The organism is Deinococcus apachensis DSM 19763 (assembly GCF_000381345.1).
In the GTDB taxonomy this organism is placed as follows: domain Bacteria; phylum Deinococcota; class Deinococci; order Deinococcales; family Deinococcaceae; genus Deinococcus; species Deinococcus apachensis.
The window spans coordinates 115,344-172,601 of the sequence record NZ_KB906400.1 but is presented as its reverse complement, the minus strand read 5'-3'; the positions used below and the strand labels follow the sequence as shown (position 1 = coordinate 172,601).

The 57,258-nt window shown below is 70.5% G+C and carries 53 protein-coding genes (2 of these 53 running past the window's edge); 29 read left to right on the top strand and 24 right to left on the bottom strand.

Going from position 1 to position 57,258, the window contains the following annotated elements; translation table 11 throughout:
* A protein-coding gene (locus F784_RS22570) for a low temperature requirement protein A (protein WP_019586138.1) crosses the window boundary here: on the bottom strand, positions 1-106 show its start. 1,139 nt of this gene lie to the left of the window's left edge; only the first 106 of its 1,245 coding nucleotides appear in the window; it begins with the start codon at positions 104-106; its stop codon lies beyond the left edge, outside the window.
* Positions 107-277: 171 nt separating this feature from the next.
* Between F784_RS22570 and F784_RS0107660 the strand changes: the two genes are divergently transcribed.
* The 8 genes from F784_RS0107660 (at position 278) to F784_RS0107625 (ending at position 12,042) form a co-directional block, all read left to right on the top strand.
* Complete coding sequence (locus tag F784_RS0107660; protein WP_019586137.1) at positions 278-3,403, top strand: alpha-mannosidase; 3,126 nt, start codon at positions 278-280, stop codon at positions 3,401-3,403.
* A 562-nt stretch (positions 3,404-3,965) separates the two neighbouring features.
* Positions 3,966-5,213 carry an ABC transporter substrate-binding protein gene (locus F784_RS0107655; protein WP_019586136.1) on the top strand — a complete coding sequence of 416 codons (1,248 nt, stop codon included), beginning with the start codon at positions 3,966-3,968 and terminating at the stop codon, positions 5,211-5,213.
* 51 nt (positions 5,214-5,264) lie between these two features.
* Complete coding sequence (locus tag F784_RS0107650; RefSeq protein ID WP_019586135.1) at positions 5,265-6,749, top strand: glycoside hydrolase family 76 protein; 1,485 nt, start codon at positions 5,265-5,267, stop codon at positions 6,747-6,749.
* Complete coding sequence (locus F784_RS22565; RefSeq protein ID WP_019586134.1) at positions 6,746-7,786, top strand: glycoside hydrolase family 76 protein; 1,041 nt, start codon at positions 6,746-6,748, stop codon at positions 7,784-7,786. The genes F784_RS0107650 and F784_RS22565 overlap by 4 nt, the downstream gene beginning before the upstream one ends.
* A gap of 8 nt (positions 7,787-7,794) precedes the next feature.
* Entirely contained in the window at positions 7,795-8,952 is a 1,158-nt protein-coding gene (locus tag F784_RS22560; RefSeq protein WP_019586133.1) for a GntR family transcriptional regulator, read from the top strand.
* Positions 8,949-9,881, top strand: a complete 933-nt coding sequence (locus F784_RS0107635) for a carbohydrate ABC transporter permease (RefSeq protein WP_019586132.1) — start codon at positions 8,949-8,951, stop codon at positions 9,879-9,881. Before F784_RS22560 ends, F784_RS0107635 begins: the two co-directional genes overlap by 4 nt.
* Entirely contained in the window at positions 9,881-10,765 is an 885-nt protein-coding gene (locus F784_RS0107630) for a carbohydrate ABC transporter permease (RefSeq protein WP_019586131.1), read from the top strand. Before F784_RS0107635 ends, F784_RS0107630 begins: the two co-directional genes overlap by 1 nt.
* Positions 10,762-12,042 carry a glycoside hydrolase family 125 protein gene (locus F784_RS0107625; protein ID WP_026332346.1) on the top strand — a complete coding sequence of 427 codons (1,281 nt, stop codon included), beginning with the start codon at positions 10,762-10,764 and terminating at the stop codon, positions 12,040-12,042. Before F784_RS0107630 ends, F784_RS0107625 begins: the two co-directional genes overlap by 4 nt.
* A gap of 50 nt (positions 12,043-12,092) precedes the next feature.
* Here F784_RS0107625 and F784_RS0107620 read toward each other — a convergent pair whose 3' ends face one another.
* Positions 12,093-12,824, bottom strand: coding sequence for an MBL fold metallo-hydrolase (locus tag F784_RS0107620; protein ID WP_019586129.1), 732 nt, complete (start codon positions 12,822-12,824; stop codon positions 12,093-12,095).
* A 96-nt stretch (positions 12,825-12,920) separates the two neighbouring features.
* Between F784_RS0107620 and F784_RS0107615 the strand changes: the two genes are divergently transcribed.
* Entirely contained in the window at positions 12,921-13,499 is a 579-nt protein-coding gene (locus tag F784_RS0107615; protein WP_019586128.1) for a Rad52/Rad22 family DNA repair protein, read from the top strand.
* 6 nt (positions 13,500-13,505) lie between these two features.
* Here the strand turns inward: F784_RS0107615 and F784_RS0107610 are convergent, their stop codons facing one another.
* Entirely contained in the window at positions 13,506-14,477 is a 972-nt protein-coding gene (locus F784_RS0107610; RefSeq protein WP_019586127.1) for an aldo/keto reductase, read from the bottom strand.
* Positions 14,478-14,589: 112 nt separating this feature from the next.
* Here F784_RS0107610 and F784_RS0107605 point away from each other — a divergent pair, with 112 nt between their 5' ends.
* Complete coding sequence (locus tag F784_RS0107605; RefSeq protein WP_019586126.1) at positions 14,590-14,862, top strand: hypothetical protein; 273 nt, start codon at positions 14,590-14,592, stop codon at positions 14,860-14,862.
* Positions 14,863-14,875: 13 nt separating this feature from the next.
* Here F784_RS0107605 and F784_RS0107600 read toward each other — a convergent pair whose 3' ends face one another.
* From F784_RS0107600 to F784_RS0107570, 7 genes are all read right to left on the bottom strand, one after another.
* Complete coding sequence (locus F784_RS0107600) at positions 14,876-17,353, bottom strand: glycoside hydrolase family 3 C-terminal domain-containing protein (RefSeq protein ID WP_019586125.1); 2,478 nt, start codon at positions 17,351-17,353, stop codon at positions 14,876-14,878.
* Positions 17,354-17,614: 261 nt separating this feature from the next.
* Positions 17,615-18,988: a GH1 family beta-glucosidase gene (locus F784_RS0107595; RefSeq protein WP_019586124.1), complete on the bottom strand. Its 1,374-nt coding sequence runs from the start codon at positions 18,986-18,988 to the stop codon at positions 17,615-17,617.
* Positions 18,985-20,022, bottom strand: a complete 1,038-nt coding sequence (locus F784_RS0107590; protein ID WP_019586123.1) for an ABC transporter ATP-binding protein — start codon at positions 20,020-20,022, stop codon at positions 18,985-18,987. Before F784_RS0107590 ends, F784_RS0107595 begins: the two co-directional genes overlap by 4 nt.
* Entirely contained in the window at positions 20,003-21,940 is a 1,938-nt protein-coding gene (locus tag F784_RS0107585; protein ID WP_019586122.1) for a dipeptide/oligopeptide/nickel ABC transporter permease/ATP-binding protein, read from the bottom strand. The genes F784_RS0107590 and F784_RS0107585 overlap by 20 nt, the downstream gene beginning before the upstream one ends.
* Complete coding sequence (locus tag F784_RS0107580; RefSeq protein WP_019586121.1) at positions 21,937-22,923, bottom strand: ABC transporter permease; 987 nt, start codon at positions 22,921-22,923, stop codon at positions 21,937-21,939. The genes F784_RS0107585 and F784_RS0107580 overlap by 4 nt, the downstream gene beginning before the upstream one ends.
* A 66-nt stretch (positions 22,924-22,989) precedes the next feature.
* The gene (locus tag F784_RS0107575) at positions 22,990-24,636 is read right to left on the bottom strand and encodes an ABC transporter substrate-binding protein (protein WP_040382627.1); all 1,647 of its coding nucleotides are present in this window, start codon (positions 24,634-24,636) and stop codon (positions 22,990-22,992) included.
* A gap of 58 nt (positions 24,637-24,694) precedes the next feature.
* Positions 24,695-25,645, bottom strand: coding sequence for a LacI family DNA-binding transcriptional regulator (locus tag F784_RS0107570; RefSeq protein WP_245557778.1), 951 nt, complete (start codon positions 25,643-25,645; stop codon positions 24,695-24,697).
* A 651-nt stretch (positions 25,646-26,296) separates the two neighbouring features.
* Here F784_RS0107570 and F784_RS0107565 point away from each other — a divergent pair.
* The 7 genes from F784_RS0107565 (at position 26,297) to F784_RS0107535 (ending at position 34,161) form a co-directional block, all read left to right on the top strand.
* A complete protein-coding gene (locus F784_RS0107565; RefSeq protein ID WP_019586118.1) occupies positions 26,297-27,577 on the top strand; it encodes a family 4 glycosyl hydrolase in 1,281 nt (426 codons plus the stop codon).
* Entirely contained in the window at positions 27,571-28,290 is a 720-nt protein-coding gene (locus F784_RS0107560) for a glucosamine-6-phosphate deaminase (RefSeq protein WP_019586117.1), read from the top strand. The genes F784_RS0107565 and F784_RS0107560 overlap by 7 nt, the downstream gene beginning before the upstream one ends.
* Positions 28,287-29,291 (top strand): N-acetylglucosamine kinase, encoded by a 1,005-nt coding sequence (locus tag F784_RS0107555; RefSeq protein ID WP_157465111.1) that lies wholly within the window; start codon positions 28,287-28,289, stop codon positions 29,289-29,291. The genes F784_RS0107560 and F784_RS0107555 overlap by 4 nt, the downstream gene beginning before the upstream one ends.
* A gap of 19 nt (positions 29,292-29,310) precedes the next feature.
* Positions 29,311-30,111, top strand: coding sequence for an MOSC domain-containing protein (locus F784_RS0107550; RefSeq protein ID WP_019586115.1), 801 nt, complete (start codon positions 29,311-29,313; stop codon positions 30,109-30,111).
* 38 nt (positions 30,112-30,149) lie between these two features.
* On the top strand, positions 30,150-30,971 hold the full coding sequence (locus tag F784_RS0107545) for an MBL fold metallo-hydrolase (protein ID WP_019586114.1): 822 nt from the start codon (positions 30,150-30,152) through the stop codon (positions 30,969-30,971).
* Positions 30,972-31,023: 52 nt separating this feature from the next.
* On the top strand, positions 31,024-33,369 hold the full coding sequence (locus tag F784_RS24460) for a putative bifunctional diguanylate cyclase/phosphodiesterase (protein ID WP_019586113.1): 2,346 nt from the start codon (positions 31,024-31,026) through the stop codon (positions 33,367-33,369).
* Positions 33,370-33,585: 216 nt separating this feature from the next.
* Positions 33,586-34,161, top strand: coding sequence for a hypothetical protein (locus F784_RS0107535; protein ID WP_019586112.1), 576 nt, complete (start codon positions 33,586-33,588; stop codon positions 34,159-34,161).
* Positions 34,162-34,180: 19 nt separating this feature from the next.
* On the opposite strand, the gene F784_RS0107530 is transcribed toward F784_RS0107535, so the two are convergent.
* On the bottom strand, positions 34,181-34,861 hold the full coding sequence (locus tag F784_RS0107530; RefSeq protein ID WP_019586111.1) for an alpha/beta hydrolase: 681 nt from the start codon (positions 34,859-34,861) through the stop codon (positions 34,181-34,183).
* A 126-nt stretch (positions 34,862-34,987) separates the two neighbouring features.
* On the opposite strand from F784_RS0107530, the gene F784_RS26050 reads away from it, so the two are divergent.
* Both F784_RS26050 and F784_RS0107520 read left to right on the top strand, forming a co-directional pair.
* The gene (locus F784_RS26050; protein WP_157465110.1) at positions 34,988-35,401 is read left to right on the top strand and encodes a hypothetical protein; all 414 of its coding nucleotides are present in this window, start codon (positions 34,988-34,990) and stop codon (positions 35,399-35,401) included.
* Between the two features lie 112 nt (positions 35,402-35,513).
* Complete coding sequence (locus F784_RS0107520; RefSeq protein WP_019586109.1) at positions 35,514-35,966, top strand: hypothetical protein; 453 nt, start codon at positions 35,514-35,516, stop codon at positions 35,964-35,966.
* Between the two features lie 6 nt (positions 35,967-35,972).
* Here F784_RS0107520 and F784_RS0107515 read toward each other — a convergent pair whose 3' ends face one another.
* The 8 genes from F784_RS0107515 to F784_RS0107480 form a co-directional block, all read right to left on the bottom strand.
* A complete protein-coding gene (locus F784_RS0107515; RefSeq protein ID WP_019586108.1) occupies positions 35,973-36,977 on the bottom strand; it encodes a Gfo/Idh/MocA family protein in 1,005 nt (334 codons plus the stop codon).
* On the bottom strand, positions 36,974-37,951 hold the full coding sequence (locus tag F784_RS0107510; protein ID WP_019586107.1) for a Gfo/Idh/MocA family protein: 978 nt from the start codon (positions 37,949-37,951) through the stop codon (positions 36,974-36,976). Before F784_RS0107510 ends, F784_RS0107515 begins: the two co-directional genes overlap by 4 nt.
* Positions 37,948-38,793 (bottom strand): carbohydrate ABC transporter permease, encoded by an 846-nt coding sequence (locus F784_RS0107505; protein ID WP_019586106.1) that lies wholly within the window; start codon positions 38,791-38,793, stop codon positions 37,948-37,950. The genes F784_RS0107510 and F784_RS0107505 overlap by 4 nt, the downstream gene beginning before the upstream one ends.
* Positions 38,790-39,746 (bottom strand): carbohydrate ABC transporter permease, encoded by a 957-nt coding sequence (locus F784_RS0107500; RefSeq protein ID WP_019586105.1) that lies wholly within the window; start codon positions 39,744-39,746, stop codon positions 38,790-38,792. Before F784_RS0107500 ends, F784_RS0107505 begins: the two co-directional genes overlap by 4 nt.
* Positions 39,747-39,819: 73 nt before the next feature.
* Positions 39,820-41,073 carry an ABC transporter substrate-binding protein gene (locus tag F784_RS0107495; protein ID WP_019586104.1) on the bottom strand — a complete coding sequence of 418 codons (1,254 nt, stop codon included), beginning with the start codon at positions 41,071-41,073 and terminating at the stop codon, positions 39,820-39,822.
* Positions 41,074-41,412: 339 nt separating this feature from the next.
* Entirely contained in the window at positions 41,413-42,036 is a 624-nt protein-coding gene (locus tag F784_RS0107490; protein ID WP_019586103.1) for an MBL fold metallo-hydrolase, read from the bottom strand.
* Positions 42,037-42,079: 43 nt separating this feature from the next.
* Positions 42,080-43,363, bottom strand: a complete 1,284-nt coding sequence (locus tag F784_RS0107485) for an FAD-binding protein (protein WP_019586102.1) — start codon at positions 43,361-43,363, stop codon at positions 42,080-42,082.
* A complete protein-coding gene (locus F784_RS0107480) occupies positions 43,360-44,025 on the bottom strand; it encodes a TetR/AcrR family transcriptional regulator (protein WP_019586101.1) in 666 nt (221 codons plus the stop codon). The genes F784_RS0107485 and F784_RS0107480 overlap by 4 nt, the downstream gene beginning before the upstream one ends.
* A gap of 150 nt (positions 44,026-44,175) precedes the next feature.
* On the opposite strand from F784_RS0107480, the gene F784_RS0107475 reads away from it, so the two are divergent.
* On the top strand, positions 44,176-44,982 hold the full coding sequence (locus F784_RS0107475; protein ID WP_019586100.1) for an SDR family NAD(P)-dependent oxidoreductase: 807 nt from the start codon (positions 44,176-44,178) through the stop codon (positions 44,980-44,982).
* 63 nt (positions 44,983-45,045) lie between these two features.
* Here the strand turns inward: F784_RS0107475 and F784_RS24455 are convergent, their stop codons facing one another.
* Positions 45,046-45,654, bottom strand: a complete 609-nt coding sequence (locus F784_RS24455) for a winged helix-turn-helix domain-containing protein (RefSeq protein ID WP_169405659.1) — start codon at positions 45,652-45,654, stop codon at positions 45,046-45,048.
* A 63-nt stretch (positions 45,655-45,717) separates the two neighbouring features.
* Between F784_RS24455 and F784_RS0107465 the strand changes: the two genes are divergently transcribed.
* Positions 45,718-46,950 (top strand): MFS transporter, encoded by a 1,233-nt coding sequence (locus F784_RS0107465; protein WP_019586098.1) that lies wholly within the window; start codon positions 45,718-45,720, stop codon positions 46,948-46,950.
* A gap of 1 nt (position 46,951) precedes the next feature.
* A complete protein-coding gene (locus tag F784_RS0107460; RefSeq protein WP_019586097.1) occupies positions 46,952-47,386 on the top strand; it encodes a hypothetical protein in 435 nt (144 codons plus the stop codon).
* A 71-nt stretch (positions 47,387-47,457) separates the two neighbouring features.
* On the opposite strand, the gene F784_RS0107455 is transcribed toward F784_RS0107460, so the two are convergent.
* Positions 47,458-48,348 carry a lysophospholipid acyltransferase family protein gene (locus tag F784_RS0107455; protein ID WP_019586096.1) on the bottom strand — a complete coding sequence of 297 codons (891 nt, stop codon included), beginning with the start codon at positions 48,346-48,348 and terminating at the stop codon, positions 47,458-47,460.
* A gap of 178 nt (positions 48,349-48,526) precedes the next feature.
* Here F784_RS0107455 and F784_RS26785 point away from each other — a divergent pair, with 178 nt between their 5' ends.
* From F784_RS26785 to F784_RS0107445, 3 genes are read left to right on the top strand one after another with little or no spacing between them, the layout of a single operon-like run.
* On the top strand, positions 48,527-48,754 hold the full coding sequence (locus F784_RS26785) for a mechanosensitive ion channel family protein (RefSeq protein ID WP_211211883.1): 228 nt from the start codon (positions 48,527-48,529) through the stop codon (positions 48,752-48,754).
* Entirely contained in the window at positions 48,739-49,428 is a 690-nt protein-coding gene (locus F784_RS22545; protein WP_211211882.1) for a mechanosensitive ion channel family protein, read from the top strand. The genes F784_RS26785 and F784_RS22545 overlap by 16 nt, the downstream gene beginning before the upstream one ends.
* Positions 49,425-50,744, top strand: a complete 1,320-nt coding sequence (locus F784_RS0107445) for a DUF2254 domain-containing protein (protein ID WP_019586095.1) — start codon at positions 49,425-49,427, stop codon at positions 50,742-50,744. Before F784_RS22545 ends, F784_RS0107445 begins: the two co-directional genes overlap by 4 nt.
* A gap of 208 nt (positions 50,745-50,952) precedes the next feature.
* On the opposite strand, the gene F784_RS25205 is transcribed toward F784_RS0107445, so the two are convergent.
* Positions 50,953-51,282 (bottom strand): YetF domain-containing protein, encoded by a 330-nt coding sequence (locus tag F784_RS25205; protein ID WP_083939167.1) that lies wholly within the window; start codon positions 51,280-51,282, stop codon positions 50,953-50,955.
* A gap of 148 nt (positions 51,283-51,430) precedes the next feature.
* On the opposite strand from F784_RS25205, the gene F784_RS25200 reads away from it, so the two are divergent.
* Complete coding sequence (locus F784_RS25200) at positions 51,431-51,913, top strand: sensor histidine kinase (protein WP_169405658.1); 483 nt, start codon at positions 51,431-51,433, stop codon at positions 51,911-51,913.
* Positions 51,914-51,950: 37 nt separating this feature from the next.
* Here the strand turns inward: F784_RS25200 and F784_RS0107425 are convergent, their stop codons facing one another.
* The gene (locus F784_RS0107425; protein ID WP_245557786.1) at positions 51,951-52,286 is read right to left on the bottom strand and encodes a GNAT family N-acetyltransferase; all 336 of its coding nucleotides are present in this window, start codon (positions 52,284-52,286) and stop codon (positions 51,951-51,953) included.
* A gap of 956 nt (positions 52,287-53,242) precedes the next feature.
* Here F784_RS0107425 and F784_RS0107415 point away from each other — a divergent pair.
* On the top strand, positions 53,243-53,518 hold the full coding sequence (locus tag F784_RS0107415) for a hypothetical protein (protein WP_019586089.1): 276 nt from the start codon (positions 53,243-53,245) through the stop codon (positions 53,516-53,518).
* 407 nt (positions 53,519-53,925) lie between these two features.
* A complete protein-coding gene (locus F784_RS0107410; RefSeq protein WP_019586088.1) occupies positions 53,926-54,750 on the top strand; it encodes an ion transporter in 825 nt (274 codons plus the stop codon).
* A 154-nt stretch (positions 54,751-54,904) separates the two neighbouring features.
* On the opposite strand, the gene F784_RS0107405 is transcribed toward F784_RS0107410, so the two are convergent.
* Positions 54,905-55,894 (bottom strand): Kelch repeat-containing protein, encoded by a 990-nt coding sequence (locus F784_RS0107405; protein WP_019586087.1) that lies wholly within the window; start codon positions 55,892-55,894, stop codon positions 54,905-54,907.
* Positions 55,895-56,016: 122 nt separating this feature from the next.
* Between F784_RS0107405 and F784_RS0107400 the strand changes: the two genes are divergently transcribed.
* A protein-coding gene (locus tag F784_RS0107400) for a glycosyltransferase family 2 protein (RefSeq protein ID WP_019586086.1) crosses the window boundary here: on the top strand, positions 56,017-57,258 show its 5' portion. It continues 714 nt past the right edge of the window; 1,242 of the gene's 1,956 nt are visible here — the first part of the coding sequence; its start codon is at positions 56,017-56,019; its stop codon lies off the right edge, out of view.

The following is a 57,258-nucleotide window of genomic DNA, read 5'->3' as shown; positions in this document are numbered from 1 at the left end:
ACACCAGGTCGAAGAACAGCTCCAGCCAGCTCGCGTGCCGCCCGCCGCGCTCGGCACTTCCGGCGATCCGCACGAAGCCGCCGCCCAGGAAAGATGACCCCCGCATGCCCCAGTGTGCCTCAGGGAGGGCGGTCCATCCCTGCGCAACAGTCCCCGCCCCGGATCAGGACAACCTCCCCGGGGTCAAGCGGTGGTACAACCGGGGGGCGCTTCGCCGGGCCTCGGCGAGCACCCCACCCGGAGTTCACCCCGCCTCCCGCAGAGAGAAGGAAAACGCATGAGCCACGTCACGACCGCGCAACTCCTCGGCCGCCTCGAACGACGCCTCAACGAACTGGGGGCCTGGCGCGACGCCGCCCGGCTGGACCTCGGGGAGGGAAGTTTCCTGTCCCATGAGGCAGAGAGCGCCGTGCCCATCCGGGTGGGCGACCCCTGGCCCTCCCGCGCCTTTCCCGTAACCCTGCGCTTCAGTCCCCGCGTCCCGGAGGAGTGGGCGGGCCAGCCCGTCGCCCTGCGCCTCGACGTGGGCGGCGAGGGCCTGCTGAGCGTGAACGGCAGGCCTCTCGGCGGCCTCAACCCCTATCACCGCGAGTACCTGCTCGCGGCCCAGGGCGGCGAGTCCCTGACCGTCGAGGTGCAGGCCAGCCCCAAGGGCCTGTTCGGGAGCCCTGTTCGTCAGCCCGTGCTGGGCACCGCCCTCCTCGTCCTGCCCGATGAGGACGTGCGCGCCCTGCACGAGGATCTGCTGGCCGTATGGGACGCGGCCAGACGCCTGTTGGACGGGGGCAGGGCGGCGATTGCCGACCGGTTGGCAGACCTCCTCGACCGGACCTTCCGGGACATTCCCTTGCCGCGGGAGAACAGCGGCGCCTACCTCGCCCGCTCCGTGCAGCAGGAAGCGCAGGCCACCCAGATCGCCTCCATCTGGGACGAGTGGGAGTTCGGGCGCCCGGACGTTGCGCCGTACCCGGGGGAGTGGCGACCGCGGCTTCAGGCTGCGCGCGACGCTCTGGCCGCCGGACTGGCGGAGCTGCGCGAGGGGTACCCGGCGGAGGGCGCCCTGGCCCTCACTGGGCACGCCCACATCGACCTCGCCTGGCTGTGGCCGCTGAGTGAGACCCGGCGCAAGGCGAGGCGCACCTTTTCCACCGTGCTGAGCCTGATGGACCGCTACCCCGACTTCACCTTCAACCAGTCCACGGCCCAGCTCTACGAGTTCGTGCGGGAGGACGATCCGGAACTGTTCGCGCGCATCCGGGAGCGGGTGCAGGAGGGGCGCTGGGACATCGTCGGGGGTATGTGGGTCGAGCCGGACGGCAACCTGATCTCCGGGGAGTCCTGGGCGCGGCAACTGCTGTACGGGCAGCGGTATTTCGAACGGCACTTCGGCAAGCGGGCGCGGGTGTGTTGGCTGCCCGACACCTTCGGCTACGCGGCGAATCTCCCGCAGTTTCTCCGGCAGGGCGATATCGGCTCCTTCTTCACCACCAAGCTGAACTGGAACGAGACGAACGTCTTCCCCTACGACCTGTACCGCTGGGAGGGCATCGACGGCACGCGGGTCCTCTCGCACAGCTTCCTCAACCCCTCGCCGGGGCACGGGTACAACGGCAGCATCGCCGCGCTGGACCTGTTCCAGACCTGGCAGAACTTCCGGGGGAAGCGCACGCACGACGCCTCGCTGTTCTCCTTCGGCTGGGGGGACGGGGGCGGCGGGCCGACGGCCGAGATGTTGGACCGCTACGCGCGGCTGCGTGACTTTCCCGGGCTGCCCCAACTGCACATGACCCGGGTCGCGGACTTCTACGACCGGGTGGACCCGGCGCCCCTCCCCGTGTGGGTGGGCGAGCAGTACCTGGAACTGCACCGGGGGACCTACACCACCCAGGGCCGCGTGAAGTTCCTGAACCGCCGGGTCGAACACACGCTGGGGGAGGCGGAGGCGGCGGGCGTCCTGGCGGCCCGCCTGCTGGGTGCCCCGTATCCCCGTGAGGCCCTGACGGGGGCGTGGCAGGTGCTGCTCCGCAACCAGTTCCACGACATCTTGCCGGGGTCGAGCGTGAAGGCCGTGTACGACGACGCGGTGCGGGAACTTTCGGAGGCCCTGGAGACGGCCCGGGGGCTGCGCGACTCGGCGCTGGGTGCCCTAACCGACGCCGTCGCCGGGCAGGACCGGGTCGTCGTGTGGAACCTGACCCTGGACGACGTTCCGCTGACTTGCACTCTGGACGCTGACGGCCCCCTCACCATCCAGAGCCACGACGGTCGGCCCGTCCACAACGAGTTCCACGGGGGCATGCTGTATCTCCAGGGGGACGTGACGGTGCCGGGCCTGGGGTACCTCACCCTGACGGTTTCCGGCGCGGATGCTCCGGCGGATGAGGCAGAGGATCGGGGTGACGACCTCGCCCTGGACAACGGGTTGCTGCGGGTGGTCGTCGCGCAGGACGGCACCCTCTCGTCCCTGTACGACCTGCGGGCCGGGCGGGAGGCCCTCGCCGACCGGGGGAACCAGCTCTGGGCCTATGTCGATGTCCCCCGCGAGTGGGACGCCTGGGAGGTGGACGCGGGTTACGCGCGGGAAGGGGAGGAACTGCTGGCCGCCGAGCCCCCGCAACGCCTGCCCGGCACGCTGCGCCAGGCCATCCGGGTCGTGCGCCGCCACGGGGAGAGCACGATCACCCAGACGTACGAGCTGCGCCGGGGCAGTCCGCGCTTGGACATCCACACTGAGGTGGACTGGCATGGGCGCCGCGCCTTCCTGCGGGCACTGATGCCCCTGAACGTCCGCAGCCCGCACGCCAGCTTCGAGACGGCGTACGGCACCGTCGCCCGCACGACCCACACGAACACGAGCTGGGACGCCGCGCAGTTCGAGAAGCCCGCGCACCGCTGGGCCGACCTGAGCGAGGGGAGCTACGGCGTGAGCCTGCTGAACGACGGCAAGTACGGTCATTCCAGCCTCGGCAACGTCCTGGGCCTCAGCCTGCTGCGCTCCCCCGTCTGGCCCGACCCGACCGGGGACGAGGGGCGGCACACCTTCAGCTACGCCCTGTACCCGCACACCGGGGACTGGCGGAACGGCACCGTCCGGGAGGCGCACAGCCTGAACGCCCCGCTCCTCGCCGTTCGCTCACAGAGGGAAGGCGGAACACGGCCCCCCACCTCCCGGCTGCTGGGCGTGACGGACAGGAATCTGCGCCTCGGCGCGCTGAAACTGGCTGAGGAAGCGGATCAGGTGGTCGTGCGGCTTTACGACGCCCACGGGGACCGGGGCGCCGCCAAGGTGGAGAATGTCCTCGGCGCTGCGGGCTGGAGCAGGGTCAACTTCCTGGAGGAGGCGGACGGGGAACAGGCCCAGGACTACACCCCCTACCAGGTCGTCACCCTGCGGGAGGAGTAGGCGCTGGCCTCACAGGGTCTGTCTGTCCTGAAGGCCGCCGCGCGGAGACTCCCCGGATATTCTCCCAACTTCCGTGTGGGGGATGGGATGTGTCAGACGGATTCCGCTGCGTGCCCGTCCACAGCTCGGAACCCACCTGGTTTCCTGCTCGCCTCCACCCGGCTTGGACCCGTGAGGCAGGGCCCTGCTGCCCAGGTTTCCATCGGAAGCCATAGCCAGCCAGGTTCATCCCTGCGTGGGGAGTGTCTTCAACAACAGCGTGGGGGACACCACAGGCCCTCTCCCGTTAAGGGGAGGGGACGGCCGTGCTGCCCCTGTGCCGGGAAATCCTGGAGGGCAATGAACCTAGCCGCACCCTCGCTCATTCACTCTTCCAGCATCCATCCCTGCCTCAGGTTGTCTTATTGACATGTCATATCGAGCGAAGATTACACTTCGAATACCAATAAGTCATAGAGCCGAGCAGCGGTGCCAGAAGTGTTCCGCTGCCCCGTCTCGGAGGTGTGATGGCCTGACTCGCCGCCCGCCACCTATCGCCTTCTCGCGTTGTGGAGGTTCCCCTATGAGGTTTTGCTCCCGCACGCTCACCCTCGGTCTGACCACCGCCGTGCTGCTCGCGCCCGATGCCGCCGCGCAGACCACCATCACCCTTTGGGGCGACTGGACGGGCGACGGCGAACGCCAGATCAACACGATGGTGAACGCCTTCAACGCCTCGCAAAAGGCGGTGCGCGTGCGCTACGTGCCCCAGCAGGACATCATCACGAAGTTCCTGACCGCCGCGACCAGCGGCCAGGTGCCCGACGTGATCGTCTGGGACCGCTTCCGCACGGCGCTCTATGCTCCGAAGAACGTGCTGGCGCCCATCAACGACTACCTCACGCGCGACCGGGTCAACATCCGCGACTTCTACCCCGAGGCGGTCAAGGAACTCTCGTACGGGGGCAAGATCTACGGCCTGCCGCTCACGGTGGATGCCCGCGCCATCTTCTACAACAAGAAACTCTTCGCGGAGGCGGGCCTCCAGCCCCCGCGCACCTGGGCGCAGCTCGAACAGGCGGCGATCAAGCTCACGAAGCGCGACGCGAACGGCAAGCTGGTGCGCTCCGGCTTCCTGATGAACGACCCGGGCCTGTTCAACATGTACCTCCAGCAGGCGGGCGGGTCCATGTTGACGGCGGACGGGACGAAGACGAACTTCAACAACGCGGCGGGCCTGAGCGTCCTGAGCTTCTGGGACCGGATGATCAACAAGAACAAGGTGTACGAACTCGGCTTCGGCCAGGGCGAGGCGAACGCGCAGGACCCCTTCGTGACCGGCAAGGCGGCCATGATCTACACCGGTCCCTGGAGCATCGACGGCTACCGCAAGTACGGCAAGGACCTCGACTTCGGCATCGTCCCGCCGCCCGCCGGGCCGACCGGGGCGCGCGGCTCCGTCATGGGCGGCTTCGGCCTCGCCATCCCGCAGGCCTCGCGCAACAAGGACGCGGCGTGGACCTTCGTGAAGTGGTGGCTGGCCGACCCCAAAAACGCGCTGCTGTGGGGCAAGACGAGCAACAATATCCCGGGGAACCTGAAGGCCGTGAACGATCCCTACTTCCAGAAAGACCCCTTCTGGAAGCCGATGACCGACACGCTGAAGTTCGCGCGCATCCGCCCGACGGTGCCGGGCTACCCGCCCATGGAGGGCAACGCGCTCGTGCCCAACCTGCAACTCTTCCTGGAGGGCAAGCAGGACGCGCGCTCCACCCTGAGCAAGGCCCAGGAGGCGGGCGACCGCGTTCTGCGCGACAACGCCAACCCCTGAAGGAAGCGGCGGGGCCTGCCGGAATGCGCGGCCCCGCCTCCCGGAGCGTCCATGCCCAGACCCCCCCTCCTCCTCCTGCTGGCCGCCCTGACCCTCGGGGCGGCCCACGCCGCTCCCCCCACCCCCTCCGACCCGCGCGCCATGATGCAGGCGTTCGTCCGCGCCTACTGGGACCCGGAGCGGGGGTACTTCTACACCTATTCCGACCGCAAGACCCACCCGGAACACGGCATTGGGCCGGTCGGCGGCCTGTACTCCGACTTCTGGTGGGAGGCGCAGCTGTTCGACCTCGTGATGGACGCCTACGAGGCGACCGGGGACGCCGCCTACAAGACCATGATCGGCGACGTGTGGGACGGCTTTACCAGCGAGTATCCGGCCTTTCCCAACGATTACAACGACGACCTGGGGTGGTGGGCGCAGGGAGCGATCCGCGCCTACAACCTGACCGGTGAGCGGCGTTACCTCGACACCTCCGGCGAACTCGCCGACCGCATCTGGGAGGACTGGGACGACCGCTACGGCGGCGGCCTGTGGTGGCGCCGCTCTGTGCGGGACCAGAAGAACGTCGCCACGAACGCGCCGTATGTGAACACGAGTGTGCGGCTGTACCAGGCGACCGGCGACGCGAAGTACCTCGACCGCGCGAAGGAAGCCTACGCCTGGGTGAAGGCCCGGCTGGTAGACGGCCCGCGCGTGTACGACCACGTCTCAGGCGAGGGGAACGGCACGGTCACGACCTGGGACTTCACGTACAACTTCGGCAACTTCGTCCTGGCCGCCCTGGCGCTGCGTGACGCGACGGGGGACGACGCCTATCTGACGGACGCGAAGACGGCGATGGACTGGGCGCTGCGGAACCTCACCCAGAACGGCGTCCTCCTCGACGAGGGGGCGAACGACGGCGGGGGATTCAAGGGCGTGACCGTCCGCGCGCTGAAACGTCTGTCGAAGGAGCCGGGCGGTGAAGTGTACCTCGCAGCGCTCAGGGACCAGGGGGCAAGCACCTGGAACGCGCGGCGGGCGGATGGGCTCGTCGGGACCGCGTGGGACGCCGTTCCTTTCAACGATCCCATCCAGAGCCTCACCGCCGGGTCCGCCGTGGCCGCGGTCTTGAATGCAGGCGCCCAACCTGCCCGCATCCCCTGGAGGGACGGGCGCTACGAGGCCGAGAACGCGCAGAAACTCGGGGTGGACGCGGCGAGCCGGGCGCCCGGTTATTCGGGACGCGGGTACATCAACAACTTCCGCTCGTTCGGTCAGGGGGTGGCCTTCGACGTGAACGCTCCGCGGGCGGGCACCTACCGGGTGACGCTGCGGTACGGGGCGGGCGGCGGGAACGCCTCGCGGCAACTCGTCCTGAATGGCGCGGGTAGACTCGTCAACTTCGCGTCCACGCCGGACTGGAACACCTGGGGCACCGTGAAGACGACTGTCGCCCTGCCGCAGGGGCCGTCGCGGCTCACGGTCCTCTTCGGGCCGGAGGGCTACGGCTGGCTCAACCTCGACTCGCTGACGCTGGAGGCCACGCCGTGAGGGGCTGGACGGACCTCGCTGGAGAGGCGCAGGCTGCGCTGAACACCCACTTCTGGGACGGGGAAGCCAGACTCTACCGGGTCTGCCTGCCGCCCCGACTCGTGCGGCCCGAGGACCCCTTTCACTACTGGTGGCAGGCGCACGCGCTCGACACGCTGGTGGATGCTTACGTGCGGGAAGGAGACGGGGCACACCTCACCCGGGCCGCCGAGTTGGTCGAGGGGGTGCGGCGAGGGAACCACGGCAGCCTCCACAACGACTATTACGACGACATGCTGTGGATGGCGCTCGCGTTGCTGCGGCTGCACCGGGCGACCTCTGACCCGCGCTTTCTCGACGACAGCCTCTCCCTCTGGGAGGACATCCGGGGGGGCTGGAACGGGCACGAGGGCGGCGGCGTCGCCTGGCGCAAGACGCAGCTCGACTACAAGAACACGCCCGCCAACGCGCCCGCCGTGATCCTTGGGGCGCGGCTGTACGAGCAGACCGGCGAGAAGGAGCATCTCGACTTCGCCCTCGAGGTTCTGCACTGGCTCCAGGCACACCTCATCGACCCGGCGACGGGGGAGGTCTGGGACGGCGTGGGCCGCGAGGAGCCGGGCCGCATCGACCGCGACTGGGCCTTCACGTACAACGAGGGGACGGTGATCGGGGCGGGGGTGGCGGTGTGGCGGGCGACCGGGGACGGCGCGGCGCTCGACCTCGCGCGGCGGACAGCGGTGGCGGCGATGAAGCGGTACGGCCCAGTCCTCCTGGCTGAGGGTGAAGGTGACGGTGGCCTGTTCAAGGGCATCCTCGTCCGCTACCTCGGCCTGCTTGCCCGGGAGGACGCGGGGAGTGTGGCGGAACTAGAGGCGTTCCTGTCGGAGAACGCAGCCGTCGCGGCTCGGCACCTCTCACCCGCCTACCACCTGAACGGCCCGAACTGGACCGCTGAGCCCACCCTGCCCCTGGACCTCAGCGCGGCGCTCAGCGGCGTGATGCTGCTCGAAAGTGCGGCGGCGGTCGAGCGAGCGGCTTCGCGGGTCAGGGCGTAGGGTGGAGCATGACGGGCCTGCTCTACGCCAACGTGATGGCCGAGTTGCTGGAGGACGTGCGGCGGGGGCAACTGCGCGCGGGCAGCCGCGTGCCGGGCGAACTCGAACTCGCGCGCCGTTTCTCGGTGAGCCGCATCACGACCCGGCGGGCGCTCGACCTGCTCGCCCGGGCGGGGATCGTGGAGCGCTCTCGCGGCCGGGGCACCTTCGTCAGCGCGACCCTGCCCGACCTCGACCGGGTGCGGGCCGACCTAGGCCTCGCGGGGCCGGGCAGCGTGGTCGGGGCGTCCACCCTCGGGCTGCTGCTCCCCGACTTTGCCGAGGCGTACGGCCTCGACCTCGTGCGCGGGGTGGAGGCGGCCTGCACCTCGCGCGGGCACAGCCTGCTCCTGCGCCGGACGTACGGCGAGCGCGGGGCGGAGGAGGCCGGGGTCACGGCCCTGATGCGGGCGGGCGCGCAGGCCCTGATCGTCTTTCCCGTCCACGGCGAGCACTACAACCCGGTGCTGCTCCAGGCCGTGCTGGGCGGCTTTCCCATCGTCCTCGTGGACCGCTACCTGCGCGGCATCCCGGCGCCCAGCGTGGCGACCGACAACGTGAGCGCGGCGGCGGCCCTGACCCGCTTCCTGCTCGACCTCGGGCACCGGGAGATCGCCTTCGTCTCCCCGCCCATCGAGAACACCTCCTCACTGGAGGACCGCTTTGCGGGCTACCGCTCGGCGCTGGAGGCGGCCGGGCTTCCCGTGCGGCCCGAACTCGCCCTGCACGCGCTGGAGAGCAGCCTGCCCCTGCACCTGCGCCCCGAGAACGTGCGGATCGACGTGGCCCGGCTGGAGGCCTTTATCGCGGCGGCCTCGGGCGTGACGGCGTTCCTGGTGGCGGAGTACACCCTGGCGCTCGCAGTGACGCACACGCTGCGGGCGCTCGGTCGCCGCGTCCCCGAGGAGGTCAGCGTCGCCTGTTTTGACTCGCCGACCGATCCGCTGGGGGACGCGCTCTTCACCCACGTCCGTCAGGACCAGGAGGCGATGGGGCGCCGGGCGGTGGACCTCGCCGTGACGCGGCTGGAGGGGCAGGAGGTCCCGCTGCGCAATCCCGTGGCGTTCGAGATCGTGCCGGGCCGCTCGACCGCGCCGCCCCCCCACAGGAAGGAGCCGTCCCCGTGACGCTGCAAGAGACGACCACACCAGTCACCGGCCAGCCCCGGTCCGCACGCCGCAGGTCCCGCCTGCTGCGCGCCGAGGCCCGCGCCGCCGCGCTCTTCATCTCGCCCGCCATGCTGCTCTTCCTGATCTTCACGGTCGCGCCCGTGCTGTTCGCGTTCGTGCTGAGCTTCTCGCGCTATGACATCCTCACCCCGGTGCGCTGGGTGGGTTTGAGCAACTACCAGCGGCTCCTGACCGACAACCTGTTCTGGCTGGGGGTCCGCAACGTCGGCTTCTACGCGCTGCTGTACGTGCCGAGCATGATTGCGATCTCGCTCGGGCTCGCGCTGGCGCTGAACCGCCGCAAGCCGGGCATGGTCTTTTTCCGCACCCTCTTCTACCTGCCCGCCGTCACGTCGAGCGTCGCGGGCGCGACGGTGTGGTCGTGGATGCTCCAGCGCGACTACGGGGTGGTGAATCAAGCGCTCGGCGTGTTCGGCATCCAGGGTCCCGCCTGGCTCGCCAACTCGGACACGGCGATGTACGCCATCGTCTTCGTGACCCTGTGGCAGGGGCTGGGGGGCAACATCATCATCTACCTCGCCGGGCTCGCGGGCGTGCCGAAGTACCTCTACGAGGCGGCGGCCCTGGACGGCGCGACCCCCTGGCAGCAGTTCCGCTATATCACCGTGCCCACCCTGCGCGCCACGACCTTCTTCGTGACGTTCATGACGCTGATCGGCGCCTTCCAACTGTTCGACCAGGCATATGTGATGACCCAGGGCGGCCCCGGCTACGCGACCACGACCGCCGTGTACCAGATTTACCAGAACGGCTTTACCCAGCTTCAGATGGGGTACGCCTCGGCGCAGGCCTTCGTGCTCGCCCTCGCCATTCTGGTCATCAGCCTGCTCAACCTGCGGCTCAACCGCGATTCGGGGGTGACGTGATGGTGGTGCGAAAACGGGTCAGGCCCCTCGGCGTGTTGAGCGACGTGCTGTTCTACGGGATGCTCATCCTCGTCGCGGTCGTGATGGCGCTGCCCTTCTACTGGATGCTCGTCACGTCCCTCAAGCCCAACGCGGACATCTTCCGCGACCCGATCCAGTGGTGGCCGCAGACGATCACCTTCGAGCATTACGTCAAGGCGTTCACGACGGTGCCCTTCAGCCGGTATTTCTACAACTCGTTCGTGATGGCGACGCTGGGCGTGCTCGCCAACCTCTTCCTGGGGTCGCTGGCGGGGTACGCCTTCGCCCGGCTGCGTTTTCCGGGGCGCGAGGCGCTGTTCCGCATGAAGCTCGCCTCGCTGCTCGTGCCGGGCATCATCACGCTGATCCCCACCTTCATCATCCTGCGGACCTTCCCGCTGGCGGGGGGCAACGACCTGATGGGACGGGGAGGCTACGGCCTGCTGAACTCCTACTGGGCGGTGATCCTGCCGGGGGCGGCGGGCGCCTTCGCGGTGTTCTTCATGCGGCAGTTCTTCCGCACCCTGCCCGACGACTTGGTGGACGCGGCGCGGGTGGACGGCGCTTCCGAGTTCCTGATCTTCTGGCGCATCTACCTGCCGCTGTGCCGCCCCGCGCTGGCGACGCTGGGCATCTTCACCTTCCAGGCGGGCTGGAACCTCTTCCTGTGGCCGCTGATCGTGTTCAATGATCCGAATATGGCGACCGTTCAGATGGGGCTCCAGTCCTTCAGCTTCAACCACAACACCGACTACGGCCCCCTCATGGCCGCCTCGGTCGTCGTGTCGCTGCCGGTGCTGCTCGTCTTTGTCTTCGCGCAGCGGTACTTCACCCAGTCCATCGCCTTCACGGGGACGAAGTGAGGGGGGCTCTCGAAGGTCTCGTCCGGGAGGTTCGGCGCCTGCTACCCGATCAGCCCGACGTGGCGCGGGTCTTCGCGGGCTGCCTGCCCAACACCCTGGAGACGACGGTAACGCGGCGGCCGGACGGCACGACCTTCGTGATCACCGGCGATATCCCCGCTATGTGGCTGCGCGACAGCGCGGCCCAGGTCTGGCCCTACGTGGAATTGGCCGCCCACGACCCCGAGCTGCGCGCGATGCTCGCCGGGCTGATCCGGAGACAGGCCCGCTGCCTCCTGCTCGACCCCTACGCCAACGCCTTCAACGCCGAGCCGCGCGGCCCCGGCCACGCCGACGAGCCGCCCGCTCATCTCCTGGTCTGGGAGCGCAAGTTCGAGATCGACTCGCTGTGTTACCCCCTTCGCCTCGCCCACCGCTACTGGCAGGCGACGGGGGACACGGCGCCCCTGCACGGCGAATTCCGGGAGGCCGCAAGGACCATCCTGGACACCCTGCGCTGCGAGCAGCACCACACCGAGTGCAGCCCCTACCGCTTCCATCGCCCCAACCCGGTGCTGCCCACCGACAACCTGCCGAACGGGGGAGAGGGCAACCCGGTCGGGTACACCGGCATGGTCTGGTCAGCGTTTCGCCCCAGCGACGACGCCTGCACCTACAACTACAACGTGCCCGGCAACATGATGGCCTGCGTGGAACTCGCCCACCTCGGGGAGATGGCGGGGGAAGTCTGGGGGGACACGGGGATGGAGCGCGAGGCCTTTGCCCTGCGCGACGACATCGAGGCGGGGATCGAGCGGTTTGGCGCGCTGAACCACCCCGAGTTCGGGCGGATGTACGCCTACGAGACGGACGGGCTGGGCCGTCACCTGCTCATGGACGACGCGAACGTGCCCAGCCTGCTCTCGATTCCCTACCTGGGCTACCGCCCCGCCCACGATCCCACCTACCGGAACACGCGCCGCTTCGTGCTGAGTCCGGCCAACCCGTCCTTCTTCTCAGGCACGCAGGCGAGCGGGGTGGGCAGCCCCCACACACCCCCCGGCTACGTCTGGCCCATCGCGCTCGCCATCCAGGGGTTGACCGCGACGGACCCGGACGAGCGGTCCAGCCTCGTGCGGACGCTGACGGACACCACCGCCGGGACGGGCCTGATGCACGAGTCCTTCGACCCGGACGACCCGGCAACCTTTACCCGCCCCTGGTTCGGCTGGGCGAACAGTCTGTACGCGGAACTCGTGCTGCGCCACGTCGTCAGGATGGGCGCGTCCACCGCCTGAGGTCGGCCCCACGCCAGGGGAGGCGGACCCCGGGAGACGGTGATGCCTGCTCAGCTCGCCTCCCCCGCCACCCGCGCGAGTTGGCCCGCCACGTCCTCCCGCACCAGCCCGCCGTGATAGGTCAGCACGGCGGTGACGGGAAGCCCCGCGAGCTTGCGAACGCTCTCCCGCGCCCACGCCATGTCGGGGGTCGCCCGCTCCATCGGCCCGTGAAGCTGTCCCCCCGCACTCGTCAGGGCGTCGCCGGAGATCAGCACGCCGTCTTGCACCACCAAGAGGCTGAGGTGGCCCTCGGTGTGCCCGGGCGTCGCCACGACCCGCACGCCGCCCGCCAGGTCCAGCACCTCGCCGTCGCGCAGCGGGCGGGTCACGGCGGCCCGGGGCGGGTTGGAGAAGCGGGCCACCATCTCGGGCGGCATGCTGGCGAGCATCTGCGGCGAGGGCTGCTTCTGGCCGGGCCGGTCGCCCTGGACGTAGGGCACCTCCGCATCCAGCGCCAGCACCTCCGCGCCCGTGGCGGCCACAATGGCGGGCAGCGACCCGATGTGGTCGAGGTCGTGGTGCGTCACGATGATCCGCCGCACGTCCCCCCAGCCCAGCCCCAGGGCCTCCAGCGCGTCCCGGAAGGCGTCCTGCATGCCGGGGATGCCAGTGTCCACCAGCGTGGCGCCCTTCGCCCCGTCGAGAATCAGGGCGGGGAAGATCGTGGTGGGGCCGCCCATCAACGTCGCCTCGATGGGCAGGGCATAGACGTGCTCGCTGATTCGCAGGGGCGCAGGCATACGGGGAAAGTAACAGGAATGGGGCGGCGCTGCACTCCCCGGGGCATTCGTTCCCGGTGACCTGTGTCTGGAGCCGGGCTCCACTAGCCTGCGGGGGTGTCCTACCAGCAACTCAAGGAGCAGCTCGCCGCGCCCTTTCCGTCGCAGCGCGTCTCCTGGAAACCCCAGGCGTTCAGCCGCGACCGGTCCTCGGCGCTGATGGTGGCGTTCGTGGACGCGCGAACGGTGATGGAGCGCCTGGACGCGGTCTGCCCGGGCGACTGGACCTTCGACGTGAAGCTCTTTCCCGGCACCCCGCCCACCGCCCGGGGCCGCCTGACCGTGCTGGGCCTCACCCGCAGCGACGTGGGCGAGGCGGGGGAAGGGGAGGCGGGCACCCTCAAAGCGGCGGCGAGCGACGCCCTCAAGCGCTGCGCCGTGCATTTCGGGGTGGGCCGCTACCTGTACGACCTGCCGCGCGCCTGGGTCGCCTGGGACGAGGCCAAACGCGCGCCCGCCGAGCCCCCGAAGCTGCCCGACTGGGCGCTCCCGGAAGACGAGCGGGTGACCGGGGCGTCGCACGTGATCGGCGCGCTCGACGCGCTGCGCTCCGGCCTGCCACAGGACGTGGCGAGGCTGCGCGAGGTGTACCGTCACGTCAAGGCGGCGCTGGACGCGGCGGCGCGAACCTCCTGAGCGCCCTTACCAGGCGTAGGCCTCGGGGGCCTGCCCGCCCGGCCCCGGCCAGATGGCGTCGAGTTCCTTCAGGATGTCCCCGGAGAGCTGGATGTCCAGCGCCCGCAGGTTCCCCTCCAGTTGCTCCATCGTCCGCGGCCCGATGATGGGGGCCGTGACGACGGGGTTGCTCAGCAGCCAGGCCAGCGCCACGTCCGCCGGTTGCTCTCCCAGGTCCCGGCACAGCGCCTCGTAGCGCTCCAGCTGGGGGCGGTGCTTCTCGATCTGCGCCTGCATCCGCTCGTTCGACCGGCGCCCCCCCGCCGCCTTTTGCAGCGCCCCGCCCAGCAGGCCGCCGCCCAGCGGGCTCCAGGGGATCAGCCCCAGCCCAAAGGCCCGGCAGGCGGGGATCACCTCCAGCTCGATCATGCGGGCCTGGAGGTTGTACAGGCTCTGCTCGGACACCAGGCCCAGGAAGTTGCGCTGCGCCGCGACGGAGTTCGCCTGCGCGATGTTCCAGCCCGCGAAGTTCGAGGAGCCCACGTACAGCACCATGCCCTGCGCCACCAGCCACTCCATCGCCTGCCACACCTCCTCCCAGGGCGTGCCCCGGTCGATGTGGTGCATCTGGTAGAGGTCGATGTGGTCGGTCTTCAGGCGGCGCAGGCTGTCCTCGCACGCCCGGCGGATGTGGTAGGCCGAGAGCTTTTGGTCGTTGGGTCCCTCGCCCATCTTGCCGTACACCTTGGTGGCGAGGACGATCCGGCCTCGCGCCGCGGGGTTCTTCTCCAGCCAGCGGCCGATGATCTGTTCAGTTACGCCCTCGCCCTGTTTCCAGCCGTAGACGTTGGCGGTGTCGAAGAAGTTGAGCCCGAGATCCAGCGCCCGGTCCATGATGCGGTAACTGTCCTCCTCGCTCGTCTCGGGGCCGAAGTTCATCGTGCCCAGGCAGAGGGGGCTGACCTGCAAGCCGGTGCGTCCGAGGTGGCGGTACTCCATGTGGCCCTCCTGTGGTTCGGCTGACCCTACGCCCCACCCCGCACGAGAGGGCGGAAGCGGGCCACTTTCTCAAGGCTGCCCCAGGGCGCGCAAGGCGCACAATGGGGTCAACGTGCCCAACCTCTTCATCTTTACCGTCATCGCCCCGGAAGGCACCCTCCGCGCGCAGGTTCACCTGGAATCTGGCCGCCGCTACGGCCCGGACGACGTGCAGGTCACTGATGGGGGGGGCTGTCCCTCCCACGCCCGCCGCCTCACCGTGAGGGCCACCCGCCTCCCCAGCGAGGGGGATTTCCGGGAACTGGCGGCCCGCGCGGCGACCCGGAGCGCGAACGTTCCGGCCGACCCCTTCCTGCGCCTGCTCAACCTGCTGATTCCCTTCTGAGGTGCCGGGCGCCTCAGCTCACCGGCTCGCTCCACTCCCCGGTCAGGGTCAGCGGCAGGGCGAAGGGAAGGTCCGCGCTGCTCGTCCCGATCAACACCTCGAACGCCCCCGCGTCGGCCACCCAGGCGCTGCGCGCGTCGTCGAAGTAGGCTAGCGAGCGCATGTCGAGCTGGAGGTAACCCTGCCACACCTGCCCCGGCTGGAGAGTGACTTTCCCAAACGCCTTCAGCTCCTTCTCGGGCCGCTCCAGCGTCGTCTCCACGTCGCGGACGTAGACCTGCACGACCTGCTGCCCGGGGCGCTCGCCCGAGTTCTTTAGCAGCACAATCACGCTCACCTCGCCCCCCGGCCCGATCTCGGCGGCACTGAGCCGCGCGTCCATTAACTCGAAGCTCGCATAACTCAGCCCGAAGCCGAAGGGGAACAGGGGCGTGGTTCCCGCCCGGTCCACGTGGCGGTAGCCGATGTAGAGCCCTTCTTTGTACTCGACGTGCCCGTTCTCGCCGGGGTACTGCACGTCGGGGGCCTCGGGGTGGGTGGGGTCGTCCGGGAGCCGCGCCGGGAAGGTCTGCGGCAATCGCCCGCCGGGGTCGGCGTGGCCCAGCAGCACGTCCGCAAAGGCGTGCCCGGCCTCCTGCCCGGGGAACCAACCCTGCAGCAGGGCGGGCACCTGATCCAGCCAGGGCATCAGGACCGGGCCGCCCGTCTGGAGGAGGACGATGGTGCGCGGGTTGGCGGCCACGACGGCGCGGACGAGGTCGTCCTGATTGCCCGGCAGATTAAGCCCCCAGCGGTCTACGCCCTCGGTCTCCCAGTGCCCGTTCGTGCCCACGCAGACGACGGCGTAGTCGGCACCCGCTGCCCGTTCCGCCGCCTCCCGCAGGCGGCCCTTCGGGAGCGGCTGGCGAAATCCCAGGCGCACGGCGCTGAAGGCCGCGATGGAGTTCTCCACGGCTTTGGGGGTGACCTCGATGACGGCCTGATGTTCCCCGGCGGCCAGGCTTCGCGTGACCCGCACCTCGTCGCTGCCGAAGCCGAAGTAGGTGTCGCCCGGCGCCCAGTCCGTCCAGTGGTCGATGAGCTCCTTCCCGTCCACGGCCAGGCGGCTCAGCCCCGCGCTGAACAGGCTCAGCTCGTACTCGCCGTCCCCGGGCACCGTCAGCGTCAGGCTCAGGCGGGCACGAAAGGCGGTGGGGGAGACGCCCTCGGGGAAGGAGAACCACATGATCTCGCTCCCCTGGCGCGTCTCCGCCGCTATGGCTTCGCCGCCCTCCCCGAAATACTCGATTCGCACGGGAACGTCCAGGGTGGGCAGGAAGCGGTCGTTGTCGCAGCCGACAGCAAAGGTCACGTTCTCCTCGCCCAGCGCCGCGCGCAGCCCCTCCAGCGGAGAGACGCGGCGGTGCGCGTTCATCTGCGCGCTGCCGCCGCCCATGACCTGCCCGGCCGCCGCGTTCGGCCCGATGACGGCCACTTCCGCGTCCCTGGGCAGGGGCAGCAGCCCGCCCTCGTTCCTGAGCAGCACCGTCCCCTCGGCCCCGGCGCGGCGGATGAGCGCCCGGGTGCTTCCGTACTCCTCGTCGCGCTCGGCCTCGTCGCGCACGTCGCGGGGCTGGTCGAACGTACCGGTGCGCTCAATGAGGCGCAGGACATGACGAGCGGCCTCGCGGACCGCCTGCCGGGTGGCCTCGTCGTTCCGGGCCTCTTCGAGCAGGGTGGCCCGCGCCTTGGCCGGGCCGGGCATTTCCAGGTCCAGCCCCGCCCGCACGCTCTCTCCGGCGGAATGGGTGCCGCCCCAGTCGCTCATCACCAGGCCGCCAAAGCCCCACTCGCCGCGCAGGACGCCCCGGATGAGCCGCGCATTCTCGCTGCAATAGGTGCCATTGAGCCTGTTGTACCCGGTCATGACCGCCCAGGCGCCACCCTGTTTCACCGTCATCTCGAAGGGCCGCAGGTACAGTTCCCGCAGCGCCCGCTCGGGGATGTCCGAGGAGATGGTGTTGCGCTGGTACTCGGACTCGTTGCCCACGTAGTGCTTGACGGTGGCCGCCACCCCCTTCGACTGGAGCCCCCGCACGTAGGCGGTGCCCAGCGTGCCCGTCAGGAAGGGGTCCTCCGAGTAGCTCTCGAAGTTGCGCCCGTTCAGCGTCGAGCGAAAGAGGTTCAGGGTGGGGGCGAGCAGCACGCCTGCGCCCTTGTCCTGCGCCTCGCGGGCGAGATGCTGCCCGATCTCGTGCAGGAGTTCGGGGTTCCAGGTACTTCCCAGGGCGATGCCGACGGGGAAGGCCGCCGTCCTCTTCCCGCCGACGAGGGGACCGCCGCCACGTGCCCCCGCCGGTCCATCGGTGACCTTAAGGGAGGGAATGCCCAGGCGGGGAATGGGAACTGTTCTCCAGAAATCGGCTCCAGCCAGCAGCGAGACCTGTTCCTCCAGGGTCATCTGGTCGAGCAGGGCGTCAATGGAGGAGCGGCGCGTGCCGGTGGAAGTCATGGGCAAACCTCAACAGAGAATAATGAGATGGCGGCCAGGACAGGATTTTTGCCCCTCCCCCCCCAGGGGGGAGGTTGGGCCTTGTAAAGTTGCGGAGCCGAGGGGGTGAGCGGGCGCGTTCCCCGGCGCGGCTGGGATGAGGGGCAGGACATCTTGCAGCAGCTTGAGGTGGTTACCCGCCCCCTCACCCCGGGCCTCCGCTGTGCGGCTCTGCGAGTCACCCCCGGGGAGAGAGGGAGAAACGACATCTCCAGAAAGGCTCTACTCCTCTGCCCCCCGGCTCAGGCGGCCGTACCACGCGCCGCTGTCCTTCACGGTCCGCCGCTGGGTGGGGTAGTCCACCCGCACCAGGCCGAAGCGTTTGCTGTACCCCTCGGCCCACTCGAAGTTGTCAAGCAGGCTCCAGGCGAAGTAGCCCTTCAGGGGCACCCCGGCCCCCATCGCGTCCCGGCAGGCCGCGAGGTGGCGCTCGATGTAGCGGCGGCGGGGCTCGTCGTGAATCTGGCCGTCCGGGGTGGGGCGGTCGTCGTAGGCCGCGCCGTTCTCGGTGACGTACATCACGGGCGGGGCGTAATCCTGGTGCACACGGGTCAGAATCTCACGCAGGCCATCGGGATAGACCTCCCAGTCGAAGGCGGTGTATTCGCCTTCTGGCCGGAGGTTGCGGGTCCCGAGCAGCCCGTTCTCGCCCGGCGCGTCCTGAACCACCGTGCGCTGGTAGTAGTTCACGCCCAGGAAGTCGGTCGGGGCGGCGACGGTCTCCAGGTCGCCGGGCCGGATGGCCTCCTCGAACGCTGGGGCATAGGGGCGGTACAGGTCGAGCATGTCTTGTGGATACCCACGCCCGTACACCGGATCGAGGAACCAGCGGTTGAGAAAGCCGTCCCCGCGCCGGGCGGCGGCCTCGTCCTCGGGGCGGTCGGTGGCCGGATGGTGCGGCCCCAGGATCAGCGTGATGCCGACCTGGGCGTTGGGCACTGCCGCCCGAATCACCTCCGTTCCCAACCCGTGCGAGAGCAGGAGATGGTGTGAGGCGCGCAGGCCCGTCCCCAGGTCCTGCAACCCCGGCGCGTGGACGCCCACCACGTTCCCCAGGAAGGCCGCGCACCACGGCTCGTTGTGGGTGATCCAGCCCCGGACCCGGTCCCCCAGCCGCCCCGCCACGGCATCGGTGTAGTCCGCGAAGGCATAAGCGGTGTCGCGGTTCGCCCAGCCGCCCGCGTCCTGGAGGACCTGCGGAAGGTCCCAGTGGTAGAGGGTGACGTAGGGGTCGACGCCCCGGGAGAGCAGCCCGTCCGTCAGGCGGTCGTAGAAGTCGAGTCCCCTGGCGTTCACCGCCCCCCGCCCGCCCGGCACCACCCGCGGCCACGCCACCGAGAAGCGGTAGGCGTTCAGGCCAAGCTGCGCCATCAGGTCCAGGTCTTCCGCCCAACGGTGGTAGTGGTCGCAGGCCACGTCGCCGTTCTCGCCGTTTTTCACCCGCCCCGGCGTGTGGCTGAAGGTGTCCCAGATGCTCGGGGAACGCCCGTCCTCGGCCACGGCGCCCTCGATCTGGTAGGCGGCGGTCGCCGTGCCCCAGGCGAAGTCGGCGGGAAAGTCGGTCTTGCGTACAGGCTCGGTCTCGCTCACGGTCACGCGGTCACCTCGGGATGAATGGGAGGTTGGGCCGCCAATGCCGGGTCATGCAGGATGCAGCGCGCCTGGTGCCCCGGGCCCACGTCGTACATCCTCGGCAGCCCCTCGCGGCAGACGGGCCGGGCGTGCGGGCACCTCGGCTCGAAGGGGCAGCCGGGCGGCAGGTTGGTGAGGTCGGGCACCTCGCCCCGCGCCTCGACCCGCTCGGGGTGCAGGCCCGCCTCGGGCTTGGGCGCCGCCGACTTCAGCAGCCGTGTGTACGGCATCTGCGGGTCGTCGATCACCTGGTCGGCTGGGCCGACCTCGACGATGTGCCCGGTGTACATCACCGCGATGCGGTCGGCCATGTACCGCGCCCCCGCGAGGTCGTGGGTGATGAACAGCATCGAGAGCCCCTCCTGGTCCCGCAGGTCGAGGAGCAGGTTCATGATGTCAAGCCGGATGGAGACGTCGAGCGCGCTTGTGGGCTCGTCCGCGAGGATCAGTTCGGGGCGCGCGGCGAGCGCACGGGCGATAACCACCCGCTGCCGCTGCCCGCCCGACAGCTCGTGCGGCTTCTTGGCGGCGTAGCTTGCGCCCGGCGAGAGGCCCACCCGTTCGAGCAGGGAGTTGACCTGTTCCGAAACACCCCGCCCCCTCGCCAGCCCGTGGATCTTCAGGGGGCGCGACAGGATGTAGCCCACCGTGTGCAGCCCGTTGAGGCTCCCGTAGGGGTCTTGGAAGATCATCTGGACGTTCTTGCGGAATCTCCTGAGCCGCGCGCCCCCCATCCGCAGCGGCACGTCCTCACCCGCCAGGCGCATCGTCCCCGAGGTCGGCTCGTAGAGCTGGCCGATCAGCCGGGCGATGGTGCTCTTGCCCGAGCCCGACTCGCCCACCAGGCCCAGCACCTCGCCGCGCCCGATGGTAAGGTCCACGTGATTGACGGCGGTGACGCTCTTGCCCGCCCGGCCCACCTTGAAGACCTTGGTCAGCCCCCGCGCTTCGAGGGCCGTCCCGACGTTCATGCGCGTGTCAGTCGCTGGCGAGAGCATGGCCCTCCTCCTTCACGGCGGGCGAGTGCAGGAAGCAGGCGACCCGGTGCCCCGGCTCGACCTCGACGTTGGCGGGCTTCTTCACGTCGCACAGGCCCGGCATCCGCGACGGGCAGCGGTCGAAGAAGGGGCAGTACGGGATGTCCTGGCTCAGCGGCGGTGGTCGGCCCGGAATGCCTTCTCTCCGCTCGCGCTCGCCGGAGAGGGGCGGGAAGGCGGTCATCAGCCTGCGGGTGTAGGGGTGCTTGGGGTGCTGGTAGATCTCGCGCGCCGGGGCCTCCTCCACGATCTCCCCGGCGTACATGATGGCGATGCGGTCACTCATCTCGACGAGCAGCGAGAGGTCGTGGGTGATGAAGATGATGGCGATGCCGAGCTCCCGCCGCACCTCGTCGATCTCCTGGAGGATCTGGCGCTGCACCACCACGTCGAGCGCGGTCGTCGGCTCGTCCATCACGACGAGTTTCGGTTCGAGGGCGAGGGCAATCGCGATCACCACGCGCTGCTTCATCCCGCCCGAGAGCTGGTGCGGGTAGGCGTCGAGATAGCTCTCGCGGATGCCGACGAGGCGGAAGAGTTCGCGGGCCCGCGCGTCGAGCCGCGCCTTGTCCCTCACCCCGTGCGCCTGCATCGCGTCGTACACCTGCTCCCGAATCTTGATGACCGGGTTGAGGATGTTCATGCTCGCCTGGAAGACGAGGGAATAGTCCTTCCAGCGCACCCGCCGCAGTTCCTCGGGGGTCATGGCGAGGAGGTCCTGGCCCGCCAGAACGGCCTCGCCGCCGAACACCGCGCCGGGCGGATCGAGGAGCCGGGTCGCCGCGAAGGCCAGGGTGGACTTGCCGCAGCCCGACTCGCCCGCCAGGCCGACGAACTCGCCGGGCTTCACGCTGAGGGACACGTCGCGCACCGCGCGCACCGGGCCTTTCGGAGTGACGTACCCCGCGTCGAGGTGGCGGATGGAGAGCAGCGGACCCTCCGGCTGGGGCGCCACGACTTTCGGGGCCTTCCCGCGCCGCAGCACCCGGGTCGCCTTGTTCGCGTGGTTGGCCTTGGGGTTGGTGATCTCGTCGATGCCGAAGTTCAGCAGCGCGCAGGCGGTGCCCAGCAGGGCGATGCCGAGGCCGGGGGGGGCGAACCACCACCACGCGCCCTGCAGCAGGGCACCCCTGGCCTGCGCCCAGTACAGCATCGTGCCCCAGGTGTTGATCCCCACGTCGCCCACACCGAGAAAGGAGAGGCCCGCCGCGCTGAGGATGGCGTACAGCGCCGTGGAGAAGAAGTTGGCGGCGATCAGGCCCGCGAGGTTGGGCAGCATCTCCGCGAAGATGATGCGGCCCGGCCCCTCCCCGGTGGCGATGGCGGCCTGCACGAAGTCCCGGCCCCGGAGGGCCATCGCCTGCCCGCGCAGCACCCTCGCCCCGAAGGCCCAGCCTGTCAGCGAGATCACCAGGATGATCGGCCACGCCCCGCCCCCCCGCAGGAAGGCCGCGGCGACGATGAGCAGCGGCAACCCGGGCAGGACCAGGAAGACGTTGATGACCGTGTTGATGATCTCGTCAGTACGGCCCCCAAAATAGGCGGCGGCGAGGCCCAGCGTCGTGCCGATGGCGGTCGCCACCAGCCCCGTGGCGACGCCGATCAGCAGCGTGAGCCGCGAGCCGTACAGCAGTTGCGCCAGGATGTCCTGCCCCAGCGCGGTCGTGCCCAGGGGGTGCTGCGCCGAGGGTTTGAGCCACGTGCCGAAATCCTGTGAGCTGGGATCGTAGGGGGTCAGCAGCGGCGCGAAAAGGCCCATCAGCAGCACGATCAGCAGGATGGCCGCCCCCGCCGCGGCCTGCGGCGAGCGCAGCACGAGGCGCAGGCCGCTCACGTTGAACCTGGGCCTGGGCGTGCGGTTTACGGGAATGACGGTCATGGCGTCCTCCCGTCCCGAACGCGCGGGTCAAGCACGGCGTACAGCGCGTCCACGATGAAGTTGGCGATCAGCACGGCGAGCGCGATGAAGAGGAAGATCGCCTGCATGAGGGGGTAGTCGAGCCCCACGACCGCCTGGTACAGATACAGCCCCAGGCCGGGGTAGGAGAACACCGTCTCGACGAAGATCGCCCCGCCCACCACGAAGCCCAGCGCGATGCCGAACGCGGTGAAGCTGGGCAGCAGGGCGTTGCGCAGCACATAACGGTTCAGGATGCGGCCCTCCGAGAGGCCCTTGGCCCGCGCGAAGGCGAGGTAGTCCTCGCCCATCACGTTCATCACGTTGTTGCGCATGGTGATCAGCCAGCCGCCCGCCGCCGTCACGATGATGGTGAGTGCGGGCAACACGGCGTGCCGCAGCAGCGAGGACCACCACTGGGAGGTCCAGGGCGTCAGGAAGGGGTCGAGGTTGTTGCCCAGGGGAAAGAGGCTCTGCTTGAACGCGAAGAAGTACAGCAGCAGCAGCGCGAACCAGAAGTACGGCATCGAGTTCAGGAAGAGGGCCAGGGGCGGCAGGGCGTCGGCCACCCGGCCCCCCCGCCGCCACGCCGAGTACAGCCCGAAGGCGCTGCCGATCAGGAACGACAGGATGGTGGTCACACCGATCAGGCCAATGGTCCACGGCGCGGCCTGCGCGATGATGTCGCTCACGGGGGTCGGGAACTGCCCGATGGAGCGCCCGAAATCGCCGTGCAGCATCCGCCCGAGGTACCCGACGTACTGCTCGATCAGGCTGCCCTGGTTGTCGAGCCCGTACGCCTTGGTCAGCGCCGTGACCGCCTGCGGGTCGAGGCGGCCCTGGTACTTGGCGATCATCGCGCCGACGGGGTTGCCGGGCACCAGGCGCGGCAGGATGAAGTTGAGGGTCACCGCCACCCACAGGGTGAACAGCAGGATGCCGAACTTGCGCAGGAGGTAGGGCACGGGGGGCCTCCTAAAACGGGGGGTGGGACGGGAGTGGTCCCAGTCCCACCCGGGAGAAGGTGGCGCTTACTTGGGCTTGACGTTGAGGTACATCAGCCGCGCGCCGGGCACGTCGTCGGGGCTGCCGTCGTTGTAGGGGTTTTGCGCGGTCGGGAAGTTCGTGAACCGGCTGGTGTTGTACAGCGAGAATTGCGCGCGGTCGGTCAGCGGTACCCACGGCATGTCCCTCATGACCGTGCTGACCATGGTGGCGACGGCCTGCTTCTGCGCGGCCGGGTCGCTGGTGGCGCGGAAGGCGGCGATGGCCTTGGTGAGGGCCGGGTTGGTGTAGTGCGAGAGGTTCGACGGGGCCGTCTTGCCCACCGGCGCGCTGAGTTCGGGCGAGAACGAGGAGTAGAACAGGTAGTACGGCGTCGGGCCGTTGCCCCAGCCCCAGCTGATGCCCATGTCGTAGGTCGCGGTCTGAAGCCCGCCCGAGTAGGAGCTCCAGGTCTGCTGGTCGATGGAGGTGTTGATCCCCAGCCGCTTGAGGTTGTCCCCCACGACCTGCGCCATCGTGATGAAGTCCGTCCAGCCCGCCCCCACCAGGATCTTGAAGGTGGGCAGAGGCTTCCCGTCCCTGCCCAGGCGTTGGCCCTGCGCGTTCTTCTTGTACCCGGCCGCTGTCAACGCCCGGTCGGCGGCCGCGGGGTCATACTTGAGGGTCATGCTCTTCATCGAGGTGGGGAGCCACTGCGCCTGCTGGGCGGGAATGACGGCGCTGGCGGGCGCGGCGGCCAGGACGCCCGAGTAGGCCTTCTGCGCCACGTCCTTGGTGTTGATCGCCCCCGCGACCGCGCGGCGGAAGGCGGCGTCGCTGAAGGGCGCCTTGGTGGTGTTGAAGTACAGGAAGTTGGAGTTGTTGACCGGCCACCAGTAGCTGTAGTTCGGCCCCTTGGCCGCGTAGCCGCCCTTGGGGTCGGGAATGCCGATGTAGCCGTAGTCGGCCTCGCCCTTGAGCAGTTGCAGCAGCGCGGCGTCGTTGCCGTTGGTCGCGCGCCAGACCACCGCGTCCACGTAGGGCTGGCCCTTGATCCAGTAGTTGGGGTTCTTCAGCACCCGCACCGCCTGCTGGCTGTAGGCGTCGAAGGTGAAGGGGCCGGTCCCCACCGGCTTGGAGTTGGTGTAGGTCAGCGGGTCCTTGACCTGGCTCCACAGGTGCTGGGGGACGATGGCCACATTGGCGATGTTGTTGAAGATCGGTGTATTGGCGCGGCTGAAGGTGAAGGTCACGGTGCCCGGGCCGCTCGCCTTCACGCTCGAGAGGCCGTTTTTCCAGATCCCCGTGAGGTCGAGCGCCGGGTACTGCTTCATGTAGTTGAAGGTGAAGGCCACGTCGTTCGCGCTGAAGGCCTGGCCGTCGTGCCACTTCACGCCCGGGCGGGTGGAGACGGTCAGGGTCTTGTTGTCCGGGCTCCAGGCGTACTTGGTGCCCAGCACGTTGGTGACCTTGCCGTTCAGGCCGTTGACGTAAAACAGCGTCTCGTAGATGGCCGAGGTGGTGGCCTGGAGGTGCTGGTCCCCCGGCGAGAAGGGGTTGAGGTTCTGCGCCCCCCACTGGGCCGAGCGCACCACCGTGAAGGTGGTCTTGGGCTGCCCCTGCGCGAAGGCATGGGCGCCCAGGGCGGCGGTGAGCAGGGCGAGGGGGGCGGCAAAGCGGGACACTGGCTTCATGGGGAACCTCGGCAGTCTCCGGCGCGGGCCGGGCGAGAGGGAAAGGGGGGACGGGCGGTCAGCGGGACGGGAAGGGTGGCCCGGTGGAGTCGCGCGGGGCGAGGGTGGTGGGAAAGGGGGGCGGCGGCGTGGGCCGCGTGCCGCGCACGAGGTCGAGCAGCATCCGCACCGCCGCTGCGCCCATCTCGGGGAGCGGCTGGCGCACGGTGGTCAGCGGCGGGCGGGTCCGGGCGGCGGCCCCCACGTCGTCGTAGCCCACCACCGAGAGGTCGCCGGGCACCCGCAGCCCCAGCGCCTCGGCGGCGCGCAGCACCCCCAGGGCCGCCGAATCGTTGGAGGCGAAGATGGCCGTGGGCGGCTCGGGCAGGGCCAGCAGCGCCCGCGCGGCGCGCTCCCCCCCCGCCTCGCTGAAGTCGCCCGGGGCGAGGTACGCGGCGGGCACGTCCACACCACTTCCCCGCAGTTCCTCCAGAAAGCCGCGCTCGCGCGCCTCCGACTCCTGCTGGTAGACCCCGCCCGAGTGCGGCCCGCGGATGTACGCGACCCGGCGGTGCCCCAACTCCAGCAGGTGCCGCGCGACGAGGCGCCCGCCGTGGACGTTGTCGCCCCGCACGCTGAAGGGGCTCAGCGACCCGGCCGTGACCACCGGCACGGCGTCCTGGAACACCTCGTGTTCGTCCCCGCTGGGCAGGATGAGCAGCACCCCGTCGGCCAGGGTCCGCAGCAGCGCCGCCCGCTCGCGCTCCAGGGCCGCGCTGCCCGCGGTGGTGAAGACCGCCAAGTTCATGCCCGCGTCCTCGGCGGCGGCGACCGCGCCGTGCAGGACCTCGTTGACGTAGGGCACCCCGTAGCGCGGCGCGATCACCCCGATCAGGTTGGTGCGTCGCCCCGCCAGCCTCCGCGCCGCCGGGTTCGCCACGTACCCGGTCTGCTCGACCGCCCGCAGCACCCGCTGCCGGGTGGCCTCGGTCATGCCCGGCTTGCCGTTGATGACGTTGGAGGCCGTCATGCGGGACACTCCCGCCAACCGCGCGATGTCCGCCAGGGTGACCGGGGCGGGGAAGGGGAGATTGGGGGAGGGTGGGGCCGATTCCGTCATGCGCGCTCCCGAGTGGAACGTGACGTGAAGGCGGGCGGGGAGGGGCAGACGGGGAAGGCCTGCCAGGGCCTCCGCGTAAAGATGAGTTTAACTTTAGCGATAAAGTAGGCTTTCGGCAGGGCGGTGTCAAGACGCCGCCACTCCAGTCCCTGTCCGGTGCGTGCGGGTAGGGCAAGCGTAAGGAAGAGCTGGCCCCGGGCAACCCCTCAGCCCGCTTTGCGGACAGCTCCCCTGGGAGGGGAGCCAGGTCCGGCCTTTGCCCTCCAGAAACCTCGGGCGGTTGTCTCCCCCAAACGCTCGAAGTGCATGGGGACAACACGGTGTGGTGCAAGGTCTTTTGCCCACCCTTACGGGAGAGGGGTGGCGCGCGGCGCTCGCCTTCACGCCAGACGACGAAAGGGCCATTTCGCCAGCTTCTCCTTTCGCATCAAGCGTCCTAAGGGGAGGTGGCCCGCAGGGCCGAGGATTGTGTTATGCCCACCTGGCGACTTGGCGGTGGTCCTGCGTCTCCCGGGGGCGACCCTTCCCGGGGCCAACGCGGTAGCATGACGGCGAAACCCTATGGCCCGCATCAGACTCGCCTATATCGGTGGCGGCAGCACCCGCGCGCCGGGCACGGTGGCGTCCTTTATCCGGCAGGCGGACCACTTCGCCGGGTCGGAGATCGTCCTGGTGGACCTCGACGAGGGGCGGCTCGACCTCGTGCGGCGGCTGGCGGAACGGATGGTCGAGGCCCAGGGCGCCGACCTGCGGGTGACGGCGACCACGAGCCGGGAACGCGCCCTCCCGGGGTGCGACGGGGTGCTGTCGAGCTTCCGGCCCGGCGGCTTCGAGGCGCGGGCGCTCGACGAGCGGATTCCCCTGTCCCGCGGCGCCATCGGGCAGGAGACGCAGGGGGCGGGGGGCTTGTTCATGGCCCTGCGGGCGCTGCACGTCACACGCGGGCTGGTGGAGGACATGGCCCGGCTGTGCCCGGGGGCCACGCTCTTCAACTACACCAACCCCGTGAACATCGTCGCGCAGGCCGTGGCTGACCACTCCGACGTGCCCGTCATCTCGCTGTGCGAGGGGCCCATCATCTTTCCCCTCGAACTGGCGCGGATGGCAGGCCTTGACCCCCGCCGGGTGGAGGCCACGATGGTCGGACTGAACCACGCCTGCTGGAGCGTGGAGGCGAGTTATGACGGGGTACCGCTGCTGCCGCTGCTGGAGCGGGCTTTGGAGGGGGTCACGGACCCCTGGGCGCGGCGACTCCTGCACCTCGCCGTCACGATGGGGTCCTTGCCCGCCTCGTACATGAAGTACTACTTCTACGAGGCGGACATGCTGCGCGAGCTGCGCGCCCGGCCCACCACCCGAGCCCAGGACATCCTCGCCGAGGTGCCCGACTACTGGGCGCACTACCGGGAGCAGGTGGAGGCCCGGGTCCCCACCCTCGACCCGGCCCGCTCACGCGGCGGCCTGTTCGAGCTGGAACTCGCGGTGGACGTGATGGACGCCCTGTTCAACGACCGCGGCGAGGTGTGGCTGTGCAACGTGGTGAACCGCGGGGCCATCGCCGACTTCCCCGACGGGCAGGTGGTGGAGGTGCCGTGTCTGGTGGACCGCCGGGGGGCGCGGCCACTGCCCGGCTTCCGGGTGCCCGCCCCGGTGCGGGGCCTGCTGGGCTCGCTCGGCGAGTATCAGGGGCTGGCGGCGGACGCGGGGTGGTGCGGCTCGCGCCGGGACGCCCTGCGCGCCCTGGTGAGTAACCCCCTCGTCCGCACGCTGCCCCTCGCCGGGGCGCTGTATGACGACCTCGCCCGGGCGCACCGCGCGTACCTGCCGGAGCGGCTGTGGTAGGGGTGGAGGTGCTGGAGGACGCGGACACGCTCGCCGAACGCGCCGCCGATCTCATCGGGGACGCGCTGCGCGAGAAGCCCAGCCTCTCCGTCCTGGTCGCCACGGGCCATACCCCGATGGCGACGTACGCGGAGCTTGCCCGGCGGGACCTCGACGCCTCCGCCCTCACTGCCGTGCAACTTGACGAATACCTGGGGCTGGGCGAGGACGACCCGCGCTCGCTGTGGGGCTGGATGCGCCGCTCCTTCGTGGAGCCGCTGGGCGTGAAACAGGTCGTGCGGCTAGGCGAGGTCCCGGACCCGGACGAGGGGTGCCGCCGTTTCGAGGCGCAGGTGGCGGCCCTCGGCGGCATCGACCTCGCCGTCCTGGGCCTCGGGCCGAACGGGCACCTGGGCTTTAACGAGCCGCCCTGCGGGCCGGGCGCGCGGACGCGGGTGGTGACGCTCACGCCCGCGAGTCTGGCGAGCAACGCCGCGTACTGGGGCGACCTGCCCGTGCCGACACGGGCGCTGACGGCGGGCATGGACGTGATCCTGGGCGCGGGACGGGTCATTCTCCTCGTCAGCGGGGTTCACAAGCGGGACATCCTCGCCCGCGCGCTGCGGGAGCCGCCGACACCTGAGGTGCCCGCCTCGTGGCTTCAGGACGCGAACACCACCGTCCTCGCCGACCGCGCCGCGTGCGGCGTGACGCGGGGTCCGGCCTTCCCATGAGCCCTCCCGACCTCGTCCTGGGGATCGACGCGGGCAACACCAAGACGGTGGCCCTGGTGGCGGACACGTCCGGGCGCGTGCTGGGCTGGGGGCGCGGGGGGCGGGGAAACATCTACGTGTCGAAACGGGAGGCGCTGGCGGCCATCGACCGGGCGGTGCTGGCGGCGCTGAGGATGGCGGACGCCCACGCTGCCCACCTCCGCGCCGCCGTCCTGAGCGCGACGGGGGCTGACTGGCCCGAGGACTTCGTGCTGCTGGGGGCCGAGCTGGAGTCGCGCGGCTGGGGCGCGTCTCGCGCGGTGGTGAACGACGCGCTGGGTGCCCTGCATGCCGCCGCACCGGACGGTACCGGGGTGATGGTCGCCTGCGGCACGGGCGCGGGGATCGCCGCCGCCGCCCCGGGCGGGCAGACCTGGCACACGGGCTTCTGGCAGGAACCCGGGGGGGCGGAGGACCTGGGGCGGATGACCCTGCGCGCCGTGTACCGGGCGGACCTGGGCTTCGACCCGCCGACCCTGCTTACCGACCGGGTGCTGGCGGCCTACCGCCTGCCGAACGTGGAGGCGCTGCTGCACGCCCTCACCCGCCGGGACCGCCGCCCGCCAGGCCGGGTGGGTCGCCTCGCGCGGGTGCTGCTGGATGCGGCGGCGGCGGGGGACGTGACCGCGCGGGGGCTGGTGGGACGGCACGGCGCGGCCCTGGGGGACTATGCCCTCGTGGCCGCCCGCCGGGTGGGCCTGGGCGGCACGGCCTTCGGTCTGTACGCGGCGGGCGGCGTGATGCGTCACCCCTCGCCCCTGCTGCGGGACGCGCTGCTCGCCCGGGTGCGCGGGGGCGAGCCGGGCGCCACGCCGGGTGAGGGCGGTTTCGAGCCCGTCCTGGGCGCCGCCCTCCTCGCGCTGCGGGCGGCCCACGCGGGACAACCCGGCGGGGAGACGATTCGCGGCTGGCGTGCGGCCCTTGCCGCGACCCTGCCCCCGGACACCCTGTTCCGCACCTGACGCCCGGGAGACTGCGCCCATGTCCACCCCCCTGACCCTCTCCGGCCTGTACACCTATCCCATCAAGTCGGCGCGCGGCGTGGCGCTGGACCGCGCGAGGGTGGAACTCTTCGGCCTGGGCCTCGACCGCCGCTGGATGGTCGTGGACGGGGGTGGGCGGCAGGTGACCGGGAGGGACTTCCCGCGCATGGACCTCGTCGGGGTAGGGCTGGAGCCGGGGGGACTGCGCGTGACGGCGCCCGGGATGCCGCCCCTGCCCGTGCCGCACGGGCCGGGCGGGCCGGGGCGCCTGGTCCACATCTTCCGCCAGCCCGTGCAGGCCGTGGAGGTCGGCGGGGAGGCGAACGCCTGGTGGAGCGCCTACCTCGGCCTGCCCGCCGCCCTGGTCTATTTCCCCGACGAGGCCGAGCGGCACATGAATCCGCGCTTCGGCACGGCGCGCATCAGCTTCGCGGACGGCAACCCGCTGCACCTCGTCTCCGAGGCGTCGGTCGCGGACCTCAACACCCGCCTGCCCCATCCCGTCACCCCCGAACGCTTCCGCCCCAACCTCGTTGTGCGCGGGGGCGCAGCCTACGGGGAGGACGGCTGGGGGCGCATCCGCATCGGCGATCTGGAGTTTGGCGTGGTGGAGCCGTGCGCGCGGTGCAGCGTCCTGAACATCTCGGAGGGGCGCATGGGCGGGGAGCCGCTGCGGACGTTGGCGGGCTACCGGCGGCGCGGCCGTCTTGTGGAGTTCGGACAAAACCTCGTCCACGCCGAACAGGGTGAGCTGAAGCTGGGCGACCCGATCGTCGTGCTGCGCAGAGGGAGCCGGTGACGGTATCCGGTCCCCGCGCTCCGGCAGAATGGGCGGATATGCCGAATCATCCCCTCATCGAACGTATGAACCGCCTCCAGGTCGGCGAGAACAGCCTGGCCTTTTACGGCCTCGGTCAGGTCGGCGTGGCGATCCGGGGACCGGGCGGGGTCCTCTACATCGACCCGTACCTCACCGACTCCGACGGCGGGGGCGGGCATCTGGAGCGTGTGTTTCCGCCGCCCGTCCCGCCGGGGGACGTGACGAATGCGGACCTGGTACTCGTCACGCACAACCATGTCGATCACTTCGACCCGGACACCCTGCGCCCGCTGGCCGTGGCCTCTCCCGGGGCACACTTCGCGGGTCCCTATACCTGTGACCCCGCTCAGGCCGGGATCGGGGGGGAACGGTGGCGCCACGCCCGCGCGGGGGAGCCGTTCACGGAACTGGGCGCCACCATCACGCCGGTCCCCAGCGCCCACACCGAGCTGGAGGGGGCCGGGAGCGGCTACGCCTTCCTGGGTTACGTCATCGAGTGGAACGGCGTGACGGTCTACCACGCGGGCGACACGGTGATCTGGGACGGCCTGATCGAGGCGCTCTCGGCCTGGCGGATCGACGTGGCCTTTTTACCCATCAACGGGCGCGATTACTTCCGCACCCGGCGGGGCATCGTCGGGAATATGGGCGTGCGGGAGGCGGCGGAGCTGGCGGAGGTCCTGAACGTCGGCCTGGTGGTGCCGACCCATTACGACCTGTTCGCGGGAAACGGGGCCGACCCGGGCCAGTTCGTGTCGTACCTGTACCGGCTGAACCCTGACCGGCCGCAGAAGGTGCTGCGGGTGGGGGAGCTGCTCTCCTTCATCCGGGAGGGGTAGCCCCGGCGCCGTCAGAACCCTGTCACATCCGGCGGGGCACAGTGGGACGCCGATGGTGGCTCCTGCTCTTCCCTCCGCGCTGCGTCCCACCCTGGGGCTGCTCATCCTGGCCGCGGGACTGCACAGCGCGTGGCTGGTGTTCGGCTGGGGCGGGGCCGGGGGGCGGGAGTGGTACTCGGACCTGCATTACCTGGCCGTCGTGGCCCTGTTCCTGGTGGTCGTGGGGCAGCTCTTCGCGCGCAGCGCGGGACCCCTGCGGGTGGCGTTCGCGTGGCTGCTCGCCCACGCCCTGGTGCGCGGCGCCGCCGAGGCCTCCTGGGTGTACCTCGACCTGGTCGGCCGGGAGCCGCCCTTTCCCTCGGTCGCGGACGGCCTGTATGTCCTCGCCTACCTCTTTCAGGGGGCGGCCTTCGTGCTGCTCGCCCGCCTGCCGCTGCTGGGCCTGAAGACCGCCCGGCTGGCCCTGGACAGCCTGATCGTGGTGGGGGCCGTCGGCGTCTTTGCCTGGCAGCTCTTCCTGGCGGGCATCGCGGGGGACGCGGCCGAACCGCTCGTCTCGCGGCTCGTCTCGCTGACCTACCCGGTCCTGGACCTCTTCCTGCTGGGCCTGCTGCTGCTGGCGGTCTTTCGCAACCAGCGCCTGCGCGCCCACGAGGTGTTCTTCGCGCTGGGGCTGGGGCTGAACATCGTCGGCGACTTTATCTTCGTGTACCTGACGCGGGCGGGCTCCTACGTGACCGGGCACCCGGTCGACGCGCTGTGGGCCTGGAGCTTCGTGCTGGAGGGCCTTGGCGCGGCTTTGGCGGCCCGGGCCGAGCCGCGGGCCGCCCGCCGCCCGGGCACCTGGCAGGTCCGGCTCACCCTGCTGTCCCCCTACCTGGCGCTGTCCGCCTCCTTCGCGCTGCTGCTGGCGCTGTACCCGCGGCAGACCCTCGCGGTGGGCGGCGTGCTGTGGGGCACCGCCTTGGTCACCCTGCTGGTGATGGCGCGCCAGATCGTGATGTTCGCCGACAACGCCCGGCTGCACCGCGCGCTCACGGCCCGCGAGGCAGAGCTCGAGCACCTGGCGCACCACGACCCCCTGACCGGGCTGCCCAACCGCCGCGCCCTGACGGCCTGCCTGGAGGAGGCCGTGCGGGACGCCCGGGCGTCGGGTACCCGGCTGGCCCTGCTGTTCGTGGACCTCGACGGCTTCAAACACATCAACGACACGCTGGGGCACGCGGCGGGGGACGCCGCGCTGCGTGAGATCGCCGGGCGGCTGCGCGCGCACGCCCCGGGGAACGCCCAGGTGGCGCGCCTGAGCGGCGACGAGTTCGCGGTGGTGGTCCCCGGCCTGGCGGACGCGGGCGCGGCGCTCCCGGTCGGCGAGGCGCTGCTGGCGGCCCTCACCGCGCCGCTGGTGCTGCCGGGCAGGGGCGTCAGCGTGGGCGCCTCGGTCGGGGTGAGCGTGTGGCCCGACCACGTTCCCGACGCCGGGGGCCTGCTCCGCAGCGCGGACAGCGCCATGTACCACGTCAAACTGCGGGGCAAGAACGGGGTGCGAATGTTTTCCCCCGAGCTGGACGCCGGGCGGCGCGGGCGCCAGGAGATCGAGCGGCACCTGCGCGGCGCCCTGGACCGCGGCGAGTTCAGGCTGCACTACCAGCCCCAGTGCGGCCCCGGGGGCGAGGTGGTCGGGGCCGAGGCCCTGCTGCGCTGGAGCCACCCCGAACTCGGTGAGGTGCCGCCCCGGTCCTTCGTGCCGGTCGCCGAGGACCTGGGGCTGATCGTTCCCCTGGGTGGGTGGGTGCTGCGGGAGGCCTGCCTCCAGGCCGCCGCCTGGCGCGCCCGGGGCCTGCCACTGCGGGTGGCGGTCAACGTCTCGCCCGCCCAGTTCGCCCAGGCGGACTTTCCCACTCAGGTCCGGGCCGCCCTGGAGGGTGCCGGGCTGCCCGGCAGCGCCCTGGAGCTGGAGATCACCGAGCGGCTGGTGGTGCAGGACGTGGCGCGCACGGCGCACCAGCTCGCGCTGCTGGGCGGCTGGGGCGTGCGAATCAGCATTGACGACTTCGGCACGGGCCACTCGGCGCTCGCCTACCTGCTGAGCCTCCCGATCAGCGGCCTCAAGGTGGACCGCGGCTTCGTGGAGGGCCTCGACGAGGCGGGCCGGGACGGGGCGGGTGCGGCGCGGGTGGTGCAGGCGGTGACGGGCCTGGCGCACAACCTGGGCCTCACCGTGGTCGCCGAGGGGGTCGAGGAACCCTGGCAGCGCCAGCGGGTCCACGACCTGGGGTGCGACTACGTGCAGGGCGACTTCCTGGCCCGGCCCCTGCCCCCCGCCGAGTTCGAGCGCTGGTGGCGGGCGCACGAGGCGGAGCGTGCGGGGGTGGGCGGCCCCGTGGAAGCCCTCGTCTAGGACATGGAAGGCTGGTCGCCCTGAGTGGGGCGAGGCGCCCCACGAATCGTGCCCGGGGATTTTCGCTTCGCTCCGCCGAACAGGGTTCTTCTGCCCCCCACCCGGCGGAAAGCCGTGTGTCCAGGACTCCGGCTCTTCCCGGCGCCCCTCGCCGTACAGTGCGGCAGGCCCGAAAGGGGACAGGCCCCGGGCGGACCGACGACTCAGGGAGGCCCGATGAGGGAATTTCACCAGGTCTTACACGAGTGGGAGACGTTTTACCTGCTGACCGGCACCGCCGGGGCGGCCCTGGCCGGGCTGATGTTCGTCGCCCTCACCGTGGTCCAGCAGACGCAGCCCGTCCATAGGTTGCGGATGTCGGTCACGCGGGCCGACAGTGACCCGGCCCTGCTGGCCTTCGTCCTGAGCCTCATGCTCAGTGCGCTGCTGCTGATGCCCAGCCTCACGCGCACGGGGTTCGGCCTGCTGCTCCTCGCCGTGGGGCTGACCGGCCTGCTGTACAGCGGCGCTGTTCTGCGCCAGTTGCTGGCGGAGGGCCGGACGGACGTGTGGGACCTCCCGGACCGGATGTGGTACGGCGCCGCACCGAGCCTGAGCGGCGTCCTGCTGCTGGTGTCGGGCGGGCTCGGTCTGGAGGGCCAGGACGAGGCGGCGCTGACCGTGGTGGCCGCAGCGCTGCTGGTGCTGCTGGCAATGGGCATCCGCAACGCCTGGGACATGGTGACGTTCTCTATCGCCCGCAATGCCCGCGAGGCGTCCGCGGCGGGGCAGGACAGCACCCCCCCAGCCTGAGTCTTCCCGGCCCCGCCCCTCAGGCCCCCGCCGGGACAGGCAGGGTGCGGCGCAGCCAGTCCAGCAGGTCGCGGTCCACCTCCTCCCGGCAGGCGTCCAGCCCGTGCCCGCACCCCGGGTACAGGTGCAGCTCCTTCGGCTCGCCTGCCCGCCCGTACAGCAGGCGCGAGCAGGAGTCCGGCAGAATCTCGTCCGCGCCGCCGTGCAGGAGCAGCAGCGAACGGGGACTCAGCTCGGCCACCGCCTCCGCGCCGTAGGTCTGGCTGCTCAGCGCCGCCACGCCCACCACGGCGTCACTGTTCACGCCCGCGCCAATGACGACAGCCCCGCCAAAAGAGTGCCCGACCAGCACGAGGCGGGTGATTCCCAGCGTCTCCAGGAAGGCCGCGCCCAGCAGCACGTCCAGCGTGCATTCAGCCAGATGGTTGGGGCGCCGGTAGTCCAAGCGCAGCGAGGTGATGCCCCCTGGGGCGAGCCGCGAGGCGAGGCGGGCATAGAGCCCCCCGGCCGGGCCGCCCAGGCCGCCGCCCGCTCCAAAGACCCACACGATGCCCGCCCCCCCCGGACCCTCCGGCGGCTCATGCAGCCGCGTGTCGATGTCGCCCCGGCTGGTCCGCAGGGTGATGGCCCGCGCCCCCTCCTCCTGGCCGGTCTGCTCGGCGCCCAGCAGCTCGGCACTGAACGTTTCCCCCGGTGTCACAGGGGTCCTCCCCAGGGGGCAGGGGGTGGAGTGTTCGGCAGCAGGGACATACCCGCCAGTTTGACCCCCAGGCGGACCCTCCGGCCAACGCCTCCTAAAGAGGCCTTCAGCGAAGTCGGAAACCGCGTGCGATTTCGCCCATGCCGCCTCCACGGTTCTCCCAGAAGCGCGGCCCGGGGCCTGCCTAGACTGGCGGGGTCGGGGCCGCCTCCACCCATCATCACCGCCGCGTTCCACGGTGCGGCCAATATCCCTGACGGCCCCGGCGACTTTCCCGAGCCCTCCACCATGATCAACTCCTCCCCACCCTCCCGCCCTGAACTCATGCGGTTGCCGTCGGGCCACTACCGCCTGGACGCCACCCGGCTCAGCCTCCAGGAACTCGCCCCCCTGCTGCGCTGCCTGCACGAGGGGTGCGAGCAGTGCCGGGTCGTGTTTTCGACTCCCACAGGCACGCAGGCCTTTTCGGTGGCCGCCCCCACCACCCGGAATGCGCGGGACTCCTGCTCGCTCGTTCATTGCCGGAATGGGCGGGGGTAGCGGGTCCTGAGCGGCCGTCAATGCTTCCCCAACCATCAGGTCGCCCCGGCGGACCCCCCGTAGGTCATGCTGGAGGAGTCATCCTCGCCCCACCCGCCGGGAGGTTTCAACTGTGACGGCCAACCGACCCTCTGCCCTGGATTTCGCCCAGATCCTGCGCGCCCGGCAGGAACTGGAGGAGCAGGCCAGGGCCTACCTGGCCGAGCTTCAGGTCCAGCTCAAGGTGATGCTCGAAGCACGCGGCTATCAGGAGGTCACCGTCAAACCGCTCGACGCTTCGGCCAATGATGAGGTGGCGGCCGCCGTGACGACCGTCGTTCTGGCGCGCCTGCCGCTCGAAGGTTTGAAGAGGCCGGTCTTCCGGGTTCAGGCCCCGCTCACGGTCACCTACGCCGGGCAACTGGCGGTGCAGGGAGCGCAGATCAACAGGTTCATGATCACCGAGCCCTTCGCGCAGCCGTTTTCCACGAACCCCCCCGAGATGGCCGACCGGCTGGTCCAGTTCCTCTCCGAGCGGTACATGGCCCACCTGCTTCAGGCGGGACAAGACTCCCCGCAGGGCTAGGTCAGGTCACCCGCCCAGGCGGACCGCCTGCCCCTGCTCCTGGGACCGGTAGGCGGCCAGGACGACCCGCAGCGCCTCATACCCCGCGTTCCAGTCCGCCCCCAGAGAGGGCCCCTCGCCCGTGCAGAGGCCCAGAAAGTCGGCCAGCATGAGCGCATTCAGGTCGGGGCCGTAGCCGAACCAGTGCCGCCCGGTCGTCCCGGTCACGCTCAGCGACTCGGCGAACACGTCCAGGCTCTGCATGCCCCGGGTGCCGGTCACGTCGAGCCGCAGGTGTCCCCAGCGGGGATAGCTTCCCGGTCGACTCCAGGAGGGGTCAATCGTCGCGCTTGCTCCCGAGGCGAGGCTCAGGGTCACCAGCCCGGCCGCGTCCACCCCGGCGTGTTCCGGGAGGACCCATTCCGGCACGGGGATCAGCCGGGCATATACGCCCCTCACCCGCTCGCCGAGCAGGTGCAGCAGGTCGGCCAGGTGGATGATGTGGTCCATCCCCGCCCCACCACCCGCGAGCCGCGGGTCGCTGAACCAGCCCCGTTCCCGGTCCGGGCAGACGCTGTGGTTCACGCCGCTGTAGGCCAGGACGTTGCCCAAAAGACCCGCCTGGAGCATCCCGTGAAGTTGCCCTACCCCTGGGGAAAACCTCGCCGGAAAGGCCGTTCGGAACCCCACCCCAGCCCGCGCGCAGGCCTCGCCCATCGCCCGGGCGTCCTCCAGCGTGGTGGCGATGGGTTTCTCGCACAGAACGTGCGCCCTGACCCCGGCGGCAGCCTCGACCAGCGGGCGGTGCCGGGCGGTCTCGCTACAGACGATGACGCCCCGCGGTTCCGCGTCCAGAAGCTGTTTCAGGGGCAGGTGGGCCAGCCCCGTCCGGGCCGCGAACTCGGCGGCGAGGTGCGGGTCCTCCTCGCTGAAGCCGAGGGGCTGGACGCCAGGGTGGGTCGTGAGCCACGTGGCGTAGGCGTCCGCATGGACGTGCGCGACCCCCAGCAGGGCGAGGCGAACGGGGGTCATGCATCCTCCACGGGGACGGGCTGACCAGCTCCCAGGCTGCGCCGCACGGCCAGGCTCAGCGCGAGGGCGGTCCGGGCATCCTCCGGCTCGACCAGGAAGGGCCGCCCCTCCTCGATGGCGCGGTAGGCGTGTTCCAGTTCGGCGGCGTAGGGATCGCCCGCCAGGGCCGGGAGGGAAGCGCCCTCCTGGGGCAGGGGAGGGGGTAACGGACCATGTGATCGTAATGGTGAGGGAGCGTCCGAACTCCACTCGATCACGCCGAGGGTTCCGGCCAGGTCAAGGGCCGTTCGGAAGACCCCCGCGGGCGCGGCCCAGCCCCCCTCCACCAGGCTGATCGCCCCGCCCCGGTGCGAGAGGGTCGCCTGGACCATCACCCGCTCCTCCTGACGGCTCTCCACCGCGTACACCGTCCCCACCTCCCCCGCTACCCAGCGCGCATAGTCGAGGTCGTGAATCATGAGGTCGAGGGGCACGCCGCCGCTTTGCGACTCGTCGAGTAGCCAGCTTCCGGTCGTGGGCGGCGTCCCGACCCGGCTCAGGCGCAGGACGCGCGGCTCCCCGATGTCCCCGGCCTGGACCCTTTCCCACGCCGCGCGGTACTGGGGAAAGAACCGCAGGACATGCGCGACGAAAAGGCGAACGCCCGATGACTGGCAAGCCGCACTCATCTCGTCCGCCTCGGTCAGCGAGAGGGCCAGCGGTTTCTCGCAGATGACGTGGCACCCCACCCGCGCCGCCCGGACGGTGAGGTCGCCGTGCGTCGGCGTGGGCGTGCAGAGGTCCACAATGTCCACCCGCTCCAGCAGTTCGTCCACCTCCGCGCAGGGATGCAGGCCGAACTCGGCGGCGAACTGCTGAGTCCTCTCGTCTGGGGCGTACACGCACGTCAGGACACCGGGCAGCGTCCCCCAGCCCCGGGCATGGGTCCGCCCCATCAACCCCGCGCCGATCAGGCCGACCGTCGGGCGGCTCACTTCAGCGCCCCGCCGGTAATGCCGCTGACGAGTTGCCGCGAGAAGATCACGTACAGCACCACGACGGGCACGATGGCGAGGGTCAGCGCCGCCAGCACCGCGTTGTAATCGTTCACGAACTGCCCCAGAAAGGCGCTCGCCCCCAGCACGATGGTCTTCGTCCGCTCCCCGGGGGCGAGGATCAGCGGGAACCACAGGTCGTTCCAGATCGGGATCATGGAGATCGCCGTCACGGCCCCCAGGGCGGGGCGGATCAGCGGTAGGGTCAGCCCGTAGATCCGGTACTCGCTCGCGCCGTCGATCCGCGCGGCTTCCTTCAGGTCACGCGGCACGCCGCGCATGAAGGAGGTCAACACGAAGACCGCGAGTGGGATGCCCTGCGCCGTGTACACCAGGATCAGCGCCCAGAGCGTGTTAACGAGGTGCAGGCCCACCATCAGGTTCAGGATGCCGACCGTCCCCAGCCGGATGGGCACCATGATCCCAACGGAGAGGTACAGCCCCAGCAGCGTGTTCAGCCGGAAGCGGTACTCGCTGAGCGCGAAGGCCGCCATGCTGCTCACGAGGAGGATCAGGAAGAGCGATCCCAGCGTGACGAGCAGGCTGTTCAGGAAGAACAGGGGAAAATTGGCCGAACTCGCCAGCGTCCGGTAGCCGTCCAGCGTGAAGGTGCCGCCGTTGGGAAAGGCGAAGGGGTGCGAGAAGATCGTCAGCCGGTCCTTGAAGGAATTGACGATGATGAGCAGGGTGGGCAGTGTTGCCAGCAGGCTGTAGAAGATCAGCACCAGATGGCCGAGCACCTGTGAGGAGCGGTTCAGGAGCGGCACGCCAGCGGCACTCACAGCTGCACCTCCGTCATCCGCCGCTGCCAGGCCACGAGGTAGACGAGCAGCCCCGCCAGGATCACCGCGAGCATCACGCCCGCCACCGCCGCGCCCATGTAGGGGTCACCGGGCTGGAGCTGGTAGCCGAAGAAGGTGCGGTAAAACAGCGTTCCCAGGATGTCCGAGGCGAAGTTCGGCCCGGCGATGGCGCCCTGGGTCGAGTAGATCAGGTCGAAGGCGTTGAAGTTCCCCACGAAGGTCAGCACGCTGACGATCCCCACCGTGGGCAGGATCAGCGGCAGTTGGATACGCCGGAAGATCGTCCAGCCCCCCGCCCCGTCCAGCCGCGCGGCCTCGTACAACTCGTCGGGAATGCGGACGAGCGCGGCGAGGAACAGCAGCATGGGGATGCCGATGTTCTGCCACACGCTGATCAGCGACAGGGTCGGCAGCGCCGTGTTCGGCAGCCCCAGCCACGGCTGGTCGAGGTGCTCCAGTCCCAGCGGCGTCAGCAGCGCGCGTTGCACCCCCCACGCTGGATTCAGGATCAGCTTCCACGCGAAGCCGATGATGACCACCGACAGCACCGTCGGCGTGAAGAGCAGGGTGCGGTAGACCGCGCTCCCCCGCAGCCGGAAGCTTAGCAGCACGGCGAGGAGCAGCCCCACTGGATTCTGCACGAGCATGTGGATCAGGAAGAACACGACGTTGTTCCGCAGCGCGTTCCACAGGGGCTGCGCGTACAGCTCACTTCCCAGCAGCTTCTGGTAGTTCGCCAGCCCCACGAAGGCCGCCCGTCCCCCCGCCTGGTTGTTCAGCGACAGCCACAGCGAGGACAGGATGGGGTAGATCATCACCACCGTGTAGATCAGCACGGCGGGCGCCAAGAACACGGCGATGTGCCAGGGAAAGGGGCGGCGCCGCTTGACGCGGGTATAGGACGGGGTGGAGGACAGGGAAGTATGGGCCATGCGGTCATCCTCGAATGGGGGACAAGGCCCGGCCCAGCGCGAACCGGGCGGGCCTTGCGGGAGATGAAGCGGCCTACTTGCCCTTCTGCGGCGCGTACCAGGACGCCAGGTTCTTCTGCACCATGTTGGCGGCGGCCTGCGGCGTCATGCTGCCGTTGAGCACCTGCGAGGAGACGTTCCACAGGTCGTTCTCGTTGTTCGGGTTGGCGTTGCGCGACAGGATCTGGTACGACGAGCGGAAGCTCTTGCCGCACTGGGAGCGCCACTTCAGGAACTCCTGCGCGACGGGGTCCTTCACCGTGTACTTCACGTTCGCCAGCGGGAAGAAGCCGGGCAGGGCGTTTGCGTACAGGCTGGCAAAGGCGTCGGACGCCACCCAGTTCAGGAAGGTCCGCGCCGCCGCCTGGTTCTTGCTCGCCGCGTTGATGCCCATGCCGATGTCGGGGTGGTCGTCGATCACGCATTTCTTCCCGGCGATGGAGTACGGGGGGAAGGCCCCCAGCTCCAGCCCCGGGTTCATCTGCCGGAAGGTGCCGATGTCCCAGCTGCCCGCCGGGTAGATCACGCCGCGCCCCTGCGCGAAGAGGTTCTGCGCGTCGGGGTAGGCGAGCGCCTGGTAGCCCTGCGGCAGGTAGTCCTTCCACTTCGCCAGCGAGGTGAACGCCTGGAGGAAGCCGCCCTTGTTGTACTGCGCCGTCCCGCTGATCAGTCCCTTGCGGCCCTTTTCCCCCTCCCAGAGCGTCGGGCCGATGTTCTGATAGCCCATCGTGGCCGACTCCCACTGGTCCTTGGTGCCCATCACCAGCGGGGCGTACTTGCCGCCCTGCTTGATCTTGGCGAGGGTGCTCAGGAAGGCCGCCTCGGTGGTGGGCGCGCTCAGCCCCAGCTCCTTGAAGAGCGCCTTGTTGTACAGGAAGCCGTGGATCACCGAGGCCATCGGCACGCAGAAGGTGGTCTTGCCGTCGTCGGTGGACCAGGCGGCCTTGGCGACCGCGTCGAAGTTCTTCAGCCCGGGCAGATTATTCAGGCTGACGAGCCGCTTAGCCTGGTACAGCTCCAGGCTCTTGTCGAAGGGGCGGCAGGTGATCAGGTCGCCCGCCGTGCCCGCCTTGAGCTTGGCCTCGACCACGGCGTTGTACTCAGTGGGGGCGGTCGGCGAGAAGACCACATGGATGTTCGGGTACTGCTTCTCGAACGCCGGGATGATGCTGTCGCGCCAGACCTTGAGGTCGTCGTTGCGCCAACTCTCGATGGTGAGGGTGGTCTTCTGCGCCCCGGCCAGGCCGGACAGGAGCAGGAGGGAAAGCGGCAGACCCAGACGTTTCATGGAAACCTCCCCAAACGATGCACGAGGGAGGCGTGGAACCTCCTGTGCCGACCAGAACGCGAAGATTGTGATGAAGCTTAATAATACATATACTCCGTGGTCACAATTCGGTCAACAGCGGGAGCGGGTTAAAAAGGATTGTTACCCCGAGCGCCAGCGAGGGGCCCAGGGCGGCGGGTGGGGGATGCCTCGCTACCGGCTCAGCAGAACAACGTCGTGCCTAAGGGGTGAGGATGGGCCGTTCGACCCGGTAGACGTCGCACCCCGTCAGGATGAGGCTTTGACGCGGACCTCTGCGGCGGCGATCCTGCAAAGAACTCTACGTTGAGAAGTGGAGGTTCACACGCCCAGCCGCTCCGCCAGCGTCCGCACGTCCCCGCCCGTGAGAACGGAGCCGTGCCCGACATACACCTCCCGCGGCTCCAGGTTGGCGATCTTGCGGACCGTGCGCCGGGTCTGCTCCTGGTCCTCGTTCAGGAAGCCCGGGGGCAGGGCGGCCCGGCCCCGCCGCGAGCCCACGGCGTCCGCCGCGATCATGACCCCCTCACGCATCAAGCCGATCTGCCCCGGAGCGTGGCCCGGCAGATGCACCACCTGCCAGCCCATCAGCGAGTCACCCTCCTCCAGCGTCTGGAGGGCGGCGCGCGGCACCGGGGGCACGGGGAACTTCATGAGCCGCCCCAGCACCGGGATGCCCAGCGGTGGCCGGGGAAGGTCGCCCGTCAGGTACGGCACGTCCAGCGGGTGCGCGTAGATGGGCAGGGCGAGTGATTCCCACAGGTGCCGCGCGCCGCCCGCGTGGTCGGGATGGTGGTGCGTGAGGAGGACGGCCCGGACCCCCTCCTCGCGCGCCCAGGCGAGCACCTGCTCCTGAGTCCGGCCCAGGCCGCTGTCCACCAGGAGGGGCCCGTCCCCGGTCCGCAGGAGATAGGTGTTGGCGCCGAAGGTCCGGTATTCGAGCATGGCTGAGTCTGACATTCCCGGCGGGGGAACTGGATGGGGCGGCTCAGGTGGTGCCGGGTTCCATCTCCCCGAAGATGTACCGGTCCAGAAAGGCGTTGCGGAACTTGCCCCGGGGGTCGGACCTCTCCAGCAGGCGCCGGAAGTCCGGCAGCTTCCCGAACAGTCCGGGCAGCACCTCGGGGGCCACCGTGAACACCTTGCCCCAGTGGGGGCGGGCACCGAAGGGGGCGAGGGCCGCCTCCAGCCGCGGGAGGAAGGCCCGGACCGCCGCCTCGTCCCGGTACCACGTGAAGTGGATGCCGACGCAGGGCTGCCGGTAGAAGGGGCTCATCCACAGGTCGTCGGCAGCGACACTCCGGACCTCCGAGACTTGCAGGAGGGGCGCCATCTGCTCGCTCAAAGCATGGATGGCCCGGAAGGCGGCGAGGGCATGCTGGCGGGGCACGAGGTACTCGCTTTGCAGTTCCTCGCCGCTGCTGGGGGTGTACTCCAGCCGGAAGTGCGGCAGGCGCTCGTGCCAGGGTCCGGGCACGCCCATCTGGGGGGTGCAGTTCACGGGCGAGATGCCGGGGATGGGATGCCGGTCCTGCGGGGCGGGCACGGCGCCGAACCATTCGCGCGGAGGCTCGAGGGGGGCCCGCCCCGTCACTCGCCGCTTGAGCCAGACCTGATAGAAGCGTGGGTGCCGCCAGTCGGTGAACAGGCTGACGCTGTCGGCACTCGACATGACGGCGTCGAAGTGGTCCTCCAAAGCCTCCAGCGCCAGGTTCTCGTACACGTCCTGCCGCATCTCGAAGGTGGGGATCACGTCCAGCGTCAGCCGGGTGACCACGCCGAGGCCCCCCAGCCCGACGACCATGCCGGGAAAGGTTTCCGGGTCCCCGTCGCGGGAGACGGTGACGATCTCTCCGTCCGCCGTGACGAGTTCCAGGCTGGAGACGGCCGTGGCGAGGTTGCCCACCCGGTCCCCCGAGCCGTGCGTCGCCGTCGCGCACGCGCCCGCCACCGAGATGTGCGGCAGCGAGGCCAGGTTGGGCAGCGCGTAGCCCTGGCCGTGCAGGAAGCGGCTGAGTTCCCCGTACCGGATTCCGCCCTCGACCGTCACGGTGCCCTGCTCGCGGTCGAGTGACACGACGCGGTTCAGGTGTTCCAGCGAGAGCATGGTCGCGCCAGTATCCGCGATGCCGTTGAAGGAATGCCGGGAGCCCAGCACCTTCACCCTCTCGGCGCGGCGGACCTGTTCCTGCACCTCCTCCACGCCGCGGGGACAGTGCCAGTTCGCCGCGTGGTACGTGTAGTTGCCCGCCCAGTTCCGCTGCTCGGTCATCGGTCGCCTTCCTCCGTAGTTTGGACCATACCGCGGAGGAGCGCCGTCAGACTCTCTCTCAACGCGGCCGCGAAGTCCACGTGCAGGGCGCCCAGTCCCGTCGTCGCCAGCGCCTCCCGCACGGCGGGGGAGGGCTCGCTCAGGGGTTGCAGCCCCGCGACGAGGGCCTGGGTGTACGTGAGGAGGGCGGGGCCGCTCCCCCCCGGCAGTCCGGGCAGGGCCGCCTCCAGCAGGGGTGCGGTCACCGCCAGCCGCGAGGCGACCCAGGTTTTGTGCTCGGCGGCCCGAGTTGCGGAGACGTTGTGTTCGAGCAGCCCGGCCAGCAGCGGGATCAGGCGGGCGAGCGCAGGCCGCTCGGTGATCAGGGTGGCGAGCAGCGTGGCGAGGCTGGGCGGCGTGTGGGTCCCGCCCAGGCGCAGGTGCCGGTCGAGCGCGTCGAACCATTCCCCCAGCAGGCGCTCGTACAGGCTCAGGAACAACTCTTCTTTGGTGGCGAAATAGGCGAACAGCGCGGGCTTGGTCAGGCCCACCCGCGCTGCGATATCCGCCAGCGTCACGTCCGGGTAGCGCCGCTCCTGCCACAGGGTCAGCGCCTCGTCGAGAATGCGCCCCCGCCGCTCCAGCTTGGACTCCGGCGTGCGGGCACGAGTCTGGATAACCACGGGTCAACTATAGCTGAGGGAATCCATTCCTGCCAGCTTGGAGAGTGCAGGAGGTCGACTGAATGAATAGCTTGACAAACTAACCCTGGGTAATTAAGAATAACTAACCAAGGGTCAGTAACCCTCGCCCTTCCCTCAGGAGGTTCCCCTATGACCCAGACACAGAAGACGACACTCACCCGCACCGCCCTCGTCACGGGCGCGAGTGGCGGCATCGGTGAAGCCCTGGCCCGCGGGCTCGCCACCCGAGGAATCGACGTCATCCTGGTTGCCCGCACGGAGAGCAAGCTTCAGGCCCTGGCGCGCGAGCTGGAGGCGGCCCACGGGGTCCGGGCCTTTCCCGTCCCGCTCGACCTGACCCTGCCGGACGCGGGGGAGCGGCTGGAGCGCGAGGTCGGGGAGCTGGGCCTGACGGTCGATTTTCTGGTGAACAACGCGGGGTTCGCCTCCTACGGCGAGTTCATCACCAGCGACCCGGGGCACGAGCGGGACATGATCCAGGTCAACGTGGTGACCCTGACCGACCTGACCCGCCGCTTCCTGCCCGGCATGGTGGCGCGCGGCCGGGGCCGGGTGCTGAACGTGGCGAGCACCGCCGCGTTCATGCCCGGGCCGCTGATGGCCGTGTACTACGCCACCAAGGCCTACGTGCTCAGCTTCTCCGAGGCGCTGAACGAGGAGGTGCGCGGCAGCGGCGTGAACGTCACGGCGCTCTGCCCCGGGCCCGTCGAGACGGGCTTCCAGTCGCGCGCCCGCCTAGAGGAGAGCCGACTGCTCCAGGGCCGCGAGATCATGGGTCCCGGGGAGGTGGCCCGCGAGGGGATCGACGCCATGCTGCGCGGTCAGGCCGTGCGGGTGGTGGGCCGGGCGAATCAGCTCCTCGCGCTTACGCCCCGGTTCCTGCCGCGCGCCCTCGTCCCCGGCCTGGTTAAGCGGGCGCAGGACCGGGCGCACTGAGGGGCAAAGGGCTACGGCCATCCGCGATTGGCTTGGCGCTGCGTCCGGGCGGCGGGACGGGGGCTACTTCTGAAGCGGGATGAGCGCCACCATCATCACGTACCCGCTGGCTTGGCCGGGGGATGAGGGCTGCTCGGCCTGAACAGCCTCCCGGAACGCGCCGGACAGTTGACGCGCGGCCTGGTGCGCCCGCGCGTCTTCCAGATGCACGGTCATGTCCGAGAACACGAGCGGCCTGCCGTCGGGCATGACTTCCGGCGGCAGGTCCGTCGTCCACACCGCCCCGTTCTCACCCAGCAGGAGTGCGTTGCCGGAAAGGCCGTGGGCGTGGAGCGCCGCCGCGTAGGCGGAGGTCAGCCGGGCGAACAGCGGCCTGCCCTGCGCGGCCACCCGCTCCTCCAGCGTGGCGTAGGGCGTGACGCCGAACGGCACGAAGTAGGCGTCGTGGACCGAGCGGTAGACCTTGATCGACCGCCCCCCCCGGGGCCTCACCTCCACCACCTTCAGGAGGCCCGCCGCCAGCATGACCTTGACCCGGTAGAGCATCGTGTTCAGCGCGCAGCCCACGATGTCGGCGGCCTCCCCGACCGTGCGGTCCCGGGCCAGGAAGGGCGCGAAGAACGCCTTGCCCGTCGGGTCCGTCAGGATTGCGGCCTGGCGAGGGTCGGTCACCTGGTGGAAGCTAGGTGAATCGGGAAGTGTCATTTGCAGTAGCGTAACCCGCACCGTGGCGGCATGGCTCCTGACCGCCCGCTGCTCCTTCAGGCCAGCTTCGCCCGGGTGTGGTGGGCTGGGCTGATCTCGTGGGTCGGGAACGGCGCGCTCTTCATCGCGCTGCCCGTCCAGGTGTACGGCGAGACGGGGTCCGCGCTGGCGACCGCCCTGGTGCTGATGGCGGGGGCCGTCCCGCCCGTAATCGTGGGTCAATTCGCGGGCGTGCTGGTGGACCGCCTGGACTACCGCCGGGTGCTCGTCTGGGCGAACGTGGGGATGGCCGTGGTGACGCTCGGCTTTCTGCCCGCCGCGCACGCCCCGTGGCCGCTCATGGCCCTGGTCGGCTTCCTTGCGTCAAGTATCGGCCAGTTCCTCGGCCCGGCGGAGAACGCGCTGCTGCCCACCCTGCTGGGGCGGGAGCGACTGGGGGAGGCGAACAGTCTGAACGCGCTGAACAACAACCTGGCGCGCCTGATCGGCCCGGCGCTGGGGGGTCTGGTGCTGGCGCGGCTGGGCTTCCCGGCGGTGATCCTGCTCGACGTGCTGACGTTCGTGGTGGCGGCGCTGCTGCTCGCGGGGGTGGTGGGTGAACCGGTGGAACGAGTTCCCCGACCCGAACGCGTCGCCTTCCTCCGCGAGTGGCGCGAGGGGCTGGCGGTTGTGACGCACAACTCCACCCTGCGCGTGATCTTCATCGTCGTGGCGGTCGTCGCCTTCGGCGAGGGGTTCATCTCCACGCTGATGGCGCCCTTCGTCCGGGACATCCTGGGCGGGGACGGGCAGGCGCTCGGCCTGATCATGTCGGCCCAGGCGCTCGGTGGGGCCGCGGGAGCATGGGTGGTCGCGCGGGTGGCCGACCGCTGGTCCGCCCTGCGCCTGCTGGCCCTCGGCGCCCTAGGAAGCGGGCTGCTGCGGGTGCTGATGTTCAACTACGCGCTGGTCTACCGGGAGGTCTGGCCCGCAGTGGCGCTCACCGCCGTCGCCGGGTTGCCGTTCGCGATCTTCGGCACGGCGCAGGGCCTGGGCCTCCAGAGGGCCACTCCGCAGAAAGCCCTCGGGCGGGTGTTCAGCGCCAGCTACGGGCTGATGGGCCTCACCATGCTGCTGGGGATGGGCGTCTCGGGGGTCCTGGGCGACCGGGTGGGTGCGCTGGTGATCAACGTGGACGCGGCCACCTACCTGCTCGCCGGACTGATCGCCTGGCGGGCGGTGCGGGGGCGGGATTCGGGTCGGGGCCACGAGGTGGCGGGTTGAGGTGGGGCGGATTCAGCCGGGCCACAGCCGGGGGACAGGTCGGCCTCAGCCCCGCCCCCTATTTCCCGAGCGCCTGCTCGCGGGCCAGGCGCCCGACGCCCTGGCCGTGTACGCCGCCCCGGTGGACCTGAAGATCGTGCGGGCCGAGCCGGGCCGGGTCATCCTCACCCCCCCCGAGCCCGTCCTGATCGTTGTGGCGAGTTACCGCAACGAAGTCGCCAGCCTCCAGTTCTACGGCAACTTCACCCTGGGGGCGCTGGAGGACTTCTACCTGCCCTTCCTCCGGGCGCAGGGCTTCGTCGAGACCGGGGACGTTCGGGAGGGGGGCACCGAGGCCACCTTCCACTTCGCCCACGCAGGCGAGCGGTTGACGGTGGAACTCCAGGTCTCCCCGACCACCGACACCTCGCGCGTGGACCTGCGGTACCGGCCCTGAGGCGGTGATCTCCTCCGCGGCCTGTTCTGCCCGAAGGCCTGGCCGTTTCTCACGCGGTCTCCCCGGCATTCTCACGCGGTCTCCCCGGCAAGGGTGCGGCGGTGGGCCGCGACGAGGTCGTACACCCGGGGGAAGTCCGGGTCGATGGCGAAGTGGAAGCCGTCCCAGTAGCCGTCGCGCCCCGGGTCGTAGCGGCGGGGGGGCGGCAGGCCCGCCTCCAGGGCCGCGCCCTTCATGTGGCGGCGGAGCCTCACGCGCAGCTCCTCGGGGGATGTGCGGCGCACCTCCTCGCGAGTGACCTCCGGGAGAATCCGCAGCCCCACCGGCTGCCCGTAGCGCAGCGCCGGGGTGAAGGGGTGCTCCCACACACGGTGTGTGCCGGTCAGGGCCACCGGCAGGATTGGCAGGCCCAGGTGCCGCGCGAGGGCGAAGGCCCCCCGCTGGAAATCCGTCTCCAGGCCCAGCACGGTGCCCTGCGGAAAGAGGACGAGGCTTTCGCCCCCCGCCGTGATCGCCCGCGCCTGCTCAAGCAGGTGACGGTACCCCCCGGACCCGCTCTCCGGGTCAATGCTCACGTGCCCCAGCCGGGTGATCGCCGGGCCGACCCCGGGCCAGGTAAAGATCTCCTCCCGCGCGACGAACCGCAGGGGTAACGGCAGGTGCAGCAGGGCGAGCACGTCGGCGATGCCCTCGTGCAGGGCGGCCACCAGGTACGGGCCGCAGCCCACGTGCTCATGGCCCTGGATCTGAAGCCGCACCCGCAGGTGACCGAGCAGCCGGGCGCTCAGCCGCTTCTGCACGGCGTCCCGCTCCTGCGGGGACAGGTTCGCGGGCAGAGCGCTGACCTCCCGCACCGATTGCCACAGCAGGGCGCGGCCCCACCCCGTGAAGCGCAGCCAGTCCGCCGCCGAGCGGGGCCGGAAGTGGAGGGTGGGGGGTGATGGGGGAGCCTCAAAACGCAACGGTGACCTCGGGCGGCTCCCAGCATGCCTCATCCCGGGCGGGCCAGAAGTCAAATGGGCGACAGAGTGGGCGGGCCGGTGCCGCCCCTACTCGGCCGCGAGTGCTTCCGGACCCGCCCCAGCCCTCCAAGTCTCCGCCCCTTGCGCCGTCACCCCGCAACCCCCTATCAAGGGCTGTATGGCTGCCAACCTGAACGTCGCCCTCGAGCGCCTGCAAGAGATCGGGCGGGACGCGATCGCCGCCCTGCCCAACGTGCTGATCGCGTTGGTCGTGCTGCTGGTGTTCTGGCTGATCGACCAGGCCACGCGCGGCCTGGTCGATCGGGTGTGGGGGCACCGGGAGGGCAACCTGGGGCGGCTGTTCGGGCGCCTCGCCCCGGGGGCCGTCTGGTGCTGGGCGTGCTGATGGGGCCCACCATCGTCTTCCCCTCGGTCACGCCCGCCAACCTGTTCAGCCTGCTGCGGGTCGGCGGCGTCGCCATCGGGTTTGCCTTCCGCGACATCCTGCAAAACCTGCTCGCGGGCATCCTGCTCCTGATCACCCGCACCTTCCGCATCGGTGACCAGATCGTCGTGGGGGAAGCCGGGGGCACGGTGGAGGACATCCAGGTGCGCGCCACGATCATCCGCGCCTACGACAACGTGCGGGTCGTGATTCCCAACACCGACCTCCTCACCGACCGGATCACGGTCGAGACCGCCTACGAGGTGCGCCGGTTGCAGTACGACGTGGGGATCGGGTACGGCGACGCTATCTCAGAGGCCAAGCGGGTGATTCACGAGACGCTGTCGGGCCTGAAGCTCATCCGTCAGGACCCCGCCCCGGAAGTCCTCGTGGTGGACCTGGCCGAGAGCAGCGTGAACCCGCGGGTGCGCTGGTGGATCGACCCGCCCCGGCGCAAGGACGCCCTGCTCGCTCACGGGATCGATCTGCCCTTCCCCACCCGGCAGGTTCTGCGGCACGACCAGACCGAGGAGACCGACGGCGACTGGCAGCGGCAGCGGGAGGGCTGGCCCGCCGGGCAGGACGAGGTGCCGCAGACCCGCTGGCGGGTGCTGGGCGGGAAAGACCCCTCGTGAGCGGGCGGCTGGTCGCGCTCTGGAACAGCGTGCAAGGCAGCTTCTGGTTTCTGCCCGCCGTCATGGCGCTGGGGGCCGCGCTGCTCGCCGAGGGGGCCGTGAACGTGGACGAGCGGGTGAGCCCGGGCGCCCTGCGCGGCTTCGCCTGGGTCTACGCCGGGAGCGCGGATGGGGCGCGGTCCATGCTGGGGGCCATCGCAGGCTCGGTGATCGGGGTGGCGGGGACGACCTTTTCCATCACCATCGCCGCCCTGTCGCTGGCGAGCAGCCAGATGGGTCCGCGGCTGCTGGAGCACTTCACCCGCGACCGGGGCAACCAGCTCACGCTGGGCACCTTCATCGCCACCTTCGCCTATGCCCTGCTCGTCCTGCGGACGGTCCGCAGTGGGGACGAGAACCTTTTCGTGCCGCACCTCGCCGTGACGCTGGGGCTGGGGCTGGCCCTGCTGAGCCTGGCGGTGCTGATCTACTTCATCGCCCACATCGCCGGGGGCATCAACGTCGGGCACGTCATCCGGCTGGTGTCGCGCGAACTCGAAGGCACCATCGGGGAGCAGTTTCCGGGGCGGGACGGGCCTGCCCCGCCCACCGTCCCCGTGCCCACCGAAGCCCCCGCGGAGGAGGTCCGCGCGCGGGACGGGGGCTACCTCCAGGCCCTGGACACAAGGCGGCTGCTGCGGCTGGCCCGGGACCAGGGCGCGGTGATTCGCCTCACCGTGCGGCCCGGCGACTTCGTGTTTCCCGGCATGGTCGTCGCCCACACCTCCCCGGCGGCCGTCGCGGGCGTGCGCGATTCGCTCGTCACCGGCCCCCGGCGCACCTCCCGGCAGGACGTGGAATTCACCGCGCGGCAGCTCGTGGAGGTGGCGGTGCGCGCCCTGTCCCCCGGCGTCAACGACCCCTTCACCGCCATCGCCGTCCTCGACCACCTGGGGGCGGCCCTGTGCCAGCTCAGCGCGCGGGACATGCCCCCGGGCGAATTCTGGGCAGATGGCAAACTCCGCCTCGTCGTTCCGGTCACGAGCTACGCCGGGCTCACCGACGTGATGTTTCACCAGATCCGGCAAAACGGGGCCTCGCACCCGGCGGTGATGCTGCGGCTGCTGGAGGTGCTCGCCGCCGTGGCGGAGCAGGAACGGGCGCCGGAGCGGCGGGCCAGCCTGCGGCGCCATGCGGACCTCGCCCTGCGCGCGGCCCTGCGGGAGACCGGGGAGGAGGCGGACCGCCGGGAGCTGGAGGAACGGCACGGCCGCGTGCTCCGGGTCCTGGGCCGTGAGGACGGGAGCAGCGGGGAAGCCCAGCCTCACCACCCCTGAGGAAGCCCGGAGGGGGAGCAGGGGGAGCGTCCGACCTTCAGCCGCCTTGAGGCCAGGCCCTCCTCCCCCTCACGCGGGGCTGCTGTCATCAGCGCATGAACGAGTCTGGCGCCCCAGCCCGCTAGGAGCCGAACAACCCGGAGGACCGCCGCGCCCGCATCTCCCGTCTGGTGGAGGAGGGCCGCGAGGCCGAACTCGACGAGGACGACTACCAGTTCGCCATCGAGAACGGTCTGATCGAGGGCTGAGCCCCCGCCCGGTTCCCCGCGTCACGCCCGCTCCAGTCTGCCCGTCTGGGGAAGGTGCCGGGCCGCCCCTGGCCCCCGCCCGTCATCACCGAGATGGTGCCGCCGGATTCCAGGATAGCGAACTGCACGTTGCTCACGTCGTCCACGCCCTGGCTGCGGAGTTTCTGCTCCGGCGATTGCCGGGAGACGCGCGCCCGGCGCGTGGCCTGGAGCGGGCGATGAAGATCGTCAGCGCGTAGAGCAGCAGCGCGGGGAGGACGACCCGGACGGGAACTCCAGGGACCAGCCACCCTGCGGCGTGAGGATGTCCCGCAGTACCGAGAGCAAGATGTCCATAGGTCACCTTACCGGGCGGCCCGGCGGAAGGGCGATCACGTCCCCGCCGCCTCCCGCTCCCCCCGCCAGGCGAAGAAGAACACCAGCGCGCCCAGGAGGACCGTGCCCACCCGGAACAGGGCGACCGCGGCAAGGGCGACGGCGGGCGTGATCTCCGGCCCCGCGACGAACTCGCCCTGGAGGCCTTCCGGGACGGCCCGCGGGCAGGTTCTACGCCACGAGCCGCGGTCCGGCCTACCCGTCTCCGGCGACCCCCGCCGCCTCAAGCAGCTCGTCCTGATCCTGCTGGACAACGCCCTGAAGTACACGCCGCCCGGCCGGGCCGTCGAGCTGGGCCTGGAGGGGGACGGGGCGGAGGTGAGGCTGGTCGTCCGCGACGAGGGGGCGGGCATTCCCCCCGGCGACCTGCCGCACGTCTTCGAGCGTTTCTACCGGGCTGACCCCGCGCGGGCGCGTGACCCGGGCGGCACGGGCCTGGGCCTCCTGGATCGCCCAGCAGCACGGGGGCCACGTCTCGCTCACGAGCACGCTGGGAGAGGGCATCCGGGTGGAGGCGGTGTTTGCCCGGGACCTGGGGCCTCCTGATTCCCCGATTGAGCGGCCCCGGGGCTGACCCGGCTGCTCAGGCCCGGGCAGAGGGAATGGACACCTCGAAGGTGAAGTGGGTGACGTCCGGCCGTGTCTCATCCGGTGAGGCCACGAGGGGTGCGCGGGTATGCCGCGGCAGCACGTACTCCCAGAAGTGGCGGGTGAAGGGGTTGCGCTGGAGGGACGAGACGGACCAGCGGCCCGGGTGCTGGCGCAGGACCTCGCCGATCACCGAGGCCCCGAGGCCTTGACCCTGGTAGGGCCGCAGCACGCAGAACTCCTCCAGCACATGCCAGGGCGGGGGGCCGAGCCTGTCCTGGCGGCGCCGGACCAGCGCAAAACCGACGGGCTGACGCTCCAGTTGGAACAGGTACGGGAAATGCCCCTCGTCCTGCCAGTAGGCGTCGAAGGCCGGGTAGGGGTACTGGCCCGCTCGTCGGGAACGGCGCCGAGAACGGGGCTGAGTTCATGTAGGTACAGTTGCAGCAGGTTCCACACCAGGGGTCTGTCCGGCCCTTCCGCCCGCCGCACCGCGTACCCGGAAAGACGGCCCGGTGAAGCTCCTGCCCGGCCCGGCCCGCCGGGCGCCAGCCCCCGCGCCGCCAGGACGGTATTCCACCGCGACAGGGTTTCCACCAGCAGCAGGCGGTCCTCGGCGAGCTCCGTGATGAGCACCCGCGTGATCTCGTCCAGGCGCCGCGCCCCCAGCTCGGTCAGGCGCAGTGTGGTCCCTTGGCGCCGTCCCCCGGCCGAGACCCGGGTGAGCAGCCCCGCCTGCTCGGCCCGCTGCGACAGCCCGACCACACTGTTGTGCGCGAGGTGCAGTTCCTCGGCGGCGGTGCCGATGTTGATCTCCCCGCCCCGCGCCGCCGCCAGGAGCACCAGCAGCGAGAACTGCTGGGGCGTGAGGCCCGCCTGCTGGATGCGCTCGCGCTGTGCCTGGGTGAACCGGCTCAGCTCGCACCGGAATGCGCTGTACACCCGGTAGTGCGAGGGGGAGAGCTGGGGGCGTGGGGAAGTCATGCGCCCAGTGTGCCTGACGGTTGAATGCGCGGGCCGTCGAGCCAGGCAACAGGAGGCCTCGACCTCTCCGCTGAGGAATTCAGGGCCCTGACAGCCAGCCTCGGGGCGTTGCATTCAGCCGCACTTGACAGGTCACGCGGAACGGACGTGAGGCGGAGCGGATCGAGAGCCCTGGGGGAACCGGGAAACGCCAGCCAGAAATACGAGTTGGATCGGCACCACCGACCTTCGCTGGGGGTGTGCGCACAGGCCCCGTTCTCCGGGCGCGACACGGGTCATCAGGTGGGCACAGGAGCTTGAACGATGGGTCAAGTGCTGGCGGGCGTGGACCTGACCCCATCCCCCAAGGATGAAACCATGAGCGATCCGAAGAATCTGCATTCGGCCGAGCCCATCAAGTCGGTCGGGGAGATCGAGCGGGAGACGGGCGGCGCCGCCACGTCCACGACCGAACAGGAGCAGGACGACCGCTCGCTGCTCGGCACCCTGGTCGCGCCCTTTGTCAGCCCCGACGGGGGTGCCCGGCAGGACTCGACGACCGCCGCCCGCAGTGAGACCACCGAGAATTCCGAGGGGTGAGGTTTCCCTGCCGGGCCTGAGGGATCAGGGCCAGGACGAAGTGTGGAACATGCGGGCCTGGGTCGGGGATCTGGCCCACCGCCGCCTGCTGCCCCTCTCCCCTCTATGGACTCCGTCCAAGACCGGCAGTCCCTTGTCCCCGAATGCCGTTCTGGCTTCTGGCAACATCGCCCGGCATGAGGAAGTGCCCGCCGCGCTCGGCTGAGTCCTGGCGTTGACCCCCGGACTTTCGAAGGCTGTCGTCCTCACCGCCTTCCTGGCTGGGGCATCAACGTGTTCAGGGGGAGCTGCCCTGGGGCTGGGGGAGCCGCTTCTGGCCGTTTTTCATCGGCATTGTGGGTTACGCCGCCCTGCTGCTGGCGGTCTGATGCGTTCCCCCGCCCCACCCGGGCTGATACGGTGCCCCCATGTCCCAGCGGTCCGAAGCCGAGAACCTGCACCGCGAGCGGTTGGAACTGCTGCGGCACCTCGACCGCCTGACCGACGGCCCCATGACCGTCCTGGGGTTCGTGTGGTTAGGGCTGCTCGTCCTGGACCTCACGCGCGGCCTCACCCCGGGGCTTCAGCTCCTGAGCGACGTGATCTGGGTGCTGTTCGTCCTCGACTTCCTGCTCTCCTTCACGGTGGCGCCCGACAAGCGCGCCTACCTGCGCTCGAACTGGCTCACGCTCGTCTCGCTGCTGCTCCCCGCTCTGCGGGTGCTGCGGGCGATCCGGGCGCTGCGCGTCTTGCGACTGCTACGGGCCACCCGGTCCCTGAACCTGGTGCGGCTCCTGACCTCCCTCAACCGGGGCTTCCGCGCCGCCGGGCGGGCCGTTCGGCGCCGGGGCGTGGGCTACGTGGCGCTGCTCACGCTGCTCGTCGCGCTGGCGGGCGCGGCGGGGATGCTCGCCTTCGAGGACGTGCCCGCCGCTCGGGAGAGCGGCCTGACCGGGTACGTGTCCTGGCTGTGGTGGACCGCGATGATCCTCGTGACGATGGGCTCGGACTACTTCCCGAAGACGGCGGAGGGCCGCGCCCTGACCTGGCTGCTCGCCCTGTACTGCTTCGCGGTGTTCGGCTACATCACGGCGTCCGTTGCCAGCTTCTTCGTGGGCCGCGACCAGGACGCGGACGGGGACGAGGAGGTCACGAACGCTTCCCTGGAGCGCGAACTCCGGGCGCTGCGGCGGGAGGTCGCGGCGCTGCGGGAGGCCCCGCCGAACCGGAACGGGGAAGAGGGTGGGTCCTGACTGAGCTGACCCGCGTGACGTGATGAGCCTGCCTCCCGAGAGACCCCCGACTCCCCACGGACCGTGGGGCGGCGCAGGGGGTCCATCACCCGCTGGATGTGCCCAGTGTTCGAGTTGATCCACGGCTCGCCCCGGCCCCCGTGCTGGGACAACCTCACCCCGTGCAGGGCAGAGATCCCTCCCCCGGAGTCCAGGTGAACGCCTCGTTCACGGCGGTTCGGGAGGCCCCCGGCGTGGGCGCCCCGGTCGGGACGTACATCACCCCGCCCACCACCGCCGCGCCCGTTCCGTGTCGGGCGGTCGGCAGGGGGGCTATCCGGGTCCAGCAGTTGCGACTGGGGTCGTAGGCCTCGTTCTGGCTGAAGGTGCCCCCCGGCCCCTCCCCCCCGAGGACGAGGAGCCTCCCGGCGAGCACCGCCGCCGCGACGCCGCTCCGGGGCGTGGGCAGCGGGGCGAGGGGAGTCCAGCGGTTCGCCCCCGGGTCGTAAGCCTCGTGTGCGCCCGTGTTGCGGGTGTACGTTTCGAGCCGTCCGGCCACTGCGTGAATTCGTCCGTTCAGTGCGGCGACCGCGAGGTGATCGCGGGGGGTGGGCAGCGGCGCGAGCCTCGTCCAGGTGTTCGTGGCCGGGTCGTACCGCTCGTTGGCCCCGGTGTCCGCCCGGTCCCGGCCCCCGACCGCGTACAGCTTCCCACCCAGCACCGCGACTCCCAGGGCACCCCGGGCGGTGGGCATGGGTGCCCTGGCCCGCCAGCGGTCCGTCCCGGGGTCGTACTCGAACACGTCCGCCACCCCCCGCCCGGTCGTGTGGTCGTACCCGCCCACGAGGTACAGCCGCCCGCCCAGCCCGGCGGCCCCGACGTGGTGCAGGGCGCGGGGCAGGGGGGCCCGCAGCCGCCAGGTGTCCGCCCCCGGGTCGTACTCCGCGTGCAGCCGCCCGTTTCCGCTGTAGCCGCCCAGCACGTGGACGCGGCCCCCCACCCCGGCGACGCCCACCTCGCCGTCGGCCAGCGGAATGGGGGCCCGGGTGGACCACTGGCCCGGTTCCTGAGCGCGTTCTCCTCGCAGGGCCAGGCTTCCGGCCAAGGCGAGCCCCACCGCGAGGGCGAGTCCGGCGAGCGGGCGACGAACGGGATGGTCACGCATGGGGCGCCTCCGCCCCGAGTGTACGTTGGCCCGGTGCCCGCCCTAGTCGCTCTGGACGATGAACGGCCTTCTGGGCCATGCTGGCCGGGTGAACGTCCCCCCTCCCTCTCCGGAAGCGCCCGATGCCGCGCGCTGAGACCCCCACGCCCCGGGTCTCGGTCCTGATGCCCACCTTCAGGCAGGCGGCCTTCCTGCCGCGCGCCCTGGAAAGCCTCCTCGCCCAGACGCTGACCGACTGGGAACTGATCGTCGTGGACGACGGCTCGCCGGACGACACCGCCGAGGTCCTGGCGCCCTATCTGGCGGACCCCCGCATCCACCTGATCCGCTTCGAGCGCAACCGCGGCCTGGGCCACGCCCTCAACGTCGCCACCCGGGAGGCGCGGGGCACCTACCTCGCCTACCTCCCGTCCGACGACGTGTACTACCCCGACCACCTCCAGACGCTGGCCGAGGTGCTGGACGCCCGGCCGGAGGTGGACCTCGCCTACGGGGGCGTGCGCTGGGCGTACTGGAATTACGGCCCTACCCTGCGCGGCGAGGAGGCCGTGGGCCGCGAGGCGGAGGTGATCGCTTCCCCCCCGGCGGCGAAGCGGGGTGAGCGCGTGCCGAGCGGCAACCCCCTGGCCCCCGTGCAGGTGATGCACCGCCGCCGCCTGGAGGGCGCCGTGCGCTGGACCCCCCGTGAGGAGGAGGTCTCGGACCGGCTGGAGCTGAACTTCTGGCGTGACCTGCTCGCGCAGGGGGCGCGCTTCGCCTATGCCGGGAAAGTGACCTGCGAGTGGGTCGACCACCCCGACCAGCGGCACAAGATCATCGCGGGCTTCGTCGGCGGGCTGTCGCGCTACCGGGCGCACTACGGGGTGGGGGAGGACGTGTGGCTCAACTTCCAGCCCTCGCGCGGGATGCGGACGGACGAGCGCGAGCGCTACGGCCCCTTCGCCACGCCGCGTCCCGGCTCCGCCCGGAATGGCCTGCACATCCTGCTGGTGGGGTCGCTGGGCTTCAACCCCGAGCGCGTCACGGCCCTGGAGGCGCTGGGGCACCGGCTCTCGGCCCTGTGGCTCCCCAAGACCGAGACCTGGGACGCGGCGGGGCCCTTTCCCTTCGGCCACATCGAGACGCTGCCCTTCGACGCGGCCTGGCGCGAGCGGGTCCGGGCCGCCAAGCCGGACGTGATCTACGCGCTGCTCAACTGGCAGGACCTCGCCTTCATTCACCAGATTCTGGGGGCCGACCTGGGCATCCCGGCCGTCTTCCACTTCAAGGAGGGCCCCTTCATCTGCCTGGAGCACGGCCTGTGGTCCACCCTGATCGAGGTGCTGGAACGCGCCGACGGGCACGTCTTCATCAGCCCGGAAAAC

Coding starts and splice junctions, on each gene's coding strand:
- F784_RS0107415 (WP_019586089.1), top strand. CDS start 53,243: ATGGGTCAAGTGCTGGCGGGCGTGGACCTGACCCCATCCCCCAAGGAT.
- F784_RS0107490 (WP_019586103.1), bottom strand. CDS start 42,036: ATGCTCGAATACCGGACCTTCGGCGCCAACACCTATCTCCTGCGGACC.
- F784_RS0107565 (WP_019586118.1), top strand. CDS start 26,297: ATGGCCCGCATCAGACTCGCCTATATCGGTGGCGGCAGCACCCGCGCG.
- F784_RS26785 (WP_211211883.1), top strand. CDS start 48,527: ATGGCTGCCAACCTGAACGTCGCCCTCGAGCGCCTGCAAGAGATCGGG.
- F784_RS0107590 (WP_019586123.1), bottom strand. CDS start 20,022: ATGCTCTCGCCAGCGACTGACACGCGCATGAACGTCGGGACGGCCCTC.
- F784_RS0107550 (WP_019586115.1), top strand. CDS start 29,311: ATGTCCACCCCCCTGACCCTCTCCGGCCTGTACACCTATCCCATCAAG.
- F784_RS0107485 (WP_019586102.1), bottom strand. CDS start 43,363: ATGACCGAGCAGCGGAACTGGGCGGGCAACTACACGTACCACGCGGCG.
- F784_RS0107660 (WP_019586137.1), top strand. CDS start 278: ATGAGCCACGTCACGACCGCGCAACTCCTCGGCCGCCTCGAACGACGC.
- F784_RS0107610 (WP_019586127.1), bottom strand. CDS start 14,477: ATGGAGTACCGCCACCTCGGACGCACCGGCTTGCAGGTCAGCCCCCTC.
- F784_RS0107410 (WP_019586088.1), top strand. CDS start 53,926: ATGTCCCAGCGGTCCGAAGCCGAGAACCTGCACCGCGAGCGGTTGGAA.
- F784_RS0107570 (WP_245557778.1), bottom strand. CDS start 25,645: ATGACGGCCTCCAACGTCATCAACGGCAAGCCGGGCATGACCGAGGCC.
- F784_RS0107475 (WP_019586100.1), top strand. CDS start 44,176: ATGACCCAGACACAGAAGACGACACTCACCCGCACCGCCCTCGTCACG.
- F784_RS0107600 (WP_019586125.1), bottom strand. CDS start 17,353: ATGACTTCCACCGGCACGCGCCGCTCCTCCATTGACGCCCTGCTCGAC.
- F784_RS0107650 (WP_019586135.1), top strand. CDS start 5,265: ATGCCCAGACCCCCCCTCCTCCTCCTGCTGGCCGCCCTGACCCTCGGG.
- F784_RS0107555 (WP_157465111.1), top strand. CDS start 28,287: ATGAGCCCTCCCGACCTCGTCCTGGGGATCGACGCGGGCAACACCAAG.
- F784_RS0107500 (WP_019586105.1), bottom strand. CDS start 39,746: ATGGCCCATACTTCCCTGTCCTCCACCCCGTCCTATACCCGCGTCAAG.
- F784_RS24460 (WP_019586113.1), top strand. CDS start 31,024: ATGGTGGCTCCTGCTCTTCCCTCCGCGCTGCGTCCCACCCTGGGGCTG.
- F784_RS0107655 (WP_019586136.1), top strand. CDS start 3,966: ATGAGGTTTTGCTCCCGCACGCTCACCCTCGGTCTGACCACCGCCGTG.
- F784_RS0107465 (WP_019586098.1), top strand. CDS start 45,718: ATGGCTCCTGACCGCCCGCTGCTCCTTCAGGCCAGCTTCGCCCGGGTG.
- F784_RS0107630 (WP_019586131.1), top strand. CDS start 9,881: ATGGTGGTGCGAAAACGGGTCAGGCCCCTCGGCGTGTTGAGCGACGTG.
- F784_RS0107535 (WP_019586112.1), top strand. CDS start 33,586: ATGAGGGAATTTCACCAGGTCTTACACGAGTGGGAGACGTTTTACCTG.
- F784_RS0107405 (WP_019586087.1), bottom strand. CDS start 55,894: ATGCGTGACCATCCCGTTCGTCGCCCGCTCGCCGGACTCGCCCTCGCG.
- F784_RS0107575 (WP_040382627.1), bottom strand. CDS start 24,636: ATGAAGCCAGTGTCCCGCTTTGCCGCCCCCCTCGCCCTGCTCACCGCC.
- F784_RS0107545 (WP_019586114.1), top strand. CDS start 30,150: ATGCCGAATCATCCCCTCATCGAACGTATGAACCGCCTCCAGGTCGGC.
- F784_RS0107620 (WP_019586129.1), bottom strand. CDS start 12,824: ATGCCTGCGCCCCTGCGAATCAGCGAGCACGTCTATGCCCTGCCCATC.
- F784_RS0107515 (WP_019586108.1), bottom strand. CDS start 36,977: ATGACCCCCGTTCGCCTCGCCCTGCTGGGGGTCGCGCACGTCCATGCG.
- F784_RS0107585 (WP_019586122.1), bottom strand. CDS start 21,940: ATGACCGTCATTCCCGTAAACCGCACGCCCAGGCCCAGGTTCAACGTG.
- F784_RS22560 (WP_019586133.1), top strand. CDS start 7,795: ATGACGGGCCTGCTCTACGCCAACGTGATGGCCGAGTTGCTGGAGGAC.
- F784_RS0107495 (WP_019586104.1), bottom strand. CDS start 41,073: ATGAAACGTCTGGGTCTGCCGCTTTCCCTCCTGCTCCTGTCCGGCCTG.